This window comes from Catalinimonas locisalis, from assembly GCF_038039535.1.
Taxonomy (GTDB): domain Bacteria; phylum Bacteroidota; class Bacteroidia; order Cytophagales; family Cyclobacteriaceae; genus Catalinimonas.
In genome coordinates this window covers 1-57,671 of record NZ_JBBPHP010000035.1, presented here as the reverse complement: position 1 = coordinate 57,671, position 57,671 = coordinate 1, and the positions used below count along the sequence as shown (strand labels likewise).

Annotated in this window: 52 protein-coding genes and 1 tRNA gene (1 of these 53 running past the window's edge); 32 read left to right on the top strand and 21 right to left on the bottom strand. The window is 39.2% G+C overall.

Translation table 11 applies throughout. The features are described from left to right. Positions 1 to 1,370: the 5' portion of a LamG-like jellyroll fold domain-containing protein gene (locus tag WJR50_RS26590; protein WP_341296351.1), read on the bottom strand. It extends 688 nt beyond the left edge of the window; the window shows 1,370 of its 2,058 coding nt (coding positions 1–1,370); the start codon lies at positions 1,368 to 1,370; its stop codon lies beyond the left edge, outside the window. A 257-nt stretch (positions 1,371 to 1,627) separates the two neighbouring features. Here WJR50_RS26590 and WJR50_RS26585 point away from each other — a divergent pair, with 257 nt between their 5' ends. The 6 genes from WJR50_RS26585 (at position 1,628) to WJR50_RS26560 (ending at position 7,261) form a co-directional block, all read left to right on the top strand. Next, positions 1,628 to 2,224, top strand: coding sequence for a YdeI/OmpD-associated family protein (locus WJR50_RS26585; protein ID WP_341296350.1), 597 nt, complete (start codon positions 1,628 to 1,630; stop codon positions 2,222 to 2,224). A 136-nt stretch (positions 2,225 to 2,360) separates the two neighbouring features. Then, positions 2,361 to 3,659: an amidohydrolase family protein gene (locus WJR50_RS26580; protein ID WP_341296349.1), complete on the top strand. Its 1,299-nt coding sequence runs from the start codon at positions 2,361 to 2,363 to the stop codon at positions 3,657 to 3,659. Between the two features lie 114 nt (positions 3,660 to 3,773). Next, complete coding sequence (locus WJR50_RS26575; RefSeq protein WP_341296348.1) at positions 3,774 to 4,145, top strand: VOC family protein; 372 nt, start codon at positions 3,774 to 3,776, stop codon at positions 4,143 to 4,145. A gap of 172 nt (positions 4,146 to 4,317) precedes the next feature. Beyond that, positions 4,318 to 4,962, top strand: a complete 645-nt coding sequence (locus WJR50_RS26570) for a hypothetical protein (protein ID WP_341296347.1) — start codon at positions 4,318 to 4,320, stop codon at positions 4,960 to 4,962. A 212-nt stretch (positions 4,963 to 5,174) separates the two neighbouring features. After that, positions 5,175 to 5,813: a hypothetical protein gene (locus WJR50_RS26565; protein WP_341296346.1), complete on the top strand. Its 639-nt coding sequence runs from the start codon at positions 5,175 to 5,177 to the stop codon at positions 5,811 to 5,813. A 71-nt stretch (positions 5,814 to 5,884) separates the two neighbouring features. Next, complete coding sequence (locus tag WJR50_RS26560) at positions 5,885 to 7,261, top strand: serine hydrolase domain-containing protein (RefSeq protein ID WP_341296345.1); 1,377 nt, start codon at positions 5,885 to 5,887, stop codon at positions 7,259 to 7,261. A 358-nt stretch (positions 7,262 to 7,619) separates the two neighbouring features. On the opposite strand, the gene WJR50_RS26555 is transcribed toward WJR50_RS26560, so the two are convergent. Next, entirely contained in the window at positions 7,620 to 8,318 is a 699-nt protein-coding gene (locus WJR50_RS26555) for a DNA-binding domain-containing protein (RefSeq protein ID WP_341296344.1), read from the bottom strand. Between the two features lie 588 nt (positions 8,319 to 8,906). Between WJR50_RS26555 and WJR50_RS26550 the strand changes: the two genes are divergently transcribed. The 3 genes from WJR50_RS26550 (at position 8,907) to WJR50_RS26540 (ending at position 11,315) form a co-directional block, all read left to right on the top strand. Beyond that, the gene (locus tag WJR50_RS26550) at positions 8,907 to 9,458 is read left to right on the top strand and encodes a hypothetical protein (RefSeq protein ID WP_341296343.1); all 552 of its coding nucleotides are present in this window, start codon (positions 8,907 to 8,909) and stop codon (positions 9,456 to 9,458) included. A gap of 191 nt (positions 9,459 to 9,649) precedes the next feature. Further along, complete coding sequence (locus tag WJR50_RS26545) at positions 9,650 to 10,765, top strand: MBL fold metallo-hydrolase (RefSeq protein WP_341296342.1); 1,116 nt, start codon at positions 9,650 to 9,652, stop codon at positions 10,763 to 10,765. Between the two features lie 76 nt (positions 10,766 to 10,841). Continuing rightward, complete coding sequence (locus WJR50_RS26540; protein WP_341296341.1) at positions 10,842 to 11,315, top strand: SgcJ/EcaC family oxidoreductase; 474 nt, start codon at positions 10,842 to 10,844, stop codon at positions 11,313 to 11,315. 1 nt (position 11,316) lies between these two features. On the opposite strand, the gene WJR50_RS26535 is transcribed toward WJR50_RS26540, so the two are convergent. Then, the gene (locus WJR50_RS26535; protein ID WP_341296340.1) at positions 11,317 to 11,556 is read right to left on the bottom strand and encodes a cold-shock protein; all 240 of its coding nucleotides are present in this window, start codon (positions 11,554 to 11,556) and stop codon (positions 11,317 to 11,319) included. Positions 11,557 to 11,768: 212 nt separating this feature from the next. Here WJR50_RS26535 and WJR50_RS26530 point away from each other — a divergent pair, with 212 nt between their 5' ends. Further along, the gene (locus WJR50_RS26530; protein WP_341296339.1) at positions 11,769 to 12,182 is read left to right on the top strand and encodes a GNAT family N-acetyltransferase; all 414 of its coding nucleotides are present in this window, start codon (positions 11,769 to 11,771) and stop codon (positions 12,180 to 12,182) included. A 32-nt stretch (positions 12,183 to 12,214) separates the two neighbouring features. Here the strand turns inward: WJR50_RS26530 and WJR50_RS26525 are convergent, their stop codons facing one another. Beyond that, positions 12,215 to 13,078 carry an alpha/beta hydrolase gene (locus WJR50_RS26525; RefSeq protein WP_341296338.1) on the bottom strand — a complete coding sequence of 288 codons (864 nt, stop codon included), beginning with the start codon at positions 13,076 to 13,078 and terminating at the stop codon, positions 12,215 to 12,217. A 253-nt stretch (positions 13,079 to 13,331) separates the two neighbouring features. Between WJR50_RS26525 and WJR50_RS26520 the strand changes: the two genes are divergently transcribed. Both WJR50_RS26520 and WJR50_RS26515 read left to right on the top strand, forming a co-directional pair. Next, positions 13,332 to 13,832 carry an RNA polymerase sigma factor gene (locus WJR50_RS26520; protein WP_341296337.1) on the top strand — a complete coding sequence of 167 codons (501 nt, stop codon included), beginning with the start codon at positions 13,332 to 13,334 and terminating at the stop codon, positions 13,830 to 13,832. Positions 13,833 to 13,836: 4 nt separating this feature from the next. Continuing rightward, on the top strand, positions 13,837 to 14,514 hold the full coding sequence (locus WJR50_RS26515; RefSeq protein ID WP_341296336.1) for a hypothetical protein: 678 nt from the start codon (positions 13,837 to 13,839) through the stop codon (positions 14,512 to 14,514). Between the two features lie 69 nt (positions 14,515 to 14,583). On the opposite strand, the gene WJR50_RS26510 is transcribed toward WJR50_RS26515, so the two are convergent. Continuing rightward, positions 14,584 to 15,129: a type 1 glutamine amidotransferase domain-containing protein gene (locus WJR50_RS26510; protein ID WP_341296335.1), complete on the bottom strand. Its 546-nt coding sequence runs from the start codon at positions 15,127 to 15,129 to the stop codon at positions 14,584 to 14,586. A gap of 274 nt (positions 15,130 to 15,403) precedes the next feature. On the opposite strand from WJR50_RS26510, the gene WJR50_RS26505 reads away from it, so the two are divergent. Then, the gene (locus tag WJR50_RS26505; protein WP_341296334.1) at positions 15,404 to 16,579 is read left to right on the top strand and encodes an MFS transporter; all 1,176 of its coding nucleotides are present in this window, start codon (positions 15,404 to 15,406) and stop codon (positions 16,577 to 16,579) included. A gap of 49 nt (positions 16,580 to 16,628) precedes the next feature. On the opposite strand, the gene WJR50_RS26500 is transcribed toward WJR50_RS26505, so the two are convergent. From WJR50_RS26500 to WJR50_RS26490, 3 genes are read right to left on the bottom strand one after another with little or no spacing between them, the layout of a single operon-like run. Beyond that, complete coding sequence (locus tag WJR50_RS26500; protein WP_341296333.1) at positions 16,629 to 17,255, bottom strand: porin family protein; 627 nt, start codon at positions 17,253 to 17,255, stop codon at positions 16,629 to 16,631. 45 nt (positions 17,256 to 17,300) lie between these two features. Then, positions 17,301 to 20,672 carry a translocation protein TolB gene (locus WJR50_RS26495; protein WP_341296332.1) on the bottom strand — a complete coding sequence of 1,124 codons (3,372 nt, stop codon included), beginning with the start codon at positions 20,670 to 20,672 and terminating at the stop codon, positions 17,301 to 17,303. Next, on the bottom strand, positions 20,673 to 21,737 hold the full coding sequence (locus WJR50_RS26490) for an NAD(P)/FAD-dependent oxidoreductase (RefSeq protein ID WP_341296331.1): 1,065 nt from the start codon (positions 21,735 to 21,737) through the stop codon (positions 20,673 to 20,675). A gap of 124 nt (positions 21,738 to 21,861) precedes the next feature. Here WJR50_RS26490 and pssA point away from each other — a divergent pair, with 124 nt between their 5' ends. Genes pssA through WJR50_RS26465 form a run of 5 tightly spaced genes read left to right on the top strand, consistent with a single transcriptional unit; the run spans position 21,862 to position 28,373 of the window. Beyond that, positions 21,862 to 22,563 (top strand): CDP-diacylglycerol--serine O-phosphatidyltransferase, encoded by a 702-nt coding sequence (gene pssA, locus WJR50_RS26485; protein ID WP_341296330.1) that lies wholly within the window; start codon positions 21,862 to 21,864, stop codon positions 22,561 to 22,563. A gap of 45 nt (positions 22,564 to 22,608) precedes the next feature. Beyond that, on the top strand, positions 22,609 to 22,860 hold the full coding sequence (gene purS, locus WJR50_RS26480; RefSeq protein WP_341296329.1) for a phosphoribosylformylglycinamidine synthase subunit PurS: 252 nt from the start codon (positions 22,609 to 22,611) through the stop codon (positions 22,858 to 22,860). A 60-nt stretch (positions 22,861 to 22,920) separates the two neighbouring features. Further along, positions 22,921 to 26,391, top strand: coding sequence for a type IX secretion system sortase PorU (porU, locus tag WJR50_RS26475; RefSeq protein ID WP_341296328.1), 3,471 nt, complete (start codon positions 22,921 to 22,923; stop codon positions 26,389 to 26,391). A gap of 32 nt (positions 26,392 to 26,423) precedes the next feature. After that, positions 26,424 to 27,611: a type IX secretion system outer membrane channel protein PorV gene (porV, locus tag WJR50_RS26470; RefSeq protein ID WP_341296327.1), complete on the top strand. Its 1,188-nt coding sequence runs from the start codon at positions 26,424 to 26,426 to the stop codon at positions 27,609 to 27,611. Positions 27,612 to 27,620: 9 nt separating this feature from the next. Beyond that, positions 27,621 to 28,373, top strand: a complete 753-nt coding sequence (locus tag WJR50_RS26465; protein WP_341296326.1) for a YebC/PmpR family DNA-binding transcriptional regulator — start codon at positions 27,621 to 27,623, stop codon at positions 28,371 to 28,373. Between the two features lie 61 nt (positions 28,374 to 28,434). Here the strand turns inward: WJR50_RS26465 and WJR50_RS26460 are convergent, their stop codons facing one another. Continuing rightward, a complete protein-coding gene (locus WJR50_RS26460; RefSeq protein ID WP_341296325.1) occupies positions 28,435 to 30,015 on the bottom strand; it encodes an NFACT RNA binding domain-containing protein in 1,581 nt (526 codons plus the stop codon). A gap of 1 nt (position 30,016) precedes the next feature. Continuing rightward, complete coding sequence (miaA, locus tag WJR50_RS26455; protein WP_341296324.1) at positions 30,017 to 30,949, bottom strand: tRNA (adenosine(37)-N6)-dimethylallyltransferase MiaA; 933 nt, start codon at positions 30,947 to 30,949, stop codon at positions 30,017 to 30,019. 68 nt (positions 30,950 to 31,017) lie between these two features. Here miaA and WJR50_RS26450 point away from each other — a divergent pair, with 68 nt between their 5' ends. From WJR50_RS26450 to WJR50_RS26410, 9 genes are all read left to right on the top strand, one after another. Next, a complete protein-coding gene (locus tag WJR50_RS26450; RefSeq protein WP_341296323.1) occupies positions 31,018 to 35,028 on the top strand; it encodes a PAS domain S-box protein in 4,011 nt (1,336 codons plus the stop codon). Beyond that, positions 35,015 to 35,392, top strand: a complete 378-nt coding sequence (locus WJR50_RS26445; RefSeq protein WP_341296322.1) for a response regulator — start codon at positions 35,015 to 35,017, stop codon at positions 35,390 to 35,392. The genes WJR50_RS26450 and WJR50_RS26445 overlap by 14 nt, the downstream gene beginning before the upstream one ends. After that, positions 35,392 to 35,676 (top strand): hypothetical protein, encoded by a 285-nt coding sequence (locus WJR50_RS26440; protein WP_341296321.1) that lies wholly within the window; start codon positions 35,392 to 35,394, stop codon positions 35,674 to 35,676. The genes WJR50_RS26445 and WJR50_RS26440 overlap by 1 nt, the downstream gene beginning before the upstream one ends. Further along, a complete protein-coding gene (locus WJR50_RS26435; protein WP_341296320.1) occupies positions 35,673 to 36,434 on the top strand; it encodes an MBL fold metallo-hydrolase in 762 nt (253 codons plus the stop codon). Before WJR50_RS26440 ends, WJR50_RS26435 begins: the two co-directional genes overlap by 4 nt. Positions 36,435 to 36,626: 192 nt before the next feature. After that, on the top strand, positions 36,627 to 38,492 hold the full coding sequence (locus tag WJR50_RS26430) for a DNA topoisomerase IV subunit B (protein WP_341296319.1): 1,866 nt from the start codon (positions 36,627 to 36,629) through the stop codon (positions 38,490 to 38,492). Between the two features lie 16 nt (positions 38,493 to 38,508). Further along, on the top strand, positions 38,509 to 39,159 hold the full coding sequence (locus WJR50_RS26425) for an MCP four helix bundle domain-containing protein (RefSeq protein WP_341296318.1): 651 nt from the start codon (positions 38,509 to 38,511) through the stop codon (positions 39,157 to 39,159). 29 nt (positions 39,160 to 39,188) lie between these two features. Next, positions 39,189 to 41,816: a DNA gyrase/topoisomerase IV subunit A gene (locus tag WJR50_RS26420; RefSeq protein ID WP_341296317.1), complete on the top strand. Its 2,628-nt coding sequence runs from the start codon at positions 39,189 to 39,191 to the stop codon at positions 41,814 to 41,816. A 283-nt stretch (positions 41,817 to 42,099) separates the two neighbouring features. Then, positions 42,100 to 42,762, top strand: coding sequence for a c-type cytochrome (locus WJR50_RS26415; RefSeq protein WP_341296316.1), 663 nt, complete (start codon positions 42,100 to 42,102; stop codon positions 42,760 to 42,762). Between the two features lie 137 nt (positions 42,763 to 42,899). Beyond that, positions 42,900 to 43,106, top strand: a complete 207-nt coding sequence (locus WJR50_RS26410) for a hypothetical protein (RefSeq protein WP_341296315.1) — start codon at positions 42,900 to 42,902, stop codon at positions 43,104 to 43,106. A 96-nt stretch (positions 43,107 to 43,202) separates the two neighbouring features. Here the strand turns inward: WJR50_RS26410 and WJR50_RS26405 are convergent, their stop codons facing one another. The 7 genes from WJR50_RS26405 to hisI form a co-directional block, all read right to left on the bottom strand. Beyond that, a complete protein-coding gene (locus WJR50_RS26405; RefSeq protein WP_341296314.1) occupies positions 43,203 to 44,174 on the bottom strand; it encodes a M23 family metallopeptidase in 972 nt (323 codons plus the stop codon). Positions 44,175 to 44,416: 242 nt separating this feature from the next. Continuing rightward, positions 44,417 to 45,439 (bottom strand): oxygen-dependent tRNA uridine(34) hydroxylase TrhO, encoded by a 1,023-nt coding sequence (gene trhO / locus WJR50_RS26400; protein WP_445223492.1) that lies wholly within the window; start codon positions 45,437 to 45,439, stop codon positions 44,417 to 44,419. A 57-nt stretch (positions 45,440 to 45,496) separates the two neighbouring features. Beyond that, positions 45,497 to 45,964, bottom strand: a complete 468-nt coding sequence (ribD, locus tag WJR50_RS26395; RefSeq protein WP_341296312.1) for a bifunctional diaminohydroxyphosphoribosylaminopyrimidine deaminase/5-amino-6-(5-phosphoribosylamino)uracil reductase RibD — start codon at positions 45,962 to 45,964, stop codon at positions 45,497 to 45,499. 71 nt (positions 45,965 to 46,035) lie between these two features. Next, positions 46,036 to 46,314, bottom strand: a complete 279-nt coding sequence (yidD, locus tag WJR50_RS26390; protein WP_341296311.1) for a membrane protein insertion efficiency factor YidD — start codon at positions 46,312 to 46,314, stop codon at positions 46,036 to 46,038. Next, positions 46,314 to 46,829, bottom strand: coding sequence for a dCTP deaminase (dcd, locus tag WJR50_RS26385; protein ID WP_341296310.1), 516 nt, complete (start codon positions 46,827 to 46,829; stop codon positions 46,314 to 46,316). The genes yidD and dcd overlap by 1 nt, the downstream gene beginning before the upstream one ends. 110 nt (positions 46,830 to 46,939) lie before the next feature. Beyond that, positions 46,940 to 48,451, bottom strand: a complete 1,512-nt coding sequence (gene cysS / locus WJR50_RS26380) for a cysteine--tRNA ligase (protein WP_341296309.1) — start codon at positions 48,449 to 48,451, stop codon at positions 46,940 to 46,942. 156 nt (positions 48,452 to 48,607) lie between these two features. Further along, positions 48,608 to 49,006 (bottom strand): phosphoribosyl-AMP cyclohydrolase, encoded by a 399-nt coding sequence (hisI, locus tag WJR50_RS26375; protein WP_341296308.1) that lies wholly within the window; start codon positions 49,004 to 49,006, stop codon positions 48,608 to 48,610. Between the two features lie 129 nt (positions 49,007 to 49,135). Here hisI and WJR50_RS26370 point away from each other — a divergent pair, with 129 nt between their 5' ends. Beyond that, entirely contained in the window at positions 49,136 to 49,738 is a 603-nt protein-coding gene (locus WJR50_RS26370) for a tetratricopeptide repeat protein (RefSeq protein WP_341296307.1), read from the top strand. Positions 49,739 to 49,740: 2 nt separating this feature from the next. Here the strand turns inward: WJR50_RS26370 and WJR50_RS26365 are convergent, their stop codons facing one another. The 4 genes from WJR50_RS26365 to WJR50_RS26350 all read right to left on the bottom strand — a co-directional run bounded on the left by WJR50_RS26365 (position 49,741) and on the right by WJR50_RS26350 (position 54,603). Then, positions 49,741 to 50,544: a M48 family metallopeptidase gene (locus WJR50_RS26365; RefSeq protein ID WP_341296306.1), complete on the bottom strand. Its 804-nt coding sequence runs from the start codon at positions 50,542 to 50,544 to the stop codon at positions 49,741 to 49,743. Between the two features lie 110 nt (positions 50,545 to 50,654). Then, positions 50,655 to 51,875 carry a glycosyltransferase family 4 protein gene (locus tag WJR50_RS26360; protein WP_341296305.1) on the bottom strand — a complete coding sequence of 407 codons (1,221 nt, stop codon included), beginning with the start codon at positions 51,873 to 51,875 and terminating at the stop codon, positions 50,655 to 50,657. Then, positions 51,856 to 53,169, bottom strand: a complete 1,314-nt coding sequence (locus WJR50_RS26355; protein WP_341296304.1) for a UDP-glucose dehydrogenase family protein — start codon at positions 53,167 to 53,169, stop codon at positions 51,856 to 51,858. The genes WJR50_RS26360 and WJR50_RS26355 overlap by 20 nt, the downstream gene beginning before the upstream one ends. A gap of 27 nt (positions 53,170 to 53,196) precedes the next feature. Next, a complete protein-coding gene (locus tag WJR50_RS26350) occupies positions 53,197 to 54,603 on the bottom strand; it encodes an undecaprenyl-phosphate glucose phosphotransferase (RefSeq protein WP_341296303.1) in 1,407 nt (468 codons plus the stop codon). A 429-nt stretch (positions 54,604 to 55,032) separates the two neighbouring features. On the opposite strand from WJR50_RS26350, the gene WJR50_RS26345 reads away from it, so the two are divergent. The 4 genes from WJR50_RS26345 (at position 55,033) to pth (ending at position 57,414) form a co-directional block, all read left to right on the top strand. After that, a tRNA-Gln gene (locus WJR50_RS26345) sits at positions 55,033 to 55,103 on the top strand. Between the two features lie 72 nt (positions 55,104 to 55,175). Then, positions 55,176 to 56,117, top strand: a complete 942-nt coding sequence (locus WJR50_RS26340) for a ribose-phosphate pyrophosphokinase (RefSeq protein WP_341296302.1) — start codon at positions 55,176 to 55,178, stop codon at positions 56,115 to 56,117. A gap of 24 nt (positions 56,118 to 56,141) precedes the next feature. Beyond that, positions 56,142 to 56,777, top strand: a complete 636-nt coding sequence (locus WJR50_RS26335) for a 50S ribosomal protein L25/general stress protein Ctc (protein ID WP_341296301.1) — start codon at positions 56,142 to 56,144, stop codon at positions 56,775 to 56,777. Between the two features lie 76 nt (positions 56,778 to 56,853). Beyond that, positions 56,854 to 57,414, top strand: coding sequence for an aminoacyl-tRNA hydrolase (gene pth, locus WJR50_RS26330; RefSeq protein WP_341296300.1), 561 nt, complete (start codon positions 56,854 to 56,856; stop codon positions 57,412 to 57,414). Positions 57,415 to 57,671 lie beyond the last annotated feature (257 nt).

Genomic DNA, 57,671 nt, shown 5'->3' with positions numbered 1-57,671 from the left:
ATGATCTCATCATAGATATGGATATCATCCAAGCGTCCTAATGCACCTTGCGTACCGTTTTGAGCAGTAAAATTTCCGATAATTGTCAATGGATAATCAGTATTGCTAAACTCCTGCGCTGAGTATACAAGTTGTTTGTCTACGTAAAGCTTGGTCTGACTTCCTTCTTTGGTAATTACCAGATGATACCATTTGTAAGTTTCCAATACTTTATCACTGCCTGAAAATCCGCTGCTGTAAGTGCCTAGCTCACCGGCATCACCTCCACCATTGGCATGGCTTACAATCAAATGGTGTTTGCTGCTATTACCATATAGTAAAGTATTCCAGAAGCTTCCAGTACCTTCATAATAGTACCACATTGACACGGAGATGTTTTCCTGATTAAAATCTATTACATCCAGTGCATCACTTTTTGAGGTGATACGGAAGGCGGAATTGTTGTTACCGAATCTGTCTTTTGCATATTCACCGCCAATTGCAATAGCATCATTTCCAAACCCACTGTCATCCAGCGTATTGCCATCTAAAGCAAAATGTGCTATCAGACCTGCTGGACCTTCTTCAACCGGATCAACTTCTACTGGTGGGTCCAGGGTAATTCCCATATTTAAATCTTCTACTTCACTCTGGCCAAGTACTTTATTGTAAATCTTGATCTCATCCAGTTTACCCAATGAACCCTGCGTTCCGTTTTGTGCATCAAAGTTTCCGATGATACTTAGGGGATATGTAGCATTACTGAAGCTCAAAGTATCATATACCAGCACACCGTTAAGGTAAATTTTGCTCTGCTTATTATCCTTAGTCAATACCAAATGATGCCATTTTTGCTCTTCCAGCACATAGCCGGCACCATCAAAGCCAGGATTGTACGTGCCTATTTCGCCACTGGCACCAGAGCCATTGACATGGCTTACAATAAGGTGGTGGTGACTGTTTTTTCCGTATAGCAGAGTGTTCCAGAAGCTACCGCTACCTTCATAGTAATACCAGAGTGAAACCGAAATTTGCTCATGATCAAAATCAGGAATGTCCAGTGCGTCTCCTTTTGTCGTAATATGGTAAGCAGACTGCTCACTATTTGTGATCCCTTTGGCAAACTGGCCACCTTTACTGCTGGCATGATTATCATAGCCGCTATAATCTTCAGTGTCACCATCCAGCGGGTAGTAAGCAATCATTGTGCTGTCAAGAATACCAGTTGGTTCTTCCTCTTCTTCTTTTTCGATATCTTCCTCCTCTTCTAAAGGAGCTTCCACAACAGGATCAGTGTCTTCTTCGGGAAAGAGTTCTTCTTCGCAAGAAGTTAATAGAAGACAAGTTACTGCTAGTGAGTATATACTCATCCATAAACTTTTGTTGTTCATAAGAATTTGGGTTGTTAATACTCACAAAAGTATAACTATTCTAATCATATATATAACTTTTATTATAATTTGTATGTTTTTAAGAATATTTACAGAATAACAATGAGAGTAAATAAGCACTGATGGCCCATATCTTATTTAGGCTTGGATACAATTGACACCTAAAGATTTTATGTCTAATAGACATTTTATCCTTTAGTCTTTTATATTTTCTGTAGATTATATGTAGTAAAACTAACCATTGAATCTACCTGACTATGGAAACCAGGGAAAAAGTAGACAACTATATCAATCGCCATGCAGATAAAAGTGCAATCCTTGAGAAACTGAGAGCCTTATTACTAGCTAGTGAGCTACAAGAAACTGTAAAGTGGGGGATACCTGTCTACACGCTGGAGGGTAAAAATGTGGTGGGTATGGCCGCCTTTAAAGATTACGCAGGGTTGTGGTTTTATCAGGGAGCCTTACTGGCCGATGAACATCATGTATTGATTAATGCGCAGGAAGGGAAAACCCAAGCACTTCGGCAGTGGCGTTTTATTTCAGTCAACGAGCTTGAGCCTGACATAATCAATGAGTATGTTCGGGAAGCAATAGCACATCAGAAAGCTGGTATTCAGGTGAAGATGAGCAAACCAAAAGCAGTAGCTCTTCCACAAATCATGAAAAATGCTCTTGAAGAAGATAAGGTATTGGATAGAGCTTTTCATGATCTTAGTCCTGCCAAGCGGAGAGAATATGCAGCGTACATCAGTCAGGCTAAACGAGAAGATACTAAACTTAAAAGGTGGGAAAAGATCAGTGCTATGATACGAGAAAGCAAGGGGCTGAATGATAGATATAAAAAAACTTGATATGAGTGGTGCTCTTCCGGCTGATTTATTTATGAAAATCTAATAGTGTAATGATAAGATAAGTGAGTTAATCACAGCTTGTATATGTGCTTACATTTATTAAATTAACTTCCTACTTAACCTTAACATCATTTGTATGACCTCCAACCATTATCTTCTTCTTTTCACAATGTTTATTTATATGACTATCTGTGGTGCCTGCAGCAATACCGCAGAACAAAGCCAAAAGGTTTATACTGCCTTTGTGGGTGCCAAACTTATAGATGGGCGAGGAGGTAGTCCTGTTCCGGATGGTGTTTTATTGATTAGTGAAGGCCGGATTGAAGCAATCGGTAATCAAAACGAAGTTGAGATTCCTGATCATGCCGAAGTGATAGACCTGAGCGGAAAAACAATAATACCCGGTCTCATCAATAGTCATGCGCATGTAGGCTATGAAGGGAGTATGCAGGCCGAGGATTATTCACAGGATAATATCATAAACCAGTTGAAACTTTATGCAGGATACGGAATAACAATGGTAGTGAGCCTGGGAGAGGATCGTCAGGCAGCGGTATCGTTAAGAGATGAGGTAGACACGACACGCTCACCAGATAGAGCGCGTCTGTATATTGCCGGTGCGGTGGTTAGCGGAGATACTCCTCAGGAAGCCATCAGCATGGTAGATAATAATGTGAAGATGGGCGTTGACTTCATCAAAATCAGGGTAGACGATAACCTGGGCAGTAGCGAAAAAATGTCAGAGGATGTGTACCAGACGGTGATCAACCGCTCTCATGACTATAACCTTATGCTGGCAGCACATATGTACTATCTGGAAGATGCCAAAAATCTGCTACGCTCAGGTGCTGACTTCCTGGCCCATAGTGTGCGCGATCAGGAAGTGGATTCTGCGTTGATCAGCCTACTGAAAGACGAAGAAGTATGTTATTGTCCAACACTTACCCGTGACCTTTCCACTTTTGTGTATGAGGATGAACCGGCGTTTTTCACTGACCCTTTCTTTCTACAGGGAGTAGACAGCACGGAAATAGCTGAGCTGAAAGACCCGGAAAGGCAGCAGCGGGTAAGCGAAAATCCCAATAATGAAACCTACAAAGAGGCGCTGCAAATGGCTTTGAGAAATCTAAAAATCCTCTCAGACAGTGGAGTGACCATTGCTATGGGTACGGATAGTGGTGTGCCTACCCGTTTCCAGGGTTATTTTGAGCATATGGAAATGCAAATGATGGCCGAGGCGGGTATGCAGCCCATGGAAATACTGCTGTCAGCGACAAGGAATCCTGCCCAATGTCTGGGCTTAGAGGATGTAGGGACGCTGGAAGCTGGAAACTGGGCTGACTTTGTAGTGCTGGAACAAGATCCTTTGGAAGATATCAGGCACCTGAGCAGTATCGCTTCAGTCTGGATAGGGGGAAAGCAGTTTACTCAATAATCGGAAATTACTCCGTACTGTGGATATTCAATTGATATTCGCTTATCTTGTGAATCAGGCATCATCGGCTTATATCAGCCCGTGCCTCAATATAACCCTCAAAGCAGCATCACTATGAAATTAGGCGCTTTTTCTGTAAGCCTGAGTGTCAGGGATATCAAAGCTTCCAGGACTTTTTATGAAAAGCTCGGCTTCAAAGTTTTTGCCGGTGATGAAGAGAAGCACTACCTCATCATGAAGAATGAAGACACGCTCATCGGACTCTTTCAGGGGATGTTTGAGCAAAACATACTCACTTTCAATCCGGGCTGGGACCAAAATGCCGCTAAGCTGGAAGACTATGATGATGTAAGAGAGATTCAGAAAGCCCTGAAGGCAGAAGGGGTGAAGCTGGAACGTGAGGCAGATGAAAACTCATCCGGCCCAGCAAGTATCACCTTCTTTGATCCCGACGGCAATGCCATTCTGATTGACCAGCACGTGTAAGCAGTATTGTCAGCTACTTCGTCCTAAGTTAAAGCAAACATTATTGGTAAATCATTTGTAGCTTTTTACATTTGCCACCTTCTCTTTTGTTTAATTCTTTGATCATGCTATCAGGCTAAGCTATCGGATACTTTTTTATGGGTATAGCTGAAACGCCTAACATTTTTTTGCTATGAAAAAATACCTTTTCCCATTACTCTTTTTGATCGCTATCAGCTTACTGGCATACCATTATAGCCTGTTCAGCTTTCTACTTGTGCTGTGCATCGCCTTAAGCTTAGTGGTATTGATTATTGCTGGGATAATAAAACTACTGAGTGGTAGCTTGAACTCCTTATGGCTAAAATTACCGCTTCAGATCATAGTGATTTGTATTGCCGGAATCGTTATAGGTCTTTTTCGTCCGATGGTCCCTGCCGTCATCAATACCGATGATGTAAGTGAGAACTTGTCCTATGCCTATCAAACCGATCAGGGAGATAGGAAAAATCTGAAGGCCTACCTCGGGCTGTTCAGAGAAAAGTTGGCCAATAGAGATAGCCTAAGGCTGAGACAGGTAAAAGAATTGTATACAAACAGACAGATTGAGGAGCCAATGGATAAATTTCATGCTGCTTTTGTCTTCCATCATGGTGAGGAAAGTAAGGATTATGAGATTGCCTACGAACTAGCCAGCCAGGCTGCATCTGCTGAGTCTCTTAAGGATGTGTACCAGGTGCAATGGCTGGCAAAGGCTTCTTATGATCGTTGGATGGTTTCGCTAGGCAAGCCCCAGAAATATGACACCCAGGATAAGATAGGCATCAGTATTGAATAGTTAACTTTATTGCCTAAGTAGGTTTGGCTCTGATCTGATGTCTCGGCAAAAGTCATTGCAATCTCTAACCTACCAATAGCAAGAATGAAAAGCCCTGCCAGTGATAACTTTCCTGCTTATCATGTGTATATCTCACGGATTCTGTATATTGTTGTTCACAACATATATACCGCATCCTGACTGGCTTGCAAGCTTCTATGCCTTTGACAAAGATGGGCTACCCAATATTCATTCCTTTTCTCTTAAGCTTCTTCATTACTAAGGCGGAAGCGCAGGAACTGCAAATGGCCCTGATTCCTATTGGTGAAGTGGAACTCTCGCACTTACAAATCGCAGAAGAAGCAGTGATAGCTTATTACAATGCTGATGTTCATATACCCTCTGAAACAATAGCTTTAGACACTGCGCTACTTACTAGAAAAAACTATGGTGATCAACAAATGTCCATGATGGTGATCAATGCACATGCTACAAATACTGAACTGCTAAGCCTGGGAGATGCTAAGTATGATTTGATCATCGGCATCACCGACAGTGCCCTGACGATTGGTAAGCAGTACCGGCCCGGCATGACCATAAGGGGGCTGGCAGATTCTGATGCAAGCGTAGCTACTATTTCTACCCATAAACTTAAACAGGAGTCCGCTAATAGGGATGAGTTTACGGTGAACTTATCCAAGGTGGTCAAACATGAAATTGCGCATGTTTTAGATTTAGAACATTGCGAAGTAAGTGAAACCTGTTTGATGCGGAACGGCTTTCATTTTGCCAAAACCACTATAGATTTTTGTCCGGCATGTGAAGAGAAAATAGATCAACGCTACTTAAAGCATGATGTCAGAGATCAATGATTACCTCTTATTAAACCTGCTCATGTCAGAAACTTAGCCAGGCGATAATTTAGTTTTACCAACAAGAAAAGATGAAAGCATTATTACATTTACTCATTTTCAGCACATACATAGTCGCCTGGAAGGCTACGGCTCAAACCTATCAGGAAGAATTTCAAATCATTGACGCCTTCCTGCATGAAGAATATCCTGAGAACCAACCGGGAGCGGTGGTGCTGATTGCCAAAGATGGAGAAATTATTTACAGGAAAGCTTTTGGACTGGCTAACCTCAGGAAAAAGAAGCCGCTTCAGACAGACATGATCTTTCAGCTAGGCTCAATGACCAAGCAGTTTACCTCTGCCGCGGTGCTGCAACTGGTGGAGCAAAATAAAGTGTCCCTGGATGACAAGATTCAAAAGTATGTGGAATACTATCGTAAGAAGGAATATGAGATCACCATAGCGCATTTACTATCCCAGACCTCCGGTATCCCTGAGTTTTTTGATGTGGATGAAAGTGAATTAGAGCTGCTTTCTCAGGAGCATACGCCTCAGCAATTGATAGCGTATTATGCCGATAAACCGCTATTGTTTCAGCCGGGCACGCAGTTTCAGTACAGTAATTCCAATTATCCTCTCCTGGGCGTAGTGATTGAGAAAGCATCCGGTCTATCCCTGGAAGAGTATTTTGACAATAACCTGTTCATGCCTCTGGGCATGAACTCCACAAGTTTATGGTATAAGGATGACTTTAAGAAAAAACGTATCGCGGAAGGGTACAGGACTAATGAAGGAGCCCTGGAGCCTTCTCCTGAGATCGTGGGTTCAATCGTATATGCCGCGGGAGGAATCGTATCAACAGTAGATGATCTCTTCCTCTGGAACGAAGCTTTGAAAGATAAAAGCCTCCTATCAGAGGATATTGTCAGGCAACTGACCACTGAAAAGACTACGCTGAATGGAGCGGGTACGGGTTACGGATATGGATTTTTCATTAAAGAGCTACTGGGGAGAAAGATAATAGAACATGGCGGATTGATACATGGCTTTACCAGTAGCGGGCTGTATATCCCTGAGGAAGATATATACGTTTGCGTGCTGGCAAATAAAGTTTATGAAAGAACCGAAGAAGTAGCCAATTATCTGGCCAGCATAGTGATGGGCGAACCGATCAGTATTTTGGGTAGGTCTGCTCTGAATTATGAAGCCCAAAAAGAATACCTGGGCACTTACCAGTTACAGGGTGGAGAGGCAAAACTGATAGAAATAAAGCTGGTAGAGGACCTGATGATACTGGACTTTCCGCAGGCCCCTGGCACAGGAGTAGAAATCGTAAAGGTAGAGGGTGATCACTTCAAATCAGTCAAAGCTGATATAGCAATCACATTTTTGAGGGATAATGAAGGAACCATCACTGGGCTAAGTGGTACTCAGGGAGAGACCTACACCTGGACAAAACTCCGGTGATATGCAGGGATAGGCATTGGATCAATCAAACTAGGGATGATTCATTATAAATGGCTATTCTCCAGCTTCCAGCCAATCCTGGAGCGCGTTTGTAAAGCGTTACAAACGCACTCCAGAGATTAGTACAAGTTAGTTTTGTGGGTTGTGTTGATCAGGGATTCTAAAGGCTATATGCCTGCTATACCTACATCAGCTGCCCAAGCTTGGCTATACCAATGACCCAGACCTTACTATTCCAGGGTCCCTGGAAAATAGAAGCAATCCAAATAAAAAAGCCCCACCATCATGGCAGGGCTGTAAACTATAGGATCTATCCTGAATTTATTTCAGGAATAAACCAACGACTTGTCAGGATTAATTATGCGACTACCAACACCTCATTCAATCTACCGTTACGCACATTCTTTGTCTTACGGAAGATAGTACGGATTTCCAGGCTGTAGTTGCCTTTCTTAAGGGTTTCCGGTACACTGAATACCAGCTTCTTGGGCTGGTTGAGCGTAATGCGGTCAACTTTTACTTCCTCACCCTTGCTGTCAATCAGGAATATGCCCTGCTCGGGATTATTCATATCTCCGATCTTCAGGTTTTCACCGTAGAGGTCTACCGAACTGCGAGGGGTAAGCTGATCGTTCTCTGTCTGTGTCCAGTGGTCATACACCTTGTCCAGTACCGGAACCGGCACAGTACTCTTCACCTTCAATACTTCTACACCTTCGCTCATCTGACGCAGTGCGCTACCCAAACGTACATTCACACATATCTGGTGACGCTTAGGGTCAAAGCTATCCTCCTGGTTGTCAAACACACCTTTAATGCTATGACTCAGTACCAGGTAATCCGAAGTAAAGCCTTTGCCCTGCTTCAGCTGTTTTCCTAATGCCATAAAGATGGCATGAACTACTGCTACACACTCGGTTCTCTTCAGTATAGAACCTTCGGTGGTAACATCATCAATCAAATCGTCAATCCCTATCTTTTCGGCATCCTGCACAATTGCCTTGCAATCATCCGGGTCCGGGGTAACGGGATTATCAAACAAACTGTATTTCACCATACAAATTGGGATAAGGGTGGAACATAATTTTACTATAGACTCACCCTTGCAATTTTAGAGACAATTTGATAGGCCTATAGATGCCTGCCTGTAAGATTTACTTAAGCGTAACCCTCAGTATAGATAAAATATTAAGCAAAGAGAAGAATATATCTGTGAGATTCACGCAGTAATGTTTGTAGTTTTGAGGTCAATACTAGCTGTTTAATATCTTATTAAGCACATTGATATTAATGGTGTCTGACTAAAACAGTGAAAAAGATACGCAAAGCAATGAGTGTAATGAAATCTGTGATAAGTGCTCGTTTGACCTTCCAAATGGTCTGGATAAAGTCTTAGCTATCAGTGTATTATAGGATATAGCAGCTTGTATTATGAGAAAGATAATGGGAAAGTGAGCTGACTGAAAAGGTAAAAATTAGGACATCACCCTCACTATCGGATGACCTGAAGTATGAAGCAGGCAATTTCTTTTGTGTGGAGTAGGAGGGTGGTTGTGAAAAATGTAAATAAATTATGTGAAATGCACAAATAAATCTATATTGCTAACTAATAAATCATATAATATCAATACCTATTGCTCCCTACATGAAAAGATTAAGTATTCTGACCTTTACTTTGTTATTTTCTCAAATACTGTTTGCGCAAAGCAGTACTGAGTCACTTGAAAAGCACCTGACTTCGGTAGATGTTGGCTTCCTGGGTGCCTGGATCAATCACGAAAGACAGATAGGTGAACAGTTTACCCTCAACGCTAACTTAGGTTTTGATGGCGGTTTATATGGGGGAGGAGGAGAGTTTAACTATTTATTTGTCCCATCCATTAGCGTAGAGCCGAGGTTCTACTACAATTTCAATAAGCGGGTTAGCAAAGGTAAAAGGACAATGAATAACAGTGCCAATTATCTAACCATTGCCACTACTTTCTTTCCAAAATTGATAGAAATTACGAATGACCGTAACAATGGCAGAGAGATCATCACCCGTGCTACATTTATTCCCGAATGGGGTATTCGGAGAAGCATAGGTAATCGCTTCAAATTTGATTTTGCAGTAGGTTATGGCTTAGCCATTGAAGAAGATGGAGTAGCGGGACAGCCTGCCTTGTCTTTAAGTTTTGGCTATGTAATTGTAAAGTAAGCTAGGCATACTTTGATAGCGTCATTCATTTAATCATATCCTTTACTTTTCAATATTATAGTTGCCCCATACAATATCCGCAGACTTAGCTGCGACATACTATTTCAGACGCCCTAAGCTTATAGATCCCTGAGCACTTATGGGAGCGTCATATTGTAAATAGTATGCGTATTCTCATTAAGATGATAAAAATGATTGCTTGGATTGTATTAGGCAGCATCTTTTTGCTGGTGGTTAGTGGTGTGCTGTTTTTATACCTCAACCCTGTATTTGGAGGTAAAGCCGATGCACAACTTAAGGAACGTTACTTGCAATCGGGTCATTATGAGGGAGGCAAATTTATAAACCTTATTCCTACCACGCTTGGTATCAAAACAGGGGATTATGTAGGATTAACCTTAGACTATATCAAAGGCACTCCTAATATCGAACCTGCTGGAGAATTACCGGTGATATCCCTGGATTCTGTAAACATTGTACCTAAGCCCGATAAGCCGGCACGGGTTACCTGGTTTGGACATTCGGCTATACTTTTAGAACTGGAAGGCAAAAACATCTTCATAGACCCTATGATGGGCGAGTCGCCCTCACCACTACCCATGATCGGTAGTAAGCGCTACGGAGCGCTGCCCATTGCCATTGAAAAGCTGCCCCATCTGGATGCAGTACTCATCTCCCACGATCACTACGACCATCTGGACTATGGCTCAATCCTTAAACTAAAAGATAAAGTAGACAATTTCTATGTACCCCTGGGCGTAGGAGCGCACCTTAGGGCCTGGGGTGTAGAGGCTGAAAAAGTACATGAACTCAACTGGTGGGATAAAGTGACAGATGATGAGTTTACTTTTGTATGTGCGCCAGCACGGCACTTTTCCGGCAGAGGTATACTGGACCGTGACCAAACCCTCTGGAGTTCGTGGGTGATACAGTCCCCAAGCCAAAAGCTGTTTTTCAGTGGAGACAGTGGTTACGGTCCGCACTTCAAAGAGATAGGAAACCGCTTTGGCCCCTTTGACTTTGCCATGCTGGAGTGTGGACAGTATGATCCCCGTTGGGAAGCTATCCATATGTTACCCGAGCAAACGGTTCAGGCTGCCATTGATGTGAAGACAGAATTGATGATGCCTATCCATTGGGGAGCGTTTACCTTAGCGCTGCATAGCTGGACTGACCCGGTAGATAGGGCGATTGCCAAAGCTCAGGAAATGAAGGTAGCCATTGCCACGCCTATCATTGGGGAGGCTATACTGCTGGAAAAAGAAACTTATCCAAACAGCCGGTGGTGGGAGAACGTTGGTAAATAATAATGGATAATGATTGATGAGTAATGACAAGTAGGTAACTACTGTTTGTTGATTAGTTGTATTTCAATACACATCTATGCAATATAGCAAAGCCGATAGTCCGGAGAGTATTCCGCAAATTTTCGTAGAAGCCTGGAACCAGCGTGATGCTGTAAAACTAGCGTCTATATTTGATGAAGATGCTGAGTTTATCAATGTGACCGGCCTGTGGTGGCATAATCGCAAGGATATTGAGAAGGCTCATGACTATGGTCTGCGAACCATTTTTAATGAGTCAGCTTTGAAATTAATTCAAACCAAGGTAAGATATTTGACAGAGGGTATCGCGGTAGTACAGGCGAAGATGAGATTAAGCGGACAAACACCCACTGATAAAGTATCTGATCCGGGTGTTCGTCGCAATATTTTTACATTTGTACTACATCGTTCAGGTGAGCAATGGTCTGTGGCATCTGCGCAAAACACAGACATCATTCCCAATATGGAAACCCACGTCAGGGACGAGGAAGGGCAATTGAAGCCCGTAGATTATCGTAAGTCTGCTAAGTAAACTATTCTTTTAAAGGGTCTTTGCTATTAGGATTTTTCCTTTGTGAAGCAGAAAGATCTTCGTCGTCGGGAGGGGTTGAAGTAATATTTCCGTATTCATCAACATAGGCTACCATCTCATCAAGAGCTCCTCCACTTGAATTCTCCTGCCTCTCTTGCTTACGCTGCATTTTTTCCTCTTTCTTCTTTTGCTTTTTCTTCTCGCGTTGTTTCTTCATGAAGCTGTTCTGAGATCTTCCCATAAATGTATGATTTAAATGAAAAAAAAGACTCTGGCGTTTCAGAGCCATTATATTAACCTATTCTAAGACACTAATGTTCCCTCTTATCCACTTTAAGGTTAGCTGCAAGCTAAGGATATTAAGATAAAATATGCAAAAGCTACAATATTTATTCATTTTGCACGAACCAATTTACTTAACAGAAGACCACTAAAGCATTGTTGAAAACCAAGATGAAAGAAAATGTATTTGTAAGCAGTGATGTAGAGAGGCTGGATTTACCTTTTATTCATCGCTGCCTGAAACAGACCCGATGGGCTAAAGACAGGAGTTTAGAAGAAGTGAAAACAATTGCAGAAAACTCACTAAACTTTGGTATATATGAAGGAGGTAAACAGTTGGGGTATGCACGTTTGCTAACAGATTATGTGTTCATGGCGTATCTGCTGGATGTAGTTATTGCACCAGAATACAGAGGTCGGGGGCTGGCTTTACAGCTCATGAAGCATATTTTGAAGGATGAAAGATTACAAAATATCAAAATCTGGAGGCTTGGTACTGATGATGCGCATGGCTTATATGAAAAAGTGGGCTTTAAGGCTATAGCGCAGCCTGAGAAACTGATGGAGATAAAAACAAAGGAGTGAGCCTTGCTGATCTGACAACAAGGCTCAAAGGTTTAGTATTGGTGAAAAGCATCTGAGACAAAAGAGAGTACGGTAGGTAATGCTTCTCGCCAGTAGGTCCAGGTATGCCCACCATCCCTGATGCGGAATTCGTGGGGAATCTCTTTCTTGCGCATGGCAATGTGGACCAATGAATTTCCTTCATACAAAAAGTCATTGTCACCGCAGTCAATGTACCAGCGCACCGATTTGATATCTTCGGCAGGCATGCTTTCCACAAGGGCTAAGGCACTGTGCGTTTCATAATATTGCTGCTTCTGAGCTTGAGTTGCATTGGTAGCCCCCATTCTTTCTGCATAGCGGTCTACATCTTCCACTGTCAGGGGGCCGGTGCTGGCACTGAGCGGACAGGCAGATGAAAAGAGTTCAGGATGGTGTAGAGCGTACATAAAGGACCCGCCTCCGCCCATAGAAAGACCGGCCACCGCACGATATCGCTTATCTCCCTTGATGCGGTAAGTACTTTCTACATAAGGCATAAACTCCTCAAAGAAGAAATCTTCATAACGCCAGTCACCCTGCAAATTATTGAAATAACCTCTTTGCCCGGTATCGGCGTCAGGCATCACGATAATCATAGGTGTTGCTGTGCCTTCATTGATCGCTTTGTCTGCAATACGGAGCACTTCACCAAATTGTACCCATCCTGTCTGATCATCACCGCCACCGTGTAGGAGATAAAGCACCGGGTAAGAGCGTTCGGAAGAATCATAATCGGGGGGAAGGTAGAGGGCATATTTACGTTCGCCACCCAGAATTTCACTTTGCATACTGAGGTTGTCAAATACTTTACCACTTTGAGCAAGTAGTAGGGTGGGAAATAGAATGAGCAGTGTCAATAAATAGCGTTTAAGCATAATTCAATACAATTAGGTTGTCAATCATTTTACATTCATCTAAACTTAATGATACATATTTTCTGCTGATATTCAGTGTAAAAAAAAGGCTTTGGCAGCTAAGAAATGCATTTATACACTGTTTTTGAAAAAAAATATTTATGCTCTGTGATTTTTGAATACGAGCTGCGAATAATAGAGTAAGAAGATAAGGTAGGGGTGGAACAAATAATCAATCACCTAAAAGCAGTGATCTGCGAAACGATCATCGGCTATGAAAAAAGACAAGGACAGCTTTCTTAAGGTACTGGAACAGCACCAGAAAATCATCTTTAAAGTTTGCAATGCCTATTGCCATGATCCGGAAGAGAGAAAAGATCTGGTGCAGGAGGTAATCATACAGCTTTGGAAAAGCTTTAACAGATATGATGAGCAATACAAGATCACTACCTGGATGTATAGAATTGCCCTGAATGTAGCGATATCTTTTTACCGAAAAGAGAGCCGGAGAAAGGGTAAAAGTTATGCATTAGATGAGCGTTTGATACTCATCGCACATGAAGATAGGCAGGATAATGAAGAGAATCTGAAGTTACTGGAGCAGTTTATCAATCAACTTGATCCGCTGAATCGGGCCTTGATGATACTCTATCTGGATGAAAACAGCCATGAAGAAATTGCCAGCATACTGGAGATTTCGGTCTCTAATGTGGGCACTAAGATCAACAGAATCAAACAGAAGCTTAGAAAACAATTTGAAACTCTAGAAAAATAGTATCATGGAATTAGACGAAATTAAAAGTATATGGAGTGCATACGACAAGAAACTGGAACAAAGCTGGAAGCTTAACCTAAGTTTATTGCGAAGAACGAATCTGGACAAGGTGAAGTCTAAATTGAGAAATTTAGTTTTCTTGCATGCTTTCACCCTTGCTTTTAGTATCCTTCAAATTATTTTGTTAATGTACTTTGTTGCAGTTCACGCAGATGAGCTTCACTTTTTGGCGGCGGGTACTACTCTTTTGGTCTGGAGTTTTATGATTGCCTATAGTGCTGCTGATCAGCTAAGTAAGATCAATGAAATGGATTACTCCGCTCCAGTGATGGAAATACAGAAAAAACTTATTTCCATCAAATTAAGCATCATTAAATATTTACGACTCAGTATCCTTATTATTCCGTTATATATAGCTCATATATTGTTTTGGTTTGAGTTACTTTTTGATGTGGATATGTACCTGGTCGCGAATCAACAATGGTGGGTTGGTCAAATTATTTTTACGCTGGTGGTAATGGTACCCTTGACAATATGGCTGTATAAAAAACTTAGCCCTAAAAATGTTAACAAAAGCTGGATGAAAAAGCTGATCAGTGGTTCGGGAGGAAAGCAAATCGGTGAGGCATTCACCCTGCTGGATGAAATTCAAAGATTTGAAAAGAACGATTACAGTCAGTAATCATTTGGTAGTCTACAAATAACAAAACCCGAGCTTTGACCCGGGTTTTGTCTTTATTCTATATCTAAATTATGCTGTCACGTGTTCAAATGCGCCAATAATAGCTTTGTTAAAAGCTGGGATATCATCAGGCTTCCTACTAGTGATAATACCCTGATCTTCTACTACTTCTTCATCTACCCAATTGGCACCAGCATTTTTCAGGTCAGTCTGGATTGAAGGGTAAGAAGTAATACGCTTACCTTTGACAAGGTCTGCTTCAACCAGCATCCAGGGACCGTGGCAAATGGCGGCAATTAGCTTATTTTGATGAGCAAAGTCTTTCACAAAATTAACTGCTTTCTTATTTACTCTCAAAAAATCAGGGTTAAGCTGGCCACCGGGTAGCACAATCGCATCAAAATCATTGGCGTTTGCGCTATCTATATGAAGGTCTACCGGATAGTCATTGCCCCAATCTGTTTTGTCCCAGGCTTTTACTTTGTCTTTCTCTATTGATACAATTTTAGTAATGGCTCCAGCTTGGTCAAGTGCCTCTTTAGGTTTACTTAGCTCTACTTCTTCAAAACCATTGGCTACTAATATTGCGATTCTTTTATCTTTTATATTTTCCATGTCAAAACTTATTTAAGATTAAAAAATGATTATTTCTCACTTAACAGATCGTATCATAATATGTTTATGGTATTAACTATTTTTCAAATTTTATAGAGAAGTGGTGTTGTAGTATTATGAAAATTTCACTAAATGATGATATGTATTATTATTGATCTTATATATTGCTTCTATTATTAATCTATATTTATTTTTTTGCTGAAATTTTTAACAACTTTTATTGAAGTAACCGTAAACTATTATTTAAACCACAGGCCATTATCAACTAAAGTAGATGTCAGATTCTAAGTCTATTTACAATTTACAGTTTGGTTTACTCTGCTTAAGTTCCTTTCTGTTTTTTTCCAGTTTCAACATGATCATCCCGGAACTCCCCGCTTACCTGGAATCATTGGGTGGGGGAGAGTATAAAGGCTTGATCATTTCCTTATTCACCCTTACTGCCGGACTGTCTCGTCCTTTTAGTGGTAAGCTGGCCGATAAGGTCGGTCGTATCCCGGTGATGATATTTGGGGCAGTAGTATGTTTCATTTGTGGATTTATTTACCCGTTCGCCTCTAGTGTATTTCTGTTTCTGTTACTCAGGTTTTTTCACGGTTTTTCTACTGGCTTCAAACCCACCGGTACTTCAGCCTATGTGGCAGACGTAGTATCGGCTAGTAGACGGGGAGAAGCTATGGGCATACTTGGGCTTTGCGGCAGCCTGGGTATGGCCAGTGGTCCGGCAGTGGGAAGCCTGGTCGCCAATCATTTTTCATTGGATATGATGTTTTACGCTTCCTCAGTATCCGCTATTTTATCAGTAATTATTCTGGCAGGTATGAAGGAGACATTGGAAGATAAGCAGAATTTCCAGTTGGCTTTTCTTAAGCTTAAACGGGATGAGATATTTGAACCCAGAGTAATAGCACCATGCATAGTATTACTGTTGACGACTTTCTCATTCGGTATAGTACTTACTATCACTCCCGATTTTAGTGATGAACTGGGCATTCGGAACCGCGGCTTATTCTATACATTTTTCACAGTCGCTTCCGTAGCGGTACGCTTCTTCGCAGGCAAGGCCTCTGATAGGTTTGGAAGAATCCTGGTTTTAAAAGTATCAACGGTTGTCTTGTTCGTAGGCATGTTAATGCTTAGTCTGGCAGATAGTGTAGAATTGTTTTTAACAGCTGCTATTATTTTCGGTTTTGCGGCTGGAATGAATACACCCACTGTATTTGCCTGGACAATTGACCTGAGTCATGACAAGCACAGAGGTAGAGGCATGGCTACCATGTATATTGCACTGGAGGCAGGTATTGGACTTGGGGCATTACTCAGTGGCTGGATTTACGCCAACGATCCCAGCAGATTTATCTTTGCTTACGGGCTGGGTGCGATATTAGCATTGTTTGCATTCGCATATTTATTTTTTGTGCCTAAGGCAAGATTGGTTACATCAGCATAAAAAAAGCCACCATTTGAGGTGGCCTTAGAATAATTTTTTGCTTTCTTTATTAGAATAGCTTGTATCCCAGTGAAAGTTGAAATAATCTATTTCGCATATCAGTAGGAAAAGTTTCTCCTGCAAATGACACACTTTCGCCCAGTGCGCTTAGGTTATTTTCATATTTGAGGTCAATTACTATTTTAGAAATATCTAGACCTACACCTACCTGATAACCAACGTTTGCATTATTATAGTTTTGACTAACGTTATCTAGTTGGGCACCTGTCTCATTTCTGATGTCCTGATCAAGTATAAAGCTAAAAGTCGGACCTGCATTTAATCTTAGCAAAGGGCCAATTTTGAACCCCAACATTACTGGTACATCTATCTTATTATAAGTAAGTTCCTGTATAGACTCACCAGTGCTACTGATGTTATCATCAATTACTATATTACCCTTGGTTGAGGTAAATAAGGCTTCAGGCTGTACGTAGAAACCAAGGATAGAAATGCGAGCAAAAGCTCCGGCATGAAAACCGACTGCTGCATCTCCTGAGGCTATATCTTCCGCATCTTCTACACTTATTTTGGAACTACTGATACCTATTTTGGGGCCAAATGTGAACAGTTGTGCATAGCTGCTGGAGAATGCAAAGATGGTTAATGCTGCAGTGATTAAAAGAATTCGTTTCATAGAAAAAAAATTTAGTGGAAACCTGATTAAGTTTCAAGTTATAGGTCAAAAATCATACCCTAATGTGAGATAAAACTTGGGTTTCTCACCTATAATACCATCTTCAATAGGGTAGGCCATATCAAACTTTAAATAATAGCCAAGTAGAACAGTTCTCACTCCAGCCCCATAGCTCATTAGCCAGGGATTTTTGAAATTACTGATCTCTGCCCTAAACGGCCCCCCATCTTCAATCACTTCAGTATTCAAACTGTTTTTCTCACTGAAGGGGCTGGTACCTGTCCACGACGAACCTATATCATAAAATCCAACAAACTCCAGATTGCGGAAAAAGTTTGAGGCTATCGGACCCCGGTGAAAGAATCTGATAATTGGCAATCTAAGTTCAGCGGTGAATGTGAGCACGTCAGTACCATTAAACTTATTGTAGTTGAAGCCTCTGAGATCAGTGAACTGAGTAAAGAGAATATTACTGTTGTCTACATTTCTTTCAATTGCCAGAGGATCATTTTCTTCCTGTCGGTCAGTATTGAAGAAAAGCCAGTTGCTCATACCTCCCAAAAGGTATTTTTGGGCATTGTTACCAAAGAAGTTTCCGTAAAAAACTCTGGTAGCAAATGTAATATCACGATAAAGCTTCTGATAATGTCTTACATCAACTTCAATATTACTAAAGGTCTTATTAGGATCGTTGAGCCCCTGGTAATGGGTGAAAAATATTTTTGCTCTCGTACCTTCAAAGTTTTTAAGACCGGTAACCAAAGTATTATCAAAGACAAGCCCCATATTGATACCACCGTAATGAAAGGTGCTTTCCACATTGGTATTCACCTGAGAAAGGTCAATGAAGTAGGTGTTTGTATAAAAAGGATTAAGCTCAAATCTGGTAGTGATGTTGAAGGGAAGGGCAGCTCCTACCTTAAACATATTCATAGTATATTTCTGAATATCTCGGTCTCCAGAATTAAATAAGTATCCGTTCCTTTCGTATCTGGCTTTGAAGTCAACTCTGTTTTTCAGGTATTCATATTCAGCATAGATATTACCGCTTTGCAGATCAGTATACTGGACTAAACCTCCATAAAAGCGGTGATTTTCCAGCATATCATTCATTTGTACTCTGATATTGAACCCAAATCTCCTGAGAGGATCAACAGTGAGGGAAGTAACAATATTATCAGCGCTAAATCGGGTCTCATAAGGGAAAGGGCCATTGATACGGGTTTCTTTCTGTAGCTTACGATAACGTGCTAAGAATGAGTTGCCTATACCAGAATCTTCATCATTTTCAAAGCGGAAGTTATCGGTTGAAATGTCTCTTTCTTCACTAGGCTCAGGGCTATCAAATACATAATTATCAGTATCAATAATATTTTCATCTTCCTCAGTATCAAATGTGTAATTCTCAGTATTTACCATATTGCTATCAAGCGGAATAGTATCCTGCATAGGGAGCGCAAGCGTGTTGGGCAAATCTCCTGAAGATAATGAGTCAGGTATATTTACGATCAAACTATCCTGCTGATTCACAGGGACTTGCGGTGCAACCATGGCAGAAGAGTCAGAAATGCCCTGCTCTCTAAGTTTCCTTTTCGTCTCGCTTAATCTTTGAGATATAACTCTTGCCTGAATGGCTTCCTGTCTTTGAGTTTTGGGAGTGAAGATATTCTTATTCAAATCAAAACCTTTGTCCAGGTATACATAATCGTCTTCATCATCAAGCATGATGAAAGAGAGTGCTTCCTGCGAAAAGTTAATGTCAAAGTCCTGAACACTAAGTGCGTAGTTAGTAACCTGATTGAAGAGACTATCGCTTAGATTGTATTTGTAGATATTATATATTCCTCGCTGATCACTTAGGTAATAAATGGTGTTTTCATCCAATGGGATTGGGTTCACATCTTTGCTGACTGTATTGGTAACCCTGTTTAAGAGTGAATCCGTTTCATCTCCTTCGTAGATAAAAATATTGAAGTTATCGTCTATCTCGGTATTGAGTTGTATATCTCTGGCGGACTGATTTACATAATACAATGAGTCTTCAGGGCGATTGCTGCTAAACACAATTTTATCACTTTCAGGAACAAACCGGGGATAGATATCATCATAAATATCATTAGTAATCCTGCTGAAAGTATTTCGGTTAGGATTGTACAAGTATAAATCGTTTTGCCCGTTTATGTCAGCGCTCATCACTGCCAGTCTACCATTGGCATTAAAATCCAGTGATTTAACCTGATTAAAGCGGGTAAGCGTGATTCTTCTTTTGCTTTTGGCCCCCACATTGTATAACCACATATAGTTTTTACCCTTTTCATAACCTACTATACCAAGGGTCTGGTTATCACTCCAACTTAATAGAGGAACTTCAGTATCAATATCCTGATTGATGACTTTGTATCCGGAGCTATGAACAGTTTTAGTCTTACTGTTTTTCAGGTTCAATACTTTTACCTTGTACTTACCCTTATAGTTTTCTGAGTAAGCGAGGTAGGTACCGTCCGGACTAAAAGCTACATGATTATATGTCAGATTTTTACGATTCTTATTTCTCAGCTTATGCTCAGTTTCGGGGTATACATAAGATTCACTGATCTGGGTAGCCATCTCTGCGTAATAAGAAGCCCACTGACGCATAAAGAGCTTGTAAGGTATACCGAGTGTATTTACAATGCTACTTTCTTCGTTACGAATAATACGTGTAAGGTTAAGGATGTTGGATATGCTACTTCTGCCGTAGCGGGCGGCAATATAGTTCCAAACAGACTGGCCGGCCAGTGCTGCATCATCACCGGTGAGCTTTCCCAGCTTAAGGCTATTGTCTTCCCTGAACTGTTCCCGCATGAAGTCATCCATTTCAATGCTCCATCCTTCAGCAATATAACGTGCCGCTCCCTGGATAAACCACTCGGGCAGACTCAGTAAATACGCACTCTGAAACATATCTGTGAGGCTACCTCCAAACATCATGTCGTTGATGAGCATCTCCGAAATTTGTTTTACCAACTCATCTTTAAAAGCTAGCATGGTGCCGGGATAAGCAATTTCTACCTGAGATTTGATAAAATCGGTCTGACCACCAACAGTGTATTTATTACCCCCAACCCCTACATTACTTTGTAGCAAATCCATATTGGAGTTGTACAGAAAAATTTTGGTTTTGGAATAGGGTGCGTAGCCTATGATATCGGTGATGCGTTCAAACTCTTTTTCAAGAAACTTACCAGCGATGAGCGCATTATCCTGCCCTCCATCATAGAAGTAAATATCAAAATTGTCTGAGCTGTAATAGCGCCAGTTAAAATTTTTGTATTGTACCCTGTTTTGGCCAAACTGAGTTGTATTGATTTGCGCCTGTGCACCAAAGGCAGTTGCCACCAAGAGGAAAATCAGAGGAATGTATGTAAATCTGTTCATTTAGGTCAATACTGAATTATACAGATGGTAAAATCTATTAATATCTACTTCTTGATCTAGAGATTCCTCCTGAAGCAGACTAGAGGTAAATTGTTTGGCATAATAAGGGGCCAATGATACTCCTTTTGTCCCTAAACCATTAAATATACCCAATGGTTTATGTTCAGGGTGAATTCCTATAAAGGGCTTTCTATCTTTTGTAGCTGGTCTTATACCAGCTTTCTGGGAAATAACTTCGTAACGAAACTTACACAATTTTTGGATTTTATCCTCCAAATAAGTACGAGCTTTCTCGGTAGTATGATAGCTCAAATCATGATGCTCATAAGTTGAGCCTACTTTACACTCCCGTCCAATCGGCAATATAAATATTCCTCGGTTAAACACTACTTCCTGTACCTTTTCTGGCTTAATATACAGCACTTCACCTTTTACAGGCTGAAAGGGTAACCAGCTGAAATGAGCATTAGAAGTAGCGTCAGGGCCATCGCAAAATATCAGCATGCGCGCTTGCTGTTGTTCAATCTCTACATGCTTTTCACCAATACCGAGTTCTTTCAAATCAATTAAAGTTTCATGATAAAGCTTATGGTTTCTGAAAAAAGCCTGACTGGCTTCCAGATACTTGGGTATATCCAGATAGCCAGCTCGCTTGAGCAAAATACCACCATAGGGGTCATTCAATTCTCTTGGAAAGAGGCTTGTTGTTGCTACTTTTTGAACGTAAGGAGCAAATGCTTTATTGTCAGCTTTAGCAAGCCAATCATTTTGTTCTGCAAGAGAAACAAAAGGACGATAAATAGGCTTAGGATGTAAGAATTTCTGCTGGGTCTTTTTTTCAATATTTTTATAAAAAATTTCCAGGTATGGAAAAAGCTGATCTGCATTCCAGGTTTTTACCATTTTTCTTCCGGTGACGGGATTGTATAAACCCGCCGCAGCCATAGATGAAGACTCTTTTTTGCTAAGATTAAAGATTTTAAACTTTATTCCTTTTTCAAAAAAATGCCATGCTAAAGTAGTGCCTGCAATACCCTGACCCACAATGAAAAAGTCAAATTTCATGGATTGTATTCGCGCTTAAGTGGAATTATGTGAAATAATATACAAATTTGTAAACAATAAAAATCCTCTCTAAGCAGAGTCAGGAATTTTTTTAAGACACTTATAGAATTCATAAAACCTATTTATGGTAAGGTATATTCCCAATTTTTTGACGATCTGTAACCTTCTGAGTGGTTGTATTGGTATTGTGCTCATAGCAGATGGCGATCTTCACGGTGGAGCCTATATGATATGGCTGGCAGCAATTTTTGACTTTTTTGATGGTTTGAGTGCCCGAGCGTTTAGTGCACATTCAAGTATTGGAGGAGAACTGGACTCGTTATCTGATATGGTCAGTTTCGGTGTATTGCCATCCTTCATACTATATGCCCTCTTAGAAGAAATTCTCCCCGAGAATTATGGTTACCTGGCATACATTGCTTTCAGCATCGCTGCATTTTCGGCTATTCGTTTGGCTATTTTCAATATTGATACCAGGCAGAAAAGTAGCTTTATCGGTTTGCCCACGCCTGCCAGTGCCTTATTGATCAGCGCTCTTCCTTTGAGTAGTATTCCTATTGTAGAGCAACTGATGAACAACTACATTTTCCTCATCATCCTGGTGATTGTAGACTCTTACCTTTTGGTGGCCAGTATTGAACTGATGGCTTTTAAGTTTGATGGATTCGGATGGAAAAAAAATAAATTCAAATATAGCTTTATGCTGATCTCGCTGGTTTTGGTGATTGTGCTGAATACTATTGCCATACCATTGGTGATCATTTTGTACATCATTTTCTCTATTTTAAAAAAATCATTGCGCAGCAGTCCCGGTAAGTCATCCTGATTGTTATTTTTGCAGGCATCAATTATTATCTAATCTTTTGAGAATATGAACTTCATTGCCAAGATCAATATTATGCCCAAAAAAGAAATCTTAGATCCGCAGGGGAAAGCAGTACGCCTGGGGCTTGGTAATCTTGGGCTGAGTCAAATTCATGATGTAAGAATCGGAAAGCACATCACCATGGAAGTTGATGCCGAAAACGAAAAAGAAGCTTCTGAGAAAGTAGAACTGGCTTGCCAAAAGCTACTTGCCAATGTGATTATGGAGAATTACGAATTTGAAGTAGAGAAAGCCTGAACCTGATAAAATAATGGGCTGATTTTTGCGTAACATTGACATATATCCTGCATTGCTTTGATGCTTCAGCCTTATACATTTCTATTCAGTTTTTTGCTGTCCATAGCGCTATTATCCAGTAATTTGATGCTGGCCCAGGCCCAGTCTGGTGAGACCCAGTCTGGCGAGACCCGGTCAGTCATGTCTGAGGGGCAATGGTACAAATTTGCGGTTACTGAGAAAGGCATATATAAAATTACTGCTCGTCAACTCTCAGAGAAGGGAGTGGATATCAGCCAGATTGACCCCTCTCAACTGGCTGTGTTTGGCTACGGAGGTGGGATGCTTCCCCAGCATTTAGCAGAAAAAAGATATGCTGACTTGCCGGAAAACGCAATTTATTTAGCTGGAACTGAGGACGGTGAGTTTAATCAGGACGATTATCTCATTTTTTATGCTCAGGGTCCGGATCAATGCCAGTTTGAAGCGGGTGAAGATGGAAATTACAGATTTCACTACGAAAAAAATCTGTATGCTGACACGGCCTATTATTTTCTAAGTACTACAGAAGGAAAAGGAGTAAGCGTAGAAAACCAGCCCGAAGTTGAACAAAGTGCTATTAATTCCACTATCAGTGTTTTTGATGATTATTGGGCATATGAAAATGATGAATTTCATGTGCTACAACCGGGGTCCGGGCGGGAATGGTACGGAGACAGGTTTAGCAATGGCCAGACAAAAAATTATGCTGTTGATTTAGACAATATCAGTGACAAGGGCGAAATAGTAATACAACTGAGTGCATTGGGGAGGTCAACTACACCCTCAAATTTTGAGGTGTCTGTCAATAATCAGCCGGTTTCCACTTTGGAACTTCCTGCCATCATCAACGCAACTTATACCGATAAAGGAAAAGAAAACTCAGGCTTGTTGAAAGTTTCTGCTGAATCATTTGTTCAAAACGAGCTGGTTGTGGGGCTGAGATATAAAGGTAGTGGTGGCGATGCGCATTTGAACAGCTTATTGCTCAGCGTGCCCCGAAAGTTATCATACGAATCTGAGCAGTTACATTTTAGAAGTATTGCCAGTGTGCAAAAAGTCTATAGCCGTTTTTTGATCAATAGCTCAAACTCAAATGCTCAAATCTGGGATGTAACCAGTCCATTATCTCCTGAAAGCGTGCAGGCAAACTATGAGGAGGGTAGCTGGAGTTTTGATGCCCCAACGCAGGATCAACTTAGAGAGTTCGTCATTTTTAATACGGAGGACTTGCCTCAACCCCTCTGGATCGGACTGGTAGAAAATCAGGCGCTCACTGAGGGTGAAGTACCTGATCTTTTGATCATCACACCGGCTTCATTACAAGCAGAAGCAGAAAGACTGGCTGCCTTTCGTAGACAGCATGATAATATGGTGGTAAAAGTAGCGACTACAGACCAGGTATATAATCGGTTTTCTTCCGGCAGACAAGATATATCAGCCATTCGTAATTATGCTAAAGCACTTTATGATCAGGAGGAAGGAAAATTAAAGTACCTTTTACTCTTTGGAAAAGCCTCTTATGATTATAAAAAAAGGGTGGAAAATAATACCAATCTCGTCCCGACATATCAGTCACGAAATTCAATTCATCCCATCTACAGCTACCCATCAGATGATTATTATGCTTTTATGGAAAACGACGAAGGGGAATGGGAGGAGAGTTATCGGGGAGATCATACCATGGATATTGGAGTAGGAAGGCTACCGGTTAAAAATAGCAATGAGGCCAAAGCTGTAGTTGACAAACTCATTAATTATGCGAGTGGAGAAAATACTTTAGGAGACTGGCGAACCCGCCTGGCCTTTCTGGCTGACGATGGTGATAACGACCGCTATCAAAAAGATAGCGAGCAACTTACTGAGGCTATTTATGAGCGCTATGCAGGTTTCAATCCTCAGAAAATTTATCTGGATGCTTATGCGCAGGAGAGGTATCCCAACCAGGAGTTAGCCCCGGAGGTAAATCAAGCGGTTGAAGACGTTATTAAAAATGGTGTACTGATATTCAATTATGTTGGGCATGGCAGTGAGCTTCGTTTGGCTGAAGAGAATGTGCTCAATGTGGGGATGATTTCCCGTTGGGAAAACCAAAATAAGTTGCCTTTTTTTGTGACTGCTACCTGTGAGTTTGGTCGTCACGACGATCCCAAAAGAGTTTCCGGTGCTGAAGAGTTACTGCTCAATCCGAAAGGAGGAGCGATTGGGTTGGTTACTACTGCCCGGCCTGTTTTCTCCAATACAAATTATCTCTTGAATCAGGCTTTTTACCAGCATGTGTTTGAACAGGAAGATGGGCAGTTTCTCAGACTGGGAGATGTATTCAGAAAAACCAAAAACGATGCGCTCAATGGAAGAGACAATCGCAACTTTTCTTTGCTGGCAGATCCTTCCATGCGGCTGGCTTACCCTTTTTATCAAATTGAGATAGACAGCGCCATTTCACTTTCAGAAGAAAAAAAAATTGATACCCTTAAAGCCCTTTCTGAAGTCCGGTTTTTTGGTCGGGTTACTGATAGGCAAAGTAATGAGTTGATTGATGATTTTGGTGGAGAATTGACCTTAGTCTTACATGACAAGCCATTTTCAGTAAATACCAAGGGTAACGAAGGAACGGTAATGCAATTTAAAGAAACCAATAACGTTATCCACAGAGGCCGTGCAAGCGTCAGAAATGGACGGTTTACAATTGATTTTGTGGTGCCAAAAAATATCATTTATCGTACTGATTTGGGAAGAATTAGCCTGTATGCAAAACCTGATAATAATAATGTGACTGACGCATTTGGAGGGGGTAATAATTTTTTTGTAGGTAGTAGTAGCGATAATATTACTGTAGATCATACCGGCCCGCAAATAGCGCTTTATCTGGATGACAGCAGTTTTGTCAGTGGTGCTATTTCCGGTAGCACGCCTCACTTGCTGGCACGATTATGGGACGAGCAAGGAATCAATTTAAGCAAACAACAGACAGGGCAGGAAATTACAGCTGGTTTGTACAAAAATGACGGTACATTGATGGCTAACTATGTGTTAAATGATTTTTATGAATCAGATGTTGATACCTACGAGTCAGGAATAATCAACTACCCACTGGGACATTTGGAAGAAGGAAAATATGTATTAACATTGCAGGCGTGGGATACACATAATAATAGCAATACTTCATCTGTAGAATTTGATGTCTCAGATGCAGAAGCATTATCTGTGCGCAGCTTTTACAATTATCCCAATCCATTCAGTCAGTCTACTTTGTTTGTGTTAGATCATAATAGAGCAGGGGATGATCTGATCATTAAACTGCAGATTTTTGATAGTAATGGTAAACAAGTAAAGGAATTAGAGAAGCGATACGAAAACAGTACAAGTAGAATTGACCTTCTGGACTGGAGCTTAGGCAATCAAAATATGCATACGCTTACGCCCGGTATTTATATTGTAAAGTTGAATGTGCGTTCGCTGAGCGATCAGCAGGAAGTAGAAGAAAACTTAAAAATAATTCTTACAAATTAGTTATATTTAACTGTAGTAATACAAAACTATTCATGTTAAAGTTATTCAAAACCACCTTACTTACGAGTATCAGTTTGCTGGCAGGATTTCAGGCATTTTCACAAGCTACCGTGATCCTGGGACAGAATGGTGACGAGAGAGTGATTACCACCGCTGTACCATTTCTTTCCATTACGCCTGATGCTCGTTCCGGAGCTATGGGTGATGTGGGGGTGGCAATTTCTCCCGATGCCAATGCCACATACTGGAATGCTTCCAAATTAGCCTTTTTGGAAAACGATATAGGAGTAGCTGGTTCCTATACTCCCTGGCTGGCTAAAGTGGTCAGCGATATGTCCCTATCTTATCTCTCCGGCTACAAAAAGATTAACGAAGATCAGGCGCTCGCCTTATCTATGCGTTATTTTGATTTGGGAGATATTCAGCTTACCAATGAGCAGGGAGATTTGCTTCAACTGGTAAGTCCCCGGGAGTTCTCTCTTGCTGGTACCTTCGCCATGAAACTGAGTGAAAACTTTAGTGCCGGACTTACAGGTAGATTTATTCATTCCAATCTCTTTGCTGGTACTACTTCCGGAAGCGGAGCGGGAAATGGTAAGCCGGGGATCAGCGCTGCAGCCGATATTAGCGTTTTTTATAACAAAGAGGCAATTGTTGGCGGTAAGAAAAATAACATTGCCTTTGGTGCAGTGATCTCCAATATAGGCCCCAAGATATCTTATCTGGATGCGGATAATGCTGATTTTCTACCTACCAACCTTCGTTTAGGAACAGCTTTTACCACCAATCTGGACCCCTACAACAAGCTTACCTTTGCCTTTGATATTAACAAACTGATGGTTCCTACGCCGGATTCTACCCTTGCTTATAAAAATAAAGGGCTTCTGGGAGGCATGTTTGGCTCATTTGCCGATGCCCCTGATGGGTTTAGCGAAGAATTGAAAGAGCTTATGCTTTCTGTTGGTGTAGAATATTGGTACAACGATCTTTTTGCTGTAAGAACCGGCTATTATTATGAAAATGAAGACAAAGGAGATCGCCGTTATTTTACTGCAGGGATTGGATTACGCTACCAGGTGTTTGGAGTAGATTTCGCTTATCTGATGCCTCAGGGAACCCAACCGGGGCGTACACATCCGCTTCAGGAAACTTTAAGAGTGACTTTACAATTTAACTTAGATCAGGGAGTACAAGAATCAGTAACAGAAGAAGGACAATAGCATAATAGAATGGCAGGACATAGTAAATGGGCTAACATCAAGCGTAGAAAAGGTGCACAAGATGCTAAGCGCGCTAAAGTCTTTACCAAACTTATCAAGGAAATAACAGTAGCATCCAAAGAAGCAGGGCCAGATCCTGATGCCAACCCCAGGCTTAGGTTAGCCATCCAGAATGCAAAAGGGGCTAATATGCCCAAAGACACCATTGAAAGAGCCATTTCCAAAGGTTCTGGTGCAGATGCAGAAGATTACTCCGACATTACCTATGAAGGGTATGCTCCTCACGGTGTGGCTGTATTTGTGGAGTGTACTACCGATAACCTCAATCGTACTGTATCCAGTTTACGTTCTGTTTTTACCAAGCATGGAGGAAGCTTGGGCAAGAACGGATCGGTAGAGTTTATGTTTGATCGCAAAGGCATGTTCAGCTTTCGTCGTCCTGATGATATTGAAGATGAAGATAGCTTTATGCTGGAACTGATAGATGGAGGTGCAGAAGAAGTAGAGTTTGACAACGAAAATAACTACGTGCAGGTCAGCACTGCTATGGAGGACTTTGGAAGCCTGCAAAATAAACTGGAAGAACTTAATATAGAAACTGAAACTGCTGAGCTACAGCGTATTCCCACCACCACAGTAAGCCTGAATGATGATGATTTTCTGAGTGTGATGAAGCTCATTGAAGCATTGGAAGATGATGATGATGTAGCCAAAGTCTATCATAACCTGGAAGCTACCGAAGAGCAGATGGAAATGGTCTAATGGGATTGAAAAGTTAAAGCCAAAATAGCGTGCCGTTTTTAACGAATGCTTTGTCTACTGCTCAGTTTGGTTTTTTAGGCTCTACCATAATTACATCTTCCTGATCTACCATAACTTGCCCGGCCAGCATACCTTTGGATTTACGTACAAATTTTCTTGGAGTGACAATTACCGGGCAAAGGCTATCAGTTTTCCGTTTTGAATAAAATGCTGCTAATGCAGCTGCCTGTTCTATAACTGATTTAGGAAAATTTTTGCCCGACTGGTATTTAATCAACACATGAGAGCCAGGTACATCTTTTGCGTGCAGCCAAAGATCTTCCTTAAAACTGTATTCTCTTAGTAGAGTATCATTACTTTTTGCATGCTTACCGACCCACACCTGGAAGTTTTCAATCGTAAAGTTTTTATAAGGCAATACTTCTTCTTTTTCCTTTTGTTCCAGTAGTAACTGATGGTCTTTGGCATACTGACGGATAGATTTGACATCCTCCAGCGATTCCAGATTTTCTACATGCTCGTATAAGTTGAGCAAAGCGGCTTCTTTTTGCTCAATATTTTTACTGAGGTTTTCCAGTTCAATTTTTTGGTTTTTGGCTTTGCGATACAGAATCTCAGCGTTTTTCTGAGGAGTAAAATTTTGCTTGAGCTTGATCTCAATTGGCTGATTGGTGTAAAAATTATTGAAAATCACTTTTCTGCTATTAGGAGGAATCTGGTGCATGTTCGCCATGATGATATCAGCGATCTGGCTATACTGTGTGCCCTGTTCTAGCTCTTCAAGTTTTTCATGATTTTTTTGAATGTAGTTTTCTGTTTGCGTAATCTGTTTTGAAAGTTGTTTTAGCAGCCCTCCTTTTTCATGCATCAAGTGCATATCTCTGATGTATTTGAGAAAGAAATGGTTAACTGCCTTTATCGGGTCTTCAAAACGCTGATCTATTGCTCCGGTTTTTAAAAGTGAGAGATGTAAATTACCCGCAATCATTGTGGTGTAAAAAGCTTTAGGTTTCTCTAACGCTATGATCATCTGCTCAAACATATCCCATTTATCCTCGGGCGAAAGTGCATTATATCCCTGCTCAGCTAAATAGTGCGTTGGAACAGGACCCAGAGTAGGGTAGAGCTTATTGGGATTAGTTTTTTTAGCAAGGAAATTCTCAAATGAGTGATCAATCTGCAAAGGTAATTTTGTAACATCCAGGTTTTCGTCTTTGCTCAGTTGATGTTTGAAAATAGTAAGTACTTGATTCTCTTTCAGTAATAAAATGTTAGCACGATTACCATGCATCTTGAATAAAAGCTGATATGCCTCCGAACTGCCATCAGCTTGTAAAATGATAGCAAAGCTTCTGTCATTGGGTGTTTGTCGGATTTCAATTACTTTCTTATCAATGGCAGATGAAAAAAGGTCAACGCTGTTTTTTTTGCTTCGGTGAAAGTCTTCCGGAAAGTGAAGACTGGAGAACTGACTTTCCAGAAGGGCTTTGATATAAAAATCTTCGTGAGGAGGCTCAGGATTGGCAAAACCAAGAATGAGTTCGTCTTTGTTCTGACTAAAACAAGTAGCCAAGATCCATCCCTGAAGAGTATCCTGAAGCTTTTTACTCAGTTGTCGGAAAAAGTAATAATTGTTATGCACTTTATTTGAGTCTAATTTTTAGGTAATCTTTAATTTCTTGTAAAGCAAGCTCTTCTCGGCCACTGAGTTCAAACCACTTTACCTCGGGGTCTTTTCTAAACCAGGTGAGCTGACGTTTTGCAAACCTACGGGTATTTCTCTTGATCAGGCGAATGGCCTCTTCCTGATCGTACTCACCTTGCAGATAAGGAAAAATCTCCTGATACCCTACGGTGTGCAGCGCATTTTGATGCCTGAATGGAAAAAGGGAAGCAGCTTCTTCAAACAAACCTTCTTCTATCATCTGGTCTACACGATGGTTGATTCTATCATAAAGTTCAGTACGATCACGGTTGAGCCCCAGCATGATGATCTCAAATGGCCGCTCTACTGAGCCAGACTTTTTTCTGTAAGAAGAGTAAGGTTGACCGCATGCATGATAAACTTCCAGTGCACGTATTATTCTGCGGTGATTATGTACATCTACTTCTTCATAATATTCTGGGTCCACTTTATGTAGTTCACTTAATAAGTTTTCCAGGCCTTTCTCTTCAAGCCTTTTCTGTAAGTTCGTTCTAATATTATCAGGTATATCGGGCATTTCATCAATACCTTCACATAGCGTTTTTACAAACAGCCCTGAACCACCGGTAGCAATTGCATAGGGTTTATCCTGAAAAATATTAGATAAGCACATTAAGGCATCTTCTTCAAATCGCTTCACATCATAGTGATCCTGAACGGATAAAAAATCTATCAGGTAGTGGGTAACTTTAGCCTGTTCTTCTAAAGTAGGTTTTGCGGTGCCTATATTCATCTCTTTATAAAATTGACGAGAGTCAGTTGATAGTATTGAGGTATCTAGCCAAAGTGCAAGCTCAATGGCCAATCTTGTCTTCCCAACAGCAGTGGGACCCAGTAAAATGATAAGTGTTGGAGTATTTTTTGTAATCATCTTAGCATTTAAGATAAGTCTTTGACAAATGACACGTTAATAAATAAATTGGGCACTTATTCTTAAGTATGACTGAAAATTCAAATCAAGAGGAGCGAGCGCAGGAAAAAGTTTTTAATTTTTTACTTGAAAATGGTCATCTCCCTATAAGTCTGATCACAGTAAAGTACAATCAAAATTACTGTGATATTGTTAGTGAGCAAATCAATCAGTCTTGTAAAGAATATTTTAAACTGGCTAGCGAAAGTTCAAACGAACTATACAAATATCTAGATTTCTCCTCACAGGAAAAGTTAAAAAAGGCTTGTGGTGCATTGATCAGTGAGCAGTCAAAGGAAGTAAGTTTGCTGCTCGGCTTTGTAATCCCAGATTTACGCAGAGAAAGGGATGCCAGGCTGGTTTTGGTTGCTCAAGAAAGGAAAGAAGGCGGATATCTTTACACGCTGGGTTTGATTTTCCAGGCTCAAATAGAAAGTAAAGCCCTAAAAAAATCCACAGTCTCTTTTGAACAACTGCAAAATTCACTTAGGGATGCCAATCTTCTGGTGGTATCAATTGATGCTGAAGGAAATATCATTTATGCCAATGCGGCTATGCAGGAAACACTGGAAGAAAGCGGAGATGCACTACAGGGAAATAATCTTTTTGATGAGTTTGTACCTTTGAGGGGCGAAAAGCTCAACATGCCGACATTTCTAAATCTGGCAGCCCAAAATGATATCCATGTCAATCTTAAGCGTAGTGTGCTGACCAAGAGTGGTAAACTCGTCAAGCTTAACCTCAGTAGTATCATCTACCATGAAACTGATGGAGAGTTTTCCGGGCTTAGTATACTCGCTGAAAATATTTCGGAGCAGAAAGAGGTAAAAAGAAAGCTACAGGAGAAAAACAAGCAATTGGCTGAGCTTTTTAATACTGCTTTTGACCTAATCCTAATTTTCAATGAATCAGGTGAAATTCAATTTGTAAATAAAGCCTGGCGAAATAAAATGGGTTACTCGGATGAGGAGATCAGAAAATTGAATTTTAAGAGTCTGATTCATCCCCACTATCAGCAAAATACTCTGGAACACCTACAAAGGCTAAAAGCAGAAGGTGCTGGCGGTAATTTTAATACCATATTTATCAATAAGACTGGTAAAAATGTGTATGTCTCTGGTAGCCTGACAGTGAAAAGAAACGGCAATGAGGTAGAATACAGAGGCATATTTTATGATATCAGTGAACAGGTTAGAGCGGAGAGAGCGCAGAATTTATACAACAGCATTGCGAACCTTACTATTCACAGCCCTGATCTGGATACGCTTTATTTTAATATTCATCGTGAGCTGAAAAGAGTCATAAAAGCCGATAATTTTTATATCGCTTTGATGGGAGAAGATCAACAAGTCAGATTTCCATATTTCATTTCAGGATTGAAGCAGAATGTTGGCCCCTACGATAGAAGCAAGAGTCAGTCTGATCTGGTCAGATACGTGATTAATACCAACGAGCCGGTATTTCTTTATGCACATGATCTGGAAAAACTGGCCGAAAAAAAGTTTATCAGACCCCTATCTGTGCTCCCAAAAATATGGCTCGGCGTTCCTCTCAAAATTAAGAATAGAACGATAGGTCTGATTTCATTACAGCATTTTGAGTCTTCTGATGGGCTTACCACCCGGGATATGGATCTTTTAGACTTTGTATCCGGACAGGTTGCCCTGGCAGTAGAAAGGAAACTCAATGAAGAGAAGCTGAATGAACAAACCAGCCGGCTCAATGCTATTTTTCAAAGCAGTAGCCATTTAATCTGGTCGGTAGACAGGTCATTAAGATTTACCACTTTCAATAAGAATTTTGAAAATTTTGCAATTGAGCGTTATGGTATTCCTCCGGCATTAGGAGAAGTTTTCAATGATACCAATAAGCAGGCAACTGCAGAGTATCTGAACATTTGGCAAATGCGCTATGAAATGGCACTGGATGGTAATCCCTCTGAGTATGAGCTGCATTTGGAAAGTGAAAATCATGAACAAAAATGGTTTCAAATCTTTATTAACCCCATCTACCGCGAAGACGGAACGATCAGAGAGGTTTCCGGGATAGCACATGATGTTTCTGTAAAGAAGGATTCTGAGCTCAAAGTGATTGATAGTGAGGAAAAGTTTAGAAATATTTTTGAGTCGTTTCAGGATATATATTTTAGGTGTCACCTGGATGGGACCATTTCACTAATCAGCCCCTCTGTACAGGAGCTTACCGATTATCATACTTATGATGTAGTAGGAAAAAACATTACTAATTACTATTTGTATGATAGTCGCACTAAAAATTTGATCCGGCAGCTAGTTAAATATAAATCTGTCAGAAATTTTGAAGCTTCAATCATCAAAGCCGATGGTGAGTTGTTGCAATGTATTTGTAATGTTCGCCTGATTTATAATTATTCCCGAAAGCCAGTAGAGATTGAAGGAGTAGCGCGTGATATTACTCAACTCAAGAAAGCAAGTCAGGAGTTACAAAGAGCAAAAGATGTTGCTGAGCGCTCCCTGAAAGTTAAGGAAGGCTTCTTGGCTAATATGAGCCATGAGATCAGAACACCGATGAATGGTATCATCAGCATGATTGATCTCCTAGCAGATACCTCATTGGATGAGGAGCAGGAAGACTTTGTGCAGACGATCAAAAAATCATCTGAAATACTGCTTAACATACTGAATGATATTCTTGACCTGTCTAAAATAGAGGCAGGCAAAATGAAACTTCATAAGAGTATTGTACCCCTCAAATCAGTTCCTGGTAAAGTACATGCACTCTTCTCACAGCAAGCACGAGCTAAAGGTATCGCTTTTAACTTCACCCTTGAAAAAGACTTGCCCGAATATGTAAAAATTGATGAAACCAGGGTTTTGCAAATCATCTCTAATTTAACTTCCAATGCGATTAAATTCACTGACCAAGACGGTAGTGTGCGTATACATGTAGCTAAGGAAGATGCAGTTGATAAACCTTTGAAAGGTGGACAAATACTACTGAAAATATCAGTGACTGATACCGGAATTGGAATATCTGAAAGCGCTCAGCAGGAGTTGTTTCAGAATTTCAATCAGATAGATAGCTCCATTAATAAAAAATATAAAGGCACTGGCTTAGGATTAGCGATCTCAAAACAGTTGGCCACACTGATGGGGGGAGAGGTTGGCTTACATTCAAAAACAGGCTCAGGTAGTACTTTTTGGTTTACTTTTAAAGCAAATGAAGCCGCCGCGCCTGAGGAAGAAAAAGCTCAAAATGAAGACGCTTATGATTACTTAAAAAAATATAAGCCCCAGGTATTACTGGTGGATGATAATCTTGTCAACCGTAAGGTATCCAGTAAGATTCTGGAAAAATCTCATTGTCAGGTAACCATGGCTGAGAGTGGTAAAAAAGCCATTGAGTTAGTGAAAAATCATAATTTTGATGTGATTCTGATGGATATTCAGATGCCTGAAATGGATGGCATTGCGGCGACTAAAGCTATCCGTTCATTGGGGCTTGAGACAGTTCCTCCTATCATTGCCATGACTGCTTATTCAATGCAGGGTGATAAAGAAAAATTTATTAATGCTGGCTTGGACGACTATGTGTCAAAGCCTATCCGGCCTAAGCTTCTTGTTAATAAATTAGTAGAAGTACTGAGCAGTGAGCAGGAGTTAGCTCCAGCTTTTTTGAATGGTGAGTCATTGGATACGGACGATAAAATTGTAAATTTTGAGACACTAAAAGATCTGGAAAAATACGGTGGAAAAGAAATTATCATTGAAACCCTAAGTGATTTTGAAGAGGAGGCAAAGTCGCTGATTAATTCTTGTACAGAATCCCTTAAAAAAGAAGATTATGACGATATTTTAAGTAAATTGCACACATTGAAAGGTAATTCCAGTACCTTGGGAATAGATCGTTTAGCCAAGCTGGTTACTCATATTGAGGCTGAACTTAAGCAAGGCAAAACATCGGATCTTGGTAATGATTTGGAACTCCTGCAATCATATTTTTCAGAATTTCAACTTGAGTTCAAAAGCTTTTTAAATTCATTTAAAGATGGCCAATACTAAAAAAGTGTTAGTCGCTGAAGATAGTTCAGTGATTCAAAACCTGACAAAAAAAGTTCTCCAGTTTCAGAATTATGAAATAGATTCTGTAAAAAACGGGGAAGAGGTGCTTAAAGCGATTGAAGCTGATGACTATGACATTATTCTGATGGACATCGGAATGCCCAAAATGGATGGCATGGAATGCACTAAGCAAATTAGAGCAATGGATGATCCTCAAAAATCAACTATACCCATAATAGCTATTACAGGTAATGCTAAAAATTACTCAGTAGAAGAATTTACCAACGTAGGAATCAACGAATATTTACAAAAACCTCTAAACTTTGATCATCTGGTAGAGGTAGTGAAAAAATATACGAGCTAATGGCTGGTGGAGAAGTAAAATACACTAAGCATTTTTTAAACAAGCTGGAGGATTTATTTGCTGAGTCAGATTACGTATTACGTTACGAGAAAGGTAATTTTAAGTCAGGGTATTGCATTCTTAACGAAACCAAGGTGGCGATCATCAATAAATATTATCCTCTTGAAGGTAAAATAAACTGTCTGATGGATATCATCAAACTGGTGGATCTTGATATTGAATCCCTGAGTGATAAAAATAAAAAATTTCTTCTGGAAATACTGGAAACTTCCTCTAAGATTTGAGAGTAACTTTTTTAGGCACTGGTACATCGCAGGGTGTACCAGTGATTAACTGTCAATGCAAAGTATGTAGCTCACTTGATTATCGGGATAAGCGTCTGAGGTCATCTGTCCATATAGAAATAGATGGAAAAAGCTTCATCATAGATTCTGGTCCCGACTTCAGACAACAAGTGCTGAGCAATCAAATCACCCATCTGGATGCCTTAATCTTTACCCATCAGCACAAAGATCACATCGCTGGTATGGATGATGTGAGAGGATTTAATTTCTCTCAGCAAAAAGATATGCCGGTTTTCGCCAGCAAACAGGTAATAGCACAACTCAGGCAGGAGTTTGCCTATGTCTTCGCTGCTGATAAATATCCTGGTGTACCCAAGGTAGTCGTCAACGAAATTGAAAACCAACCCTTTGAAGCAGAAGGTGTTACTTTTACGCCTATAGAAGTGCTTCATTACAAGCTTCCAGTATTCGGTTATAGAGTCAAAAATTTTACCTATATCACAGATGCAAAATCTATTGCCGAGACAGAAAAAGAAAAAATAAAAGGAACGGAAGTTTTAGTGCTCAATGCTCTCCAACACAAACAGCATATTTCTCATTTTACTTTGGAAGAATCTCTGGAGTTAATTGATGAAATAAATCCCCGTCAGGCTTTTCTTACCCACATTAGCCATAATTTGGGTATGCATCAGGAGGTAAGTCGTATGTTACCTGCGCATGTTCATCTGGCATATGATAGTCTGAGCTTAGAAATTTAAATTTTTTTTAAGCCCAATTTCTCCTTACTTTTCCCGGGCAATTTGGCTGAAATTCAAGCAAATAAAGGGGGCGAACTAAGTTAAAACCTTAACTGTTTCCTCAGGGAATATACTTGCATTAAGAATAAGAAATCCTCAATTTAGAGCGTTCAAGGCAAATTTTACGTATTATAAGTTTTTTTCTGAAACAATATGGCAGACAACAATCACAGTAACTACACCGAAGACAGTATACGTTCGCTGGACTGGCGTGAGCATATTCGCTTGAGACCAGGTATGTACATAGGTAAGCTTGGAGATGGTTCTTCTTTTGATGATGGAATATATGTATTGGTCAAAGAGGTAATAGATAACTGTATTGACGAGCACGTGATGGGCTTCGGTAAAAATATAGACATTAAGGTTACTGAAAAGAGAGTAGAAATCAGAGACTATGGTCGTGGGATACCTCTGGGCAAAGTGGTTGATTGTGTATCCAAAATAAATACCGGCGGAAAATACGACTCCAAAGCATTTCAAAAATCTGTCGGATTGAATGGTGTAGGTACCAAGGCCGTTAATGCCCTTTCTAACCATTTCAAAGTACAGTCCTTCCGGGAGGGAAAAACTAAAATTGCAGAGTTTGAGAGAGGCGTGATCACCAATGATGCCAAAATTACCAAATCCACTGATAAGAATGGTACCCTTATCGTATTTGAACCGGATGATGACGTCTTTAAAAACTTTCATTTCAGGCCTCAGTTTCTTGAAAACCAACTCTGGAATTATGCTTACCTGAATTCAGGTCTCACCATTAATTTTAATGGAAAAAAGTATCATTCTGAGAATGGACTTTTGGACCTTCTCTCTAATAAAACCTCAGAAGATAATCTTCGCTATCCAATCATACACCTGAAAGGTGAGGATATAGAGATTGCAATGTCTCATACCAATCAGTATGGTGAAGAATATTATTCCTTTGTCAATGGTCAGTATACTACACAGGGAGGTACACACCTGGCGGCATTCCGTGAGGCAGTTGTAAAAACTATACGTGAGTTTTACAACAAAAACTTTGATGCGTCAGATGTTCGTGCTTCCATTGTAGCTGCGATATCAGTAAGAGTGCAGGAGCCGGTTTTTGAGTCACAAACCAAAACAAAGTTAGGCTCACAAAACGTAGGTCCTGAAGGTCCTACCATGCGGACTTTTATAAATGACTTCATCAAAAAACAGCTGGATAACTATCTACATAGGCATCAGGATACCGCCAATGCGCTACTCAAGCGTATTCAGCAATCTGAAAGAGAAAGGAAAGAAATTGCGGGCATCAAGAAACTGGCCAATGAAAGAGCTAAGAAGGCCAATTTGCACAATAAAAAGCTGAGAGATTGTCGTATGCATTACGATGACAAAAAAGGAGAAAAAGGCGATGATACCATGATTTTCATCACTGAGGGTGACTCTGCCAGTGGATCAATCACCAAATCAAGAGATGTGCAAACTCAGGCGGTTTTTAGCTTAAGAGGTAAACCTTTAAACTGCTTCTCCCTGACAAAAAAAGTGGTATATGAAAATGAGGAGTTCAATCTGCTTCAGCATGCTTTGAATATTGAAGATGGGCTGGATGGTTTACGTTATCGCAAAATCATCATTGCTACTGACGCTGATGTGGATGGCATGCACATAAGATTGCTCATGCTGACATTCTTTTTACAGTTTTTCCCTGATTTGGTTCGCAACGGCCATGTTTTTATCCTGGATACGCCGCTATTCAGAGTGAGAAACAAGAAAGAGACAATCTATTGCTATTCAGAGGATGAGAAACGACAGGCAGTAAATAAGCTGGGCAATAAGCCTGAGATAACTCGCTTCAAGGGATTAGGTGAAATATCGCCTGATGAATTTGGTGCTTTCATTGGGGAGGAGATCAGGCTTCAGCCTATTATTATAGATGATAAAGTAAGCATTAAGAAACTTCTTACTTTTTATATGGGCAAAAATACGCCTGACCGTCAGACATTCATCATTGATAGGCTCAGGGTAGAAAAAGATTTGGTGGAAGAGGTAGCAGTGTAATCCAATTTTATATTTTATGCGATTCCTTGGCAAGTTATCTAACAGAGAAAGAATAATTATTTCATTTTTGGTAGTATTGGTGTTACTCAATGTGCTTACAATAGTGACCTCAAGAAATTTGTCAGACTTTTCGCATGATTTTAAATCCATGTTAGAAGACCGGCTGGTGCCTTCTTTTGATCTGGCCAAGATACAGGAGCAGTTTTATCGGAATCGGCTCAATTTGGAAGAACTGGTGTATATGGAGAAGTACGAAGGCGCACCAGAGGTAATTAATAAGATCAGGGAAAACAACCGGCTTATTGATCAGATAGAGGCAAAGTATGCAAAAACCCATCTGACAGTTGATGAGGCTAACAGCTTATCTGAGTTCAATGAGCTGGTAGAAGACTATAGGAGGATTGAAAATAGGATCATCCAGCATATAGAAAGTAATCAATTTGAAAAGGCTAGCCAAGTATATCGGCAGGAAAGCATGACCGCATTTGATATGCTTTTGGACACTACTCATGAGTTGGAGGACATACAGATTACAGTAGGGCAAAAGCTGTACAAACATGCTCAAAGAAAAGTGAGTAGTATACAGATTCTTGCTTATCTGAGCTTAGGCATAGCCATTATGATTACGGTAAATATGCTGAAAGTACTTCAAATCAAAGTCAAATAACATTTAAAGGAGTAAGCAATAAGAAAGAAATGAGCGAAAAGGACGAAGAACTACAGGCAGGTGAAAGAATTGATGGCATGTATGAGAACTGGTTTCTTGAGTATGCCTCTTACGTTATTCTTGAAAGAGCAGTACCTGCCATTGAAGATGGTTTCAAGCCAGTGCAGAGACGAATCCTTCATGCCATGAAGGAAATGGATGACGGCAGATTTAATAAAGTAGCCAATATCATTGGGCAAACTATGCAGTATCACCCTCATGGAGATGCTTCCATTGGGGATGCTATGGTAGGCATGGGCCAGAAGGATTTGTTAATAGAAACCCAGGGTAACTGGGGAGATTTACGTACTGGCGATAATGCTGCTGCGCCTCGTTACATTGAGGCTCGTTTGTCTAAATTTGCTTTGGATGTAGTATTCAATCCTCAGACTACCGAATGGCAACTTTCTTATGACGGACGTAAAAAAGAACCGGTCACTTTTCCTGTAAAATTTCCACTCTTACTGGCACAAGGGGTAGAGGGAATTGCGGTTGGTTTATCTACCAGAGTCCTTCCGCACAATTTCTGTGAGCTCCTGCAAGCTTCAATAGATTTCTTAAAGAATAAAAAGATCAACCTTCTACCCGATTTTCCAACCGGTGGTATGGCTGATTTTACGGATTATAACGAAGGTAAGCGAGGCGGAAAAGTTAGGGTAAGAGCCACGATAGAAGAATACGATAAAAAGACATTGGTTATCAGAGATATTCCCTTCGGTACCACTACCAACAGTCTTATTGATTCCATTCTAAAAGCCAATGACAAAGGGAAGATCAAGGTCAAAAAGGTAGTAGATAACACTGCCAAGGACATTGAAATTCTTATCTCTTTGGCTCCTGGACAGTCACCAGACATTACCAAAGATGCCCTCTATGCCTTCACCGACTGCGAGGTTTCTATTTCGCCCAATACTTGTGTGATTCTGGAAGATAAACCTCGATTTTTAGGTGTCAATGAGTTACTCAAGGTCAATACTGAACAAACAGTTGATCTCCTGAAACGTGAATTGGAGATCAAGTACCAGGAGCTGATGGAGAAGATACTCTTTGCTTCACTGGAAAAGATCTTTATAGAAAACAGGATATATCGTGATATTGAAGAGGCGGAAACCTGGGAAGAAGTTTTAGGCAGAATTGATAAAGGTTTAGAGCCTTTCAAAAAAGACTTTTACCGGGAGATTACCCAGGATGATTTAGTAAGACTTACTGAGATTAAAATTAAGCGAATCTCCAAGTTTGACAGCTTTAAGGCTGACGAACTCATGAAGAAAATGCAGGATGAGCTTGAGCAGACTAAGTATGATCTGGAGCATATCCGGGAGTTTGCCATTAAGTACTTCAAGTATCTGCTGGATAAATATGGAAAGGGCAAAGAGCGTAAAACACTGATCAAAAACTTTGACACCATTTCTGCCAATGTAGTTGCTGCTACTAATGAAAAGCTTTATGTTAACCGAAAAGATGGGTTTATAGGTTATGGGCTCAAAAAAGATGAGTTTGTGACCGAGTGCTCTGACATTGATGATATCATTGTATTCCGTGCTGATGGAAAGTGCGTGGTAAGTAGAATCAGCGAAAAAGTATTCGTGGGTAAGGATATCATTCATGTAGATATTTTCAGGAAAAACGACGAACGTAGAGTGTATAACATGATTTATGAGGATGGTAAATCAGGACGCTCTATGGTAAAACGATTTCAGGTATTAGCTGTCACCCGGGATAAGGAATATGACCTGACCAAAGGTAATTCTGGCTCCAAAGTGCATTACTTCTCAGCCAATCCAAATGCCGAAGCTGAGATGGTGAGGGTTTATCTATCCGGAAGGTCCAGAGCAAAAATCAAAGAATTTGATTTTGACTTTGCCACATTGGATATTAAGGGTAGGGGAGCTCAGGGAAACATTCTTACGAAATATCCTATTCGCAAGGTTGTAAAAACGGCCGAAGGAGAGTCTACCATGGGTGGTTTGGATATCTGGTACGATGATTTTGTAGGTACACTCAACACAGATGAAAGGGGGAGATATCTGGGTAATTTTGAGGGAGAGGATCAGATTTTGGCGATGTACAAAGACGGCTGTTATGAAATAAAATCGTATGAACTCACCAATAAGTTTGATCCTGATAGTATCATATTACTTGAAAAGTTTGATCCAAAGCATACGATCACGGCGGTATATTATGATGGCTTGTCTAAAAATCATTTGGTAAAACGGTTTCAGATTGAGACTTCTTCATCAGATCGTAAATTTTGCTTCATCACAGATGCACGCAGTTCTCGCTTACTTTTAGCCACCACGCTTAAGCAGCCGCAAGTTGAGTTGACTTATAAAAAAGATGGAGAGAGGCAGCATGAGAAGCAGATTATTGATTTGGATATCATTGTAGATATAAAAGGATGGAAAGCGCTGGGTAACCAACTTACTCCTCACAAAGTCAAAAATTTAGTGCTCATTGATGATGCTCCTTCCAATGGTCAGGAGCAAAAGAATCAAGATAATAATAAAGTAGAAGTGAAGGAAAATGGAGATGTATCTGCTGGTGATGAGGTGGTATGGGAAATCAACGAGAAAAAAAAAGATAAATCCTCAAAAGACCAGTTAGGTCTTTTCAAATAATTTGATTTTTTTTTGAAACAAGCCTGATCTATTCGTACAAAAAGTATGAAGGATCAGGTTTTTTTATGAGGCTATTCATCTGCTACTAGAGAAGACAGAGAGGTAGGGGTATATTCAAAATCACAAAGAGATAATATTCCAAAACATTTAAGTTGTTCTACATCTTTCAATTATAGGAAGTTAGATATTTTTTTGACTAATAATATTTTTTAAGATGTTATCAATTTTCAAACACAGCAAGAAAAGAAAGTGTACAAATTTTTTAGGTACAATTGCATGCTTAATGAGTTTCTTCCTCTTATCTCCAATTCAAACCCAGGCACAGGAAGATGCTAGAGAAAATGTTCAATATGTACAGGGTGAGGGAGCGGAAGTAAGTATTCCTGATGACCCCCAAGCCATTGCTCATGGTAGAGACCTGTTCAGGCAGCACTGTAGTGCATGTCATATGATTGAAAAACAACTCATTGGTCCTGCATTGGCAAGTGTACATGGCACAAGGCCCACTGACTGGCTCTTAAGATTTATAAAAAACTCTCAAGAGGTCATTGCCGACCCCGAAGAAGAATATGCTCAGCAGCTTTTTAGCCAGTATAATGAGCAAATTATGCCTGCTTTTGAATTTCTATCAGACGATGATATCATGAGTATTCTGGCTTACATCAAGGAAGAGTCAGTTTCTGAAACTGCAGCAACAGGAGTAGGAGCCAGTGGTAGTGCGGAGACGGATGAATCAATGAGTACTGAGACCGATGTATTACCTGATGATGCTACAGACGAAGCTTATACCCAGGATGGTGATGGAGTAGTTTCGCATAATATTTTTACTGGCTCTTCAATCACAGTGCTCATCATATTTGCAGTATCTTTAGTAGCATTAGTGGTTGCAGTAATTTATCTCAACAAAGGAAGAAGAAGCAAAGGCAAGCATAAAACCAATGCTTGATGCAATAATATCAATTCTATTTTCTATAGTGCTTAGAAATTTTTTACTTTAAGACAATTATCGTGTGACTGAAATCAACGAAGTTTGACAGTCTGGTGATAATTGTCTTAATTTTTTATAAATGTTAATCATTTTTTATGAAAAAAGGATTGGGAATTGTTCTCACTTTAATAGGTATTGCTGCTACTGCCATTACTGGTATGCAAGTAGCAGATGATTCTGATAGCTTCAGTATTTTTGGGGCAGATGTAGTAGTAAGTCAGGCAAACTATGTACCGCTTATTATTAGCGTCGTTGTTCTGGTAATAGGAATTATACTGTGGAGTAATAGTAGCAAAAAATAAGATTAGTTGACGAGCAATAGCATTTACTTAAATGAAAATGCTATTGCTTTATGTTCATCATTATTTTTTGTAGTCAAAAAACAAAGGCTATATCTTTTACATGGATTGGTTTTCAATAGATGCCAATTTAACTAACATCTCATACTCTTCTTCAGAGATGTCTCGGTAGATGTAGTGAATAGGATTCACTTTTTTCCTGTTTTTATGCACCTCATAGTGAAGGTGAGGCCCTGAAGATGTACCTGAATTACCTGAATAGCCGATACATTCTCCTCTTTTTACCTTTTGCCCTACCTTAACATTAAACTCAGACATATGAGCGTATTTGGTCTTAAAGCCGAAGCCATGATCAATTTCTACCTGTTTTCCGTATCCATAATAACTGGATGATACTTTGGAAACGGTACCACCACCAGTAGCATATATAGCAGTCCCAATACGTGCAGCAAAATCAAGTCCTGTGTGCAGTTTTCTTATTTTATAAATAGGGTGATAACGAAGTCCAAAACCAGAAGAAAGATAGGAGTCATTGGTAGAAATAGGGGCGATTGCTGGGATTGAAGCCAGCATCAAGTGCTGGTTCTTAGCTAAAGTCAGTAATTCGTCGTACGATTTTGTTTGTATGTACATTTTTCTCTTGATCTGGTCAATGTCTTTGACTGTTGACAGAATGAGATCTTCTTTACTCAAATTAGCTTGTAAGAGTTTATTATATCTTTCCGCTCCCCCGATACCTGCGTTTCTAACTGATTCAGGAATTGGATCCTGCTCATAAATCGTACGGTAGATTCCATCATCTCTGTCCTGAAGCAACGCTAACATAGACGATGCTTCGTCCATTTGTTTTTGCAAAATATTGTAGTAAAAGTGAAGCTTTTCGTTCTCTTTTCTTAAGCTTACTTCCTTAGGAGAGTCATAAAAATTCATATAAATTAAAGCAACACCAATAGCAGCAAAGAGAACAATGGAGATATTCATGATCCCATCAATAATCCATTCCTTTTTAGTCACTTTTACTTTCTCGTACTTGCAGGTATTAGGATCGTAATAATATTTTATTTTGGGCATGTATAACTTGAATTATAAGTGGTTTGTGCTTTCTCTACTTTGGCGCTTTTCTGATATAAAGTATACTATCAAAATTAGCAGCAGAGTGAAGTTTCACACCTTCAAACCATAATCAAAAGTTACACATGATGGAATATGAGTGAATTGAAAAGAAGTGCTAATGAATTAATATAAAAAGGAAGGAGAGAAAAGGTGCATACTTAGATTTCAACAAACTTTTACAGATAAAAAAAAGCTCACAATTAACTGTGAGCTTGGTTATCTACAAGTTTAGCACCTTTCAGCCAATGTTCTTTTAGATGATCAGCCCTTCCTTTTCTGAAGATATTGCGTTTTTGCTGAAACTTTTTTCTCAGATTTTTTTGCTCATTTTCAGGCAAATGGATGAATGTTTTACATTCATCAGAACAGCAACCTTCTAACTTGCTAGCACATTCATCACATTGAATGAATAACAGATGACAGGCATCATTTTTACAATTGGTATGATTGTCACAAGGTTTTCCACACTGGTGACAGTGGCTGATGATATCTTCTGATATTCTTTCACCTAATCTTTCATCAAAAACGAAATTTTTGCCAATAAACTTATTTTTAAGTCCTTTGGACTCTACTTCATGAGCATATTTGATAATTCCACCTTCTAGCTGATGTACATTTTTGAATCCCAGATGTTTGAAATATGCACTAGCCTTTTCGCAGCGAATACCTCCTGTACAATACATAATAATATTATGATCGCGGTAGGGTTGAAGCGTTTCTTTTACGATAGGCAACGCATCCCGAAAAGTATCAACGTCAGGTAGGATAGCATTTTCAAAATGTCCTACCTCACTTTCGTAGTGATTGCGCATATCTACTACGATCGTTTTCGGATCGTCAGTAAGGCGGTTAAACTCTTCAGCATTTACATGCTTACCTTTATCAGTTACATCAAATTGAGTTTCTTCAAGACCATCAGCAACGATTTTAGAGCGTACTTTTATTTTTAACTTATAAAAAGATTTACCCTCTTTTTCTACAGCAATGTTCAATCTAACTCCCTGTAGAAAATCAAGGCTTTTGATGTGTGTCTTAAAGTCTTCAAAGTTATTTTCTGGAACATTAATCTGAGCGTTTATTCCCTCTTTAGCCAGATAAACTCTGCCCAGTACTCCAATTTCTGACCACTCTGCATAGAGTTTATCACGAAGAACATCAGGCGCTGCAATGTTAGCGTAATTATAAAAAGAAAGAGTAACTCTTTTCTCATTACTCTCTTCCATTTGTTTTTTTAAAACTCTTTTATCAATCCTGTTATGTAGCAACATCTGAGCAATAAATTAGTCAACAGTTTGAATATGTTTTTTACGTTGCATTTTCTCAAAGAAAGATGCATTAAGTTTTTTGCCTTCCTGATCAAGCACTCCTGTAATAACTTCTATTCCAGCATCTTGCATCCTTTTGATGCCTCTTCCATTTACCAACGGATTGGGATCCACATTAGCAATTACTACTTTTTTAACCTTGTAGGAAACTAACAAATCACAGCAAGGAGGAGTGTTTCCAAAGTGCGAACAAGGCTCCAAATTTACATAAACTGTACTATCTGTCAATAATTTTTTATCAGTAACATTATCTATAGCATTCCTTTCTGCATGGGCTTTTCCATATTCCTGATGCCAACCTTTCCCTATTACCTTGTGATTATTCACAATTACACAGCCCACCATAGGGTTAGGACTTACTTTACCCTCACCTTTCTTAGCAAGTTCAAAAACTTGCCTCATATATTTTTCTTCCTCTTTCATATGAATACTAAAATAAACTCAGGTTTACTTTTTGGATCATAAGTGCTAGTCAATCAATATATCTGGCCGACTCAATGCTTGTTGTCTAAAGGGTTAACCAGATCTTTTTTGTTAGGTTCATTATTCTTGGGTACAGGGTCAAAACCTGAGGTACCCCATGGGTGACATCTGGCAATACGTTTGGCTCCGAGTAGTATACCCTTCAATACTCCCCATTCCTTGATAGCAACAATTGTATACTGAGAACAACTTGGCGTATGTCGGCAATGGCTACCCAGAATGGGAGAGATAGCTAGTTGGTAAAAGCGTATTAAAGTTAAAGCAAATCTCTGTAAAATAGTTACAAGCATTACTGCAATTCCTGATAAATCAGACTAGGCTGTATATCATCATGATGGTATTTCTTGCTTTTGTAAATGTCATATTCACCCTTGATGTCTTCAAAGTAAATCTGACAAATAGCCACTCCAGGATAAATCCTGACCGGTTGTATGCAGGCAAGTTCTAGTGTCCAGTGACCATCCGAACCAATATTGCCCAAACCAGCAGTTAGATGTACCATAATGCCTAAACGCCCAATGGACGAACGTCCTTCCAGCTTAGGAACGTGATATTCGGCTTTAATAGTTTCAATGGTTCTGCCCAGATACAAGCGATTAGGTTGTAAAACCAGGCCTTCTTCCGGAATAACGAGCTTCTTTACCTCATTATCCTTCTTCATGTCTATTACTTCATCTTCATAAACTAGTAATTGATTGTGTAAACGAAGATTATAGCTATTGGGATTAAGTTGATCTACTGAAAACGGATTAATAAATATCTCTTTATCAATCAGTTTCTCTATTTCTCTTCCAGATAATATCATTTTCTTTTTTTCAAAATCTAAAGCAAACGTATCATATTTACTCTAAAAATTGCTCTAAGGTTTTAGGATGTAATATTTAATGGAAGAGCTATTAGGAAAAACTAAAGAAGTTAAATTAATGAATATGATGTGCTTCCGTTCTTCTCATCTTTTAATTGTACCCCTATGTCGGCTAACTGCTGACGAATCTTATCAGCTGTAGCATAGTCTTTTTGATGTTTTGCATCCCTCCGCAGATCAATAAATAGTTTTACCAGAGCATCTACCCGATCACTCTGATCGTTTTTTTCAAAGATTAAGCCCAATACATCTTCCACAAAACCAGTGAAAGTATCCTTGAGTAGGGTAAAGGTTTCTGAAGATATTGTGCTCAGATCCAGCTGTTTATGATAGAATGCGTTGATCTTGCTGCTGAGTTCAAACAAAGAGGCAATAGTTTTGGCCGTATTAAAATCATCACTCATATGCTCGTAGCAGGAAAAACTGAAATCTTTAATTTCTTCTTCCAACTCACTATCGATTTCTCCTTTCTGATGCTCAAGTTTATTAAGATGCTCAGACGCATTCATGAGCCTTTGCAGGCCTTTTTCTGCAGCTTGTAATGCCTGATTAGAAAAGTCAACCGGACTTCGGTAATGAGCCTGAAGGATGAAAAACCTTACAGTCATAGGGCTATAAGCTTGCTCAAGTTTGGAATGATCACCACTGAAAAGTTCTTCAATAGTAATAAAATTACCCAAAGACTTGCTCATTTTCTGGTTGTCTATGCTTACCAGATTGTTATGCATCCAGTAGCGAACAGGATTTTTATGAGTGGCTCCAAAGCTTTGAGCAAGTTCTGCTTCATGATGAGGAAACTGTAAATCCAGGCCTCCACCATGTATGTCAAATTCATCCCCGAGATACTTAGTGCACATGGTGGTACATTCAATATGCCATCCCGGAAAACCTTCACCCCAGGGAGAATCCCAACGCATGATGTGTTCAGGATTTGCTTTCTTCCATAGAGCAAAGTCATGTGGGCTTCTTTTTTCTCCTAAACCCTGCGTTTCTCTACTTCCTGCTTTAAGATCATCCAGCACTTTACCAGATAGCTTGCCATAAGGCTGATTCTTTGCATATTTTTCAAGGTCAAAATATATAGAACCGTTTACTTCATAGCCATACCCATTTTTGATAATCTCTTCAATAATTTTGATCTGCTCAGGTATATGGCCACTGGCTGAAGGCTCAATACTGGGAGGTACCACATTCAGTTTAGCAATAGCATCATGGTAGCGATTAGTGTACAATTGTACCACTTCCATAGGCTCCAACTTTTCTAAGCGTGCTTTCTTGCTAATCTTGTCCTCACCTTCTTCTGAAACTTCATCTTCAAGGTGACCTACATCAGTAATGTTTCTTACATACCTGACTTTGTATCCCAGAAAACGGAAATATCGTGCTACGATATCAAATGTGATAGCCGAACGGGCATGTCCAAGATGTGGGTCTCCATAAACTGTAGGACCGCAGACATACATTCCTATATGAGATGGGTGTAGAGGTTCAAATTTCTCTTTTTTCCGTGTATAGCTGTTTGTAACGTAAACAGGGTATTTTTCACGCCCTTTTTGGTCCATATTTATGATTAATCAAATGAGTTTTTATTGTAATCAGAATTATAATAAATATCAGTTTACCAGATGGTTATTCAGGTAAACGTAATTTTTAAATATAGTTTACGAATCACTTCTGAAATATAAGATTTGATGTCCCTCTGATCATTCCTTTTTTAATTAAGGATCTATAATATCAAGAAGGTTTTTAGTTGGGTTATATTTCCGATAGAAACAACTTTTCCGCGCATTTCCATCTGCTTTTTTGGTATGACACGTCCCAGAACCTTGCATAGATACTTGGTAGATTAATGCGTCCTGATCACAGTCTACAAAGGTCTTGTTTACTTTTAAAAAGTCTCCTGAAGTTTCTCCTTTTGTCCATAACTGCTTTCTTGAAGTACTCCAAAAGGTGGCTTTTCCTGAGGAGATAGTTTTGTCAAATGCCTCCTTGTTCGTATAGCCGAGCATCAGAATCTCTTTTGATTCTGAGTCCTGAACAATTACAGGTAAAAGTCCGTCTCTTTTATCAAATTGTAAATTTAGAAGTTTTCCCTCTTCCAATTCTTGCTTGTTCATTCACAAAAGTATTATTTATGCAAATAGATGAAAAGAAATATGATACTATTATCATTTTTTAGGATTGAAAGAGTTATTCCTAAGAGAATAATGATTAATTCTTAACTTTAGCAGCTAAATATAAATTACGTGTCAAAGTTTATATATATATCGGCTCTGTTACTATCTGTTCATTTTCAAGCCATAGCACAACAAGTGTTGGACCTCAACCAAAGCCAGCAAATGATGAAGATGGATGAGGGAGTAGAGTTTATGAATCAGGGTAATTTTGAAAAGGCAGAAGAACTGTTCAGAGAGGTGCTATTGAATGTGGAAGTTGTTCCTGCTGATCTTTGCTTTTATTTTGGCAAAAACTCTTACCATCTGGACAAAATGAGCCAAAGTATTGATTGGCTAAATAAATATATTGAGCTGAAGGGCACTTCAGGCCGTTTTTTTGATGCGGCAGTAGAATACCTGAAGCTAGCCGAGGAAGAACAGCAAACCCTTCAAAATACAGCTTCAAAGACTCAGACTAACAAACAGTCTCCTAAAAAGGAATTTATTAACTGTCAGCAGACTCCTTTTGTCGTTTGTCCTGTTTGTTCAGGAGATGGAGTAACCATAGAACGGGGTTCCTTGGGCACATCAGTGTATAAAGCCTGTCCCTATTGTAAAGAGACAGGAAAAATGTCTTGTGAAGATTACAAACTGTATGTTACAGGTAAATACAAGCTTGAAGGAGCAAATTAATTTTAATATTCTCCTTTAAATTTCTGTGCTTTAGGAATCACCCTCCTGATGTGGGCAACTCTGTTTTCAGGAGAAGGGTGAGTTGACATGAATTCTGGTGGTCTTTCACCTCCCTGCTGAGCCATTCTTTGCCAAAAATCTATAGCAGCATTGGTATCATAGCCAGCCATAGACATAAAGTAAATGCCTAATTCATCTGCCTCAGATTCGTGTTTTCTGCTGTAAGGCAATAATACGCCGTATTGTGCCCCTAGTCCAAATGCAGCAAAAGCTAATTGCTGGGTAGTTTCAGGCTCTTCACTTAATGCAACACTTAAAGCCATCCCACCTAACTGAACAGCTAACTGTTGTGCCATCCTTTCATTACCATGTTTGGCAATGGCATGAGCTATTTCATGTGACATCACGGTAGCCACGCCTTGTTCATTTTCACATACAGGTAAAATTCCAGTATAGAAGGCTACTTTACCGCCAGGCATACACCAGGCATTAACCATGTCATCATCTTTTATGAGATTAAATTCCCATTCAAAATCATCAATTCTATCGTTTAAGTTATTCTCTCTGAAATAGTTTTCAACAGAGCTTGCGAGTTTTTTTCCAACCCTTTTGATCATCTGGACATCTTGTTGATCATTAGAAAGTTGGCTGCTTTGTAAGACTTGGTTATAGTTTTGAAAACTTAAACTCAAAATCTGACTTTCAGGAAGGGGCGTAAATTGCTGCCGACCCGTGAGTGGCACTTTTTGGCAACTGAGTACCAGAACAATAATAAGAAGGAAAGAAAAAGTACTTCGGTTAAGCATAAAAAAATAAGTTTATAGAATAAAAGAATACCCGTATTTAAAAATAAAATACGGGCTATTTGTTTAATCAAGTTAAAATTATTGCCTAAAGAAATAATTTTTTTGAAGGATCAATTAAGCACTTTAGATGGTTTTGGGATTTCAACATTCAATACTCTTGCATAAAATTCCGACAACTTGATACTTTCATGCTCCCAAGAAAGCTTGCTTAGTACTCTGCTATATCCATATTCAGCCATTTCACCACTTTCTTGCTCATGATCCAGCAGCCACATGATTTTTTCCGCAAAGTCTTGAGTGTCATTATTTTTGGCGTATAATGATGCTTTCTGAGCAGAAGCTTTGCCTTCTTTAAGATCAAACTGAACGATAGGCTTTTTCAAAGCCATATATTCCATAATCTTATTCATAGTGGAGAGATTATTCATGACAGTGGGTTTGTCAGGGTTGACACAGACATCGCAAGTATTAAGTACATCCAATAATTTTTCATCACTCACTCTGCCATAAAAGTCTACATAATCCTCTAAGCCCATTTCCGAAGCCATTTTCTTGATATCTTCCAAAGAAGTACCACCTCCTACAATTGCAAATTGCACATCTTGTCTTTTGGTAATCAATTGATTTACTGCTTGTAGCAATAAATCAAGTCCTTCCTGTACTCCAATTACTCCAACATAACCAACAAGGTAGGGCCTGCCTTTTTTGTATTTTTGGTTACCGGGAGTGAGTTTAATCCTTTCCAAACTCGGTCCACTCCTTACTACTTGAACCTTATCTTTTGGCATTTTTCCTCTTTCAATAGCGATCTGCTTATAAGATTCATTTGTGGCAATGCTAAAATCAGCAGTCTTGAAGGTAAGACGTTCCAACCAAATCATACAACGATAGAAGAAATCTTTCTTCCCAAATTTTGCTATATAAAGTTCAGGATTTATATCATGATGATCAAATACATATTTTACACCGAAAAGCTTAAAAGGAAGTGCTGTTAAAAAAATCAAATCAGGAGGATTGCAGCCATGAATGACATGAAAACGCTTCTTAAAGAAAATCTTAAAGCTTAAGATTAGCTCCCAAAATATTGCGGTGCTGTATTCAAATAAATAGCCTAGCGCACCACTACCTTCAAGCGGTAGAGGATGTCTGTAGATATCAATATCATTGATCCTTTCATAACTTTCTGTATACCCTTTCATTTTTGGGCAAATTATACTCACATCTGCCCCTTTTTCTTTAAGTGTACATGCTTCCTGCCAAACCCTTCTGTCAAAAGGTGCAGGAAGATTCTCAATAATGATCAATATATGTTTACCAGCAAATTCCGACATAGTTATCTTTTGTAATTCTGGTTTTATCAACTCTAACCAGGTCAATAATTATTTTATCTTCTGAAATTGATTGAAGTGCCTGCTTAAATTCTTCAGATTTATTTCCAAACACAATCACGTCAGATTCATTAATAACATCTTCCACTGAATCTTTGAGTACCCTATTGATGTGAGGGATATGACCGGTGAGATAGTCTTTATTTTTTCCCATCAAACGAGAGAGAAGAATATTGCTATCATATAATGAAAGCTCATATCCTTTACCCAAAAGTGTTTCAATGATTTCAACTACCGGACTTTCCCTTAAGTCATCTGTTCCCGCCTTAAAGGCAAATCCTAAAAATCCTATTTTCCTCTTACCGGTCTTATAAACCATTTGTAAGCCTCTTTCAACCTGATAGTTATTGCTGTTCATCAGACTGCTCAAGAGTGGAGTTTTGAGGTCAAGTGTTTTGGCACGATAATTTAGTCCTCGCACATCCTTAGGCAGGCATGATCCTCCGAATGCAAAACCGGGCTTCATGTAGTATGGAGAAAGGTTAAGTTTGTTGTCACTAGCTACTACCTCCATTACTTTCTGTCCATCCACACCTAGTTCTTTACATATGTTACCTATTTCATTTGCAAAAGTAACTTTCACTGCATGAAAGTTATTATTTGCGTATTTAATCATTTCTGATTCTTCAGGCTTAAGCGTATATATGGGGGCATCAATATCATTGTACAAATCTATCAAAAGCTTTTCGCTTTGTTTACTTAGAGTACCTATGACCGAATAAGGTGGATGCCAGAAATCTTCTATGGCTGTACTCTCTCTCAAAAACTCTGGATTTGAAGCAACTCCAAAATCAACTTCATGTTTTTTGCCTGAAACATCTTCAATTATCTGGGTGCATTGTTTAATGGTGCCAGGTACTACAGTACTTCTGATCACTACAGTATGAAAGCCATCTTTTGTTTTGATAGCTTCACCAATTTCACTGCACACCCGGTAGATATAAGTCAGATCAATATTTCCATTAATTTGGCTAGGAGTTCCTACACAAACAATGGATATATCTGAATTATGAACAGCTTTTTCTACCTGATTAGTAGCAGTGATGTTTCCATTATTAATTCCCTCTTCTATATATTCATCTAAATCTTTCTCTACGATAGGTGACTTGCCACTATTAATAAGCTTTATTTTTAACTCGCTTACGTCAACCCCAATAACCTGATGACCTAATTTAGCAAAGCATGCGCAAGAGACCGCACCAACATATCCAAGACCAAATACACTTATTTTCATCATTAATTTGTTATTAAACTGAATTGAAACTTAATATGCGTTTTTTTCTCCTTTAAAGGCATTAACAACTGTTTTGATAATAATCTTTATGTCTAGGGTGAGGCTCCAGTTCTCTAAATACCAATTATCATACATTACCCTCTTTTCCATTTGAGCATTGTTTTTAGTTTCTCCTCTATATCCATTTACCTGAGCATAGCCAGTTATTCCTGAATTGATAAAGTGGCGAACGTTAAAATTGTTAATGATCGCCGAGTATTCTTCAGTATGCTTTAACATATGAGGTCTGGGCCCAACAACCGACATATCTCCGATTAATACATTGTAAAACTGTGGAATTTCATCCAAACTGGTCTTACGGAGTATTTTACCAATTTTGGTAACTCTAGCATCATTCTTAGTAGCTTGTTTACTATCGGCCTCGCTATTCACTGTCATTGTTCTAAACTTATAGCACCAAAAAGGCTTACCATTTTTTCCGGATCTAAGTTGCTTAAAGAAAATAGGGCCTTTAGAGTCTAATTTGATACACAATGCCACTATGGGAACGATAAAAGGAAAAATGAAGAATATGACAAATGAGGAGAAAAATATGTCAAATACTCTTTTCACTTGTTGATTGAAAAAAAAACGAAGGGGGTCGCGACGTGGAGTGACTATTGGAATTCTGCCGTCATCGTATAAGTGAGTATCAATTTTTTTGCTAGAGAGTCCTCCAATGTCTTGGACCAGACCAAAATACATATAATTATCGTCAGCGAATTTAGCTAGTCTGTCAACAAGAGCGGCATGATTTGGAAGTGCATAATAAATTTCATCCACATTTTCTCTGACACAAAAATTTTGAACATCCTTAAGTTTTCCTAAGATAAGTTCTTCATCCTGTACTTCATTGTCATCAAAAAAGCCTAAAAAGTTGTAATCATAGGATGCACTATCTTTAAAGTAATCATATAGCCTTTTCCCTGAAAAAGTATAACCTACTACTACAATATTTTTTCGTGTGTTTTTCAGAGACCTAATAAACTTATATCCTTTTAATTCTAATATTCTTAGAGTAAACAATAATATATAAGAAAGACCATAAATTGAGATAATGAACTCAGTTGTAAATAAATTTGGATATAACCATATTACGTAAACTCCAGAAATCAAAGCACTGAATGATAGGCCAAGAAAATTGACTATTGCAATTCTATCAATCTTTTTTAGGTTATCAATATGATAGATATTACCAAATAAAGAAGCAATTACCCAAGACAGTAAATAAATAACCAATAGACTTTCTGAAGAACTTTTACTAATAAATGTTAGATCATAGTAAAAGTAATATGAAAGCCGGAAAGACAATATCAACACTAAAATATCTGCTACTAACAGCAGTAAAATTAATGATTTTGAGTAATGACTTTTTTTTATAAATTCAAAGGCTGTCATTTTGTATTATTCAATAAAAATATTGAACATATGTAATATATGTCGTAAATATATTACTAATCATTATTAAACACAAAATATTTTAATATTTTTTATGCTTATATTTATATAACGGAGACGGAAAAATATAATTCATAACTTTAAGAAACAGTTATTCATACGATAAAGTCTTAATAGTTAGACAAAATAATTGTACCAAAACAAGATTAAGACAAGATGTATGCCATATGTACTATGGCCATTGGATTAATAGTAATTTGATTGATACTAACACAAATTGAAGCTTTTTATTCATGATAAATAAGCTACTCGAAGATTGTTTTGATTTGTATGATCTAAAAGCTCAGAAGTAATACTTTTTTTAAATTTTTTTTCATCATAGTTTGCGAGTAATTTAAAAGTAACTACTTTTGTACCTCCAAAAAACGATGTCCGGTGGTGTAATGGTAACACAGCAGGTTTTGGTCCTGTTATTCAGGGTTCGAGTCCTTGCCGGACAACTTTAAAATCCCGGTTTACTGACTTAAGTAAACTGGGATTAGTTTTTAGCAAATCCGCTGAACTTCACTTATATGGCTACAGTCAAAATATTTTCCGGTGAAGCAACCCGTTACCTAGCAGAAAAAATTGCACATCTCTATGGTAAGCCATTAGGTGAGGTAAACATAGAAAAGTTTAGCGACGGTGAAATTTCTCCCCATTTTACTGAGTCTGTAAGAGGCTGTGATGTGTTTTTGGTTCAATCAACGTTTGCTCCTTCAGATAATTTAATGGAACTACTCTTGTTGATTGATGCTGCCAGAAGAGCCAGTGCAAAATATGTGACTGCAGTGGTACCTTACTTCGGATATGCTAGACAGGATAGAAAAGATAAGCCAAGAGTAGCTATTGGTGCCAAACTGATAGCTAATCTGTTATCGGCTGCTGGGGCTGACCGTTTGATGACTTGTGATCTTCATGCTGGTCAAATTCAAGGTTTTTTTGATTTTCCGGTGGACCATTTTAGTGGCAGCATAATATTCGTCCCTTATCTTAGCCAGTTGCCTACTGAAAACCTGGTTTTTGCTTCGCCTGATGTAGGAGGAGTGAAAAGAACTAGAAATTTTGCTCAATACTTTCAAACTGATATGGTTGTTTGCGATAAACAACGTAAAAGGTCAAATCAGGTAGAAAGTATGCAAGTAATAGGCGATGTAGAAGATAGAGATGTGGTTTTGGTGGATGATTTGGTAGATACAGCCGGTACTCTTTGTAAGGCCGCTGCTATTATAAAAGAAAATGGAGCCCGTTCAGTGAGAGCAATAAGCACCCATGCGGTTTTGTCAGGAAATGCCTACGAAAACATTGAGAATTCTCAGTTGGATGAATTGGTAGTAACTGATACCATTCCACTTAAAAGAGAATGTTCTAAAATAAAAGTGTTAACTGTAGCTGAACTTTTCGCAGGTGCTTTAACTAAGATACATAAACACGAATCTATCAGTCCGCTTTTTATAAGTAAAGCAAGATTTTAACTATCTATTAACAATAAATTTATTATGAAAACTGTAGAGATTATAGGGTATAAAAGAGCAAATCTCGGGAAAAAAGAGGCAAAGCGACTTCGTGCCGAGGGAAATGTTCCTTGTGTAGTGTATGGAAGTGGAGAGCAAATTCATTTTTATGCACCAATGATTCTGTTTCGTCCTTTGGTATACACTCCTGAAGCTCACATGGTTGATCTCAATATTGAAGGAGAACATAAAAGATGTATTTTACAGGACATTCAGTTTCACCCAGTTAATGAGGTGATTTTACATGCTGATTTTCTGGAACTACAGGAGAAAAAGCCAGTGAAAATGGAAATTCCTTTACACCTTATTGGTAATGCTCCTGGTGTAGGCAAAGGTGGTACGCTTATGTTCAAAAGAAGGTCTCTCAGACTGAAGGCTTTACCTAAAAATATGCCGGAGCATATCAATGTAGATGTTTCAGGGCTTGATTTTGGAAAGTCTATCAAAGTAAAAGACGTTAAAGCCGAAGACTTTGAAATTTTGGATAACCCTGCCGTTTCAATTGCTGTAATTGAGGTACCTCGTGCGTTAAGAGGAAGAACTGAAGACGCTGAAGAAGAAGGGGTAGAAGAGGAAGGAGTAGGGGTAGAAGAAGAAGAAACCCAAACTTCTGAAGAATAAATCTTATTGAATTGTTTCAAGAATGAATCCTGTTCATCAATTAATTTGAACAGGATTTTTCTTTTTAATATTTATTATGAAATTTTTGATTGTTGGCTTAGGAAACCCTGGACCAGAATATGAATTGAACAGACACAATATAGGGTTTCTGACATTAGACAGACTTGCTGAAAAGCAAGAAATTGAATTTACACAAAGTAAATTAGGAGACACTGCTTCTTTCAAAACTAAAGGCAGAAGCATTTATCTTTTGAAGCCAAATACTTATATGAACAGAAGTGGAAAGGCTTTGAACTACTGGTTACAGCAGCTAAAAATTTCCGTAGATAACTGTTTGATAGTAACGGACGATATAGCTTTGCCATTTGGTAAGTTGAGAATGCGCGCTAAAGGTTCAAGTGCAGGTCATAATGGGTTAAAAGACATTGAATCAGTAGTAGGTAGTTCTCAATATCCTCGTTTAAGATTTGGGGTTGGAAATGATTTTGCCAAAGGGAAACAAGTAGATTACGTATTAGGCAATTTTCCAGTGGAAGAGATTGAGAAGTTGCCCCTTCTGATGGACAGGGCTGGAGAAATGATTTTATCTTTTTGTACAATAGGAATTAACCGTACTATGAGCCAGTACAACGATTGAGAGTGAAAATAAAGATTTAAGTTGCCATTTTTATTTTTTGAGTATTAATTCAAATTTACTAATGCTATCTATTTCTCATTATTTGTTGACCTGAAGCTTATCTTAACTCATTTCTAATTTTCTTAAAATGAGCCTCTTTTGCTCGTAATAGTAAGTTGCGTTGAGGCAATAGTTAGTTAGTCACTGAAGTTACGCAACTAAGCTGATACCTAATCCTTGCTTTATATCATTCAAATAGGCAAAGGCAGTTTTAATAG

Bases quoted from the DNA above. Each gene is read 5' to 3' on its own strand.
- WJR50_RS26410 (WP_341296315.1), top strand. From the start codon at position 42,900: ATGAAAAAAGGATTGGGAATTGTTCTCACTTTAATAGGTATTGCTGCT.
- WJR50_RS26530 (WP_341296339.1), top strand. From the start codon at position 11,769: ATGAAAGAAAATGTATTTGTAAGCAGTGATGTAGAGAGGCTGGATTTA.
- trhO (WP_445223492.1), bottom strand. From the start codon at position 45,439: ATGGAAGAGAGTAATGAGAAAAGAGTTACTCTTTCTTTTTATAATTAC.
- pth (WP_341296300.1), top strand. From the start codon at position 56,854: ATGAAATTTTTGATTGTTGGCTTAGGAAACCCTGGACCAGAATATGAA.
- miaA (WP_341296324.1), bottom strand. From the start codon at position 30,949: ATGATTACAAAAAATACTCCAACACTTATCATTTTACTGGGTCCCACT.
- WJR50_RS26360 (WP_341296305.1), bottom strand. From the start codon at position 51,875: ATGTCGGAATTTGCTGGTAAACATATATTGATCATTATTGAGAATCTT.
- WJR50_RS26570 (WP_341296347.1), top strand. From the start codon at position 4,318: ATGAAAAAATACCTTTTCCCATTACTCTTTTTGATCGCTATCAGCTTA.
- WJR50_RS26585 (WP_341296350.1), top strand. From the start codon at position 1,628: ATGGAAACCAGGGAAAAAGTAGACAACTATATCAATCGCCATGCAGAT.
- WJR50_RS26545 (WP_341296342.1), top strand. From the start codon at position 9,650: ATGATTGCTTGGATTGTATTAGGCAGCATCTTTTTGCTGGTGGTTAGT.
- WJR50_RS26560 (WP_341296345.1), top strand. From the start codon at position 5,885: ATGAAAGCATTATTACATTTACTCATTTTCAGCACATACATAGTCGCC.
- WJR50_RS26540 (WP_341296341.1), top strand. From the start codon at position 10,842: ATGCAATATAGCAAAGCCGATAGTCCGGAGAGTATTCCGCAAATTTTC.
- porU (WP_341296328.1), top strand. From the start codon at position 22,921: ATGCTTCAGCCTTATACATTTCTATTCAGTTTTTTGCTGTCCATAGCG.
- WJR50_RS26425 (WP_341296318.1), top strand. From the start codon at position 38,509: ATGCGATTCCTTGGCAAGTTATCTAACAGAGAAAGAATAATTATTTCA.
- WJR50_RS26505 (WP_341296334.1), top strand. From the start codon at position 15,404: ATGTCAGATTCTAAGTCTATTTACAATTTACAGTTTGGTTTACTCTGC.
- ribD (WP_341296312.1), bottom strand. From the start codon at position 45,964: ATGAAAGAGGAAGAAAAATATATGAGGCAAGTTTTTGAACTTGCTAAG.
- WJR50_RS26440 (WP_341296321.1), top strand. From the start codon at position 35,392: ATGGCTGGTGGAGAAGTAAAATACACTAAGCATTTTTTAAACAAGCTG.
- WJR50_RS26495 (WP_341296332.1), bottom strand. From the start codon at position 20,672: ATGAACAGATTTACATACATTCCTCTGATTTTCCTCTTGGTGGCAACT.
- WJR50_RS26350 (WP_341296303.1), bottom strand. From the start codon at position 54,603: ATGACAGCCTTTGAATTTATAAAAAAAAGTCATTACTCAAAATCATTA.
- WJR50_RS26340 (WP_341296302.1), top strand. From the start codon at position 55,176: ATGGCTACAGTCAAAATATTTTCCGGTGAAGCAACCCGTTACCTAGCA.
- WJR50_RS26335 (WP_341296301.1), top strand. From the start codon at position 56,142: ATGAAAACTGTAGAGATTATAGGGTATAAAAGAGCAAATCTCGGGAAA.
- WJR50_RS26515 (WP_341296336.1), top strand. From the start codon at position 13,837: ATGGAATTAGACGAAATTAAAAGTATATGGAGTGCATACGACAAGAAA.
- WJR50_RS26430 (WP_341296319.1), top strand. From the start codon at position 36,627: ATGGCAGACAACAATCACAGTAACTACACCGAAGACAGTATACGTTCG.
- WJR50_RS26445 (WP_341296322.1), top strand. From the start codon at position 35,015: ATGGCCAATACTAAAAAAGTGTTAGTCGCTGAAGATAGTTCAGTGATT.
- porV (WP_341296327.1), top strand. From the start codon at position 26,424: ATGTTAAAGTTATTCAAAACCACCTTACTTACGAGTATCAGTTTGCTG.
- WJR50_RS26355 (WP_341296304.1), bottom strand. From the start codon at position 53,169: ATGATGAAAATAAGTGTATTTGGTCTTGGATATGTTGGTGCGGTCTCT.
- WJR50_RS26415 (WP_341296316.1), top strand. From the start codon at position 42,100: ATGAGTTTCTTCCTCTTATCTCCAATTCAAACCCAGGCACAGGAAGAT.
- WJR50_RS26525 (WP_341296338.1), bottom strand. From the start codon at position 13,078: ATGCTTAAACGCTATTTATTGACACTGCTCATTCTATTTCCCACCCTA.
- yidD (WP_341296311.1), bottom strand. From the start codon at position 46,314: ATGCTTGTAACTATTTTACAGAGATTTGCTTTAACTTTAATACGCTTT.
- WJR50_RS26420 (WP_341296317.1), top strand. From the start codon at position 39,189: ATGAGCGAAAAGGACGAAGAACTACAGGCAGGTGAAAGAATTGATGGC.
- WJR50_RS26500 (WP_341296333.1), bottom strand. From the start codon at position 17,255: ATGAAACGAATTCTTTTAATCACTGCAGCATTAACCATCTTTGCATTC.
- WJR50_RS26555 (WP_341296344.1), bottom strand. From the start codon at position 8,318: ATGGTGAAATACAGTTTGTTTGATAATCCCGTTACCCCGGACCCGGAT.
- dcd (WP_341296310.1), bottom strand. From the start codon at position 46,829: ATGATATTATCTGGAAGAGAAATAGAGAAACTGATTGATAAAGAGATA.
- hisI (WP_341296308.1), bottom strand. From the start codon at position 49,006: ATGAACAAGCAAGAATTGGAAGAGGGAAAACTTCTAAATTTACAATTT.
- WJR50_RS26465 (WP_341296326.1), top strand. From the start codon at position 27,621: ATGGCAGGACATAGTAAATGGGCTAACATCAAGCGTAGAAAAGGTGCA.
- WJR50_RS26565 (WP_341296346.1), top strand. From the start codon at position 5,175: ATGGGCTACCCAATATTCATTCCTTTTCTCTTAAGCTTCTTCATTACT.
- WJR50_RS26450 (WP_341296323.1), top strand. From the start codon at position 31,018: ATGACTGAAAATTCAAATCAAGAGGAGCGAGCGCAGGAAAAAGTTTTT.
- WJR50_RS26535 (WP_341296340.1), bottom strand. From the start codon at position 11,556: ATGGGAAGATCTCAGAACAGCTTCATGAAGAAACAACGCGAGAAGAAA.
- WJR50_RS26575 (WP_341296348.1), top strand. From the start codon at position 3,774: ATGAAATTAGGCGCTTTTTCTGTAAGCCTGAGTGTCAGGGATATCAAA.
- WJR50_RS26520 (WP_341296337.1), top strand. From the start codon at position 13,332: ATGAAAAAAGACAAGGACAGCTTTCTTAAGGTACTGGAACAGCACCAG.
- WJR50_RS26550 (WP_341296343.1), top strand. From the start codon at position 8,907: ATGAAAAGATTAAGTATTCTGACCTTTACTTTGTTATTTTCTCAAATA.
- pssA (WP_341296330.1), top strand. From the start codon at position 21,862: ATGGTAAGGTATATTCCCAATTTTTTGACGATCTGTAACCTTCTGAGT.
- WJR50_RS26405 (WP_341296314.1), bottom strand. From the start codon at position 44,174: ATGCCCAAAATAAAATATTATTACGATCCTAATACCTGCAAGTACGAG.
- WJR50_RS26580 (WP_341296349.1), top strand. From the start codon at position 2,361: ATGACCTCCAACCATTATCTTCTTCTTTTCACAATGTTTATTTATATG.
- cysS (WP_341296309.1), bottom strand. From the start codon at position 48,451: ATGGACCAAAAAGGGCGTGAAAAATACCCTGTTTACGTTACAAACAGC.
- WJR50_RS26490 (WP_341296331.1), bottom strand. From the start codon at position 21,737: ATGAAATTTGACTTTTTCATTGTGGGTCAGGGTATTGCAGGCACTACT.
- WJR50_RS26365 (WP_341296306.1), bottom strand. From the start codon at position 50,544: ATGCTTAACCGAAGTACTTTTTCTTTCCTTCTTATTATTGTTCTGGTA.
- WJR50_RS26510 (WP_341296335.1), bottom strand. From the start codon at position 15,129: ATGGAAAATATAAAAGATAAAAGAATCGCAATATTAGTAGCCAATGGT.
- purS (WP_341296329.1), top strand. From the start codon at position 22,609: ATGAACTTCATTGCCAAGATCAATATTATGCCCAAAAAAGAAATCTTA.